Consider the following 56,269-nt stretch of genomic DNA (forward strand, 5'->3'; position numbering starts at 1 on the left):
CTTGAATCCGCCGTGCGGCATCTCGGCGACGAGCGGGATGTGGGTGTTGATCCACACGCAGCCGAAGTCGAGGTTCTTGGACATCCGCATCGCCCGGGAGTGGTCCTTGGTCCACACCGAGGAGGCGAGGGCGTACTCGACGCCGTTCGCGTACTCAACGGCCTGCGTCTCGTCGGTGAACGACTGGACGGTGATGACCGGACCGAAGACCTCGTTCTGGATGATTTCGTCGTCCTGGCGCAGGCCGGAGACGACGGTCGGGGCGTAGAAGTAGCCCTTGTCGCCGACCCGGTGGCCGCCCGCCTCGACCTTCGCGTGGGCGGGGAGCCGCTCGATGAAGCCGCTGACCTGCTTCAGCTGGTTGGCGTTGTTGAGAGGGCCGTACAGCACGTCCTCGTCGTCCGGCTGCCCCGTCTTCGTGTCGGCCGCGGCCTTGGCGAGCGCGGTGACGAACTCGTCGTGGATCGACTCGTGGACGAGGACGCGGGTCGCGGCCGTACAGTCCTGGCCGGCGTTGAAGAAGCCCGCGACGGAGATGCCCTCGACGGCCTTGGCGATGTCGGAGTCCTCGAAGACGACGGCGGGCGCCTTGCCGCCGAGCTCCAGGTGGACCCGCTTGACGTCCTTGGCGGCGGACTCGGCGACCTGCATGCCGGCCCGTACCGAACCGGTGATGGAGGCCATCGCCGGCGTCGGGTGCTCGACCATCGCGCGGCCGGTGTCCCGGTCCCCGCAGATGACGTTGAAGACGCCCTTGGGCAGGATCTGGCCGATGATCTCGGCGATCAGCACGGTCGACGCCGGGGTGGTGTCGGACGGCTTGATGACGACGGTGTTGCCCGCGGCGAGCGCCGGGGCGAACTTCCAGACGGCCATCATCATCGGGTAGTTCCACGGCGCGACCTGTGCGCAGACGCCGACCGGCTCGCGGCGGATGATGGAGGTCAGGCCCTCCATGTACTCGCCGGCCGAGCGGCCTTCGAGCATCCGCGCCGCACCCGCGAAGAAGCGGATCTGGTCCACCATCGGCGGGATCTCTTCGGTGCGGGTGAGTTCGAGCGGCTTGCCGGTGTTCTCGGACTCGGCGGCGATCAGGTCCTCCGCGCGCTCCTCGAAGGCGTCCGCGATCTTCAGCAGGGCCTTCTGGCGCTCGGCGGGCGTGGCGTCGCGCCAGGCGGGGAAGGCGGCGGCCGCGGCGGCCATGGCGGCATCGACATCGGCCTGGCCGGAGAGCGGCGAGGTCGCGTAGACCTCTTCCGTCGCCGGGTTGACCACGTCGATGGTCCGCCCGTCCGCGGCGTCCCGGAACTCTCCGTTGATGTAGTTGCGCAGACGGCGCACCTCGGTGGTCACAACCACCCCTCCTGTCGACACGTCCAATGGGTGAGATGTCCAGCCTAGTCGCTGGGGTAACGCTTTCGACATACCCAACCGCCGCGAACTTCGGATTCAGTTAGATCAAGGCCTTCAAACAACGAATTTCATCGATCCGGGGTTGCCAGACAGACGAGTCCCGGTGCACAGTGTGTCCGTGGCCAGTCGCAGCGCAGACTCCAGGACCGGGAACGGATCGTCACCAGCGGTCGATGCCGTGTCCCTCGCAATCATCGAGCAGCTCCAGGAGGACGGGCGTCGTCCGTACGCCGCGATCGGCAAGGCCGTGGGCCTCTCCGAGGCGGCGGTACGGCAGCGCGTTCAGAAGCTGCTCGACCAGGGCGTGATGCAGATCGTCGCCGTCACGGATCCGCTCACCGTGGGGTTCCGGCGGCAGGCGATGGTCGGCATCAATGTCGAAGGCGATCTCGATCCCGTCGCGGAGGCGCTGTCGGCCATGGCCGAGTGCGAGTACGTGGTGATGACCGCGGGCTCCTTCGACCTGATGGTGGAGATCGTCTGCGAGGACGACGACCACCTGCTGGAAACGATCAACAAACGCATCCGGGCCATCCCCGGCGTGCGCTCCACCGAGAGTTTCGTCTACCTGAAGCTCAAGAAGCAGACCTATATGTGGGGAACCCGATAGCCGTGAGCAAGGACCTCAGCCGAACCGCGTACGACCACCTGTGGATGCACTTCACCCGCATGTCGGACTACGAGAACGCGCCCGTTCCCACCATCGTGCGTGGCGAGGGCACCTACATCTACGACGATCAGGGCAAGCGCTACCTCGACGGCCTGTCCGGCCTGTTCGTGGTCAACGCCGGTCACGGCCGTCACGAGCTCGCCGAGGCGGCGTACAAGCAGGGCCAGGAGCTGGGCTTCTTCCCGGTGTGGTCCTACGCTCACCCGAAGGCGGTCGAGCTGGCCGAGCGCCTCGCCGACTACGCGCCGGGTGACCTCAACAAGGTCTTCTTCACCACCGGTGGCGGCGAGGCCGTCGAGACGGCCTGGAAGCTCGCCAAGCAGTACTTCAAGCTCAAGGGCAAGCCGACCAAGTACAAGGTCATCTCGCGCGCCGTCGCCTACCACGGCACCCCGCAGGGCGCCCTGTCGATCACCGGTCTGCCGGCCCTGAAGGCCCCGTTCGAGCCGCTGGTCCCCGGCGCGCACAAGGTGCCGAACACCAACATCTACCGCGCCCCGATCCACGGCGACGACCCGGAGGCCTTCGGCCGCTGGGCCGCCGACCAGATCGAGCAGGAGATCCTGTTCGAGGGCGCGGAAACGGTTGCCGCGGTCTTCCTGGAGCCCGTGCAGAACGCCGGTGGCTGCTTCCCGCCGCCGCCCGGGTACTTCCAGCGCGTACGCGAGATCTGCGACAAGTACGACGTGCTGCTCGTCTCCGACGAGGTCATCTGCGCCTTCGGCCGCCTCGGCACGATGTTCGCCTGCGACAAGTTCGGCTACGTGCCGGACATGATCACCTGCGCCAAGGGCATGACGTCGGGCTACTCCCCGATCGGCGCCTGCATCGTCTCGGACCGCATCGCCGAGCCGTTCTACGAGGGCGGCAACACCTTCCTGCACGGCTACACCTTCGGTGGCCACCCGGTCTCCGCGGCGGTCGGCCTCGCCAACCTCGACATCTTCGAGCGCGAGGGTCTCAACCAGCACGTCCTGGACAACGAGAACGCGTTCTTCACGACGCTGCAGAAGCTGCACGACCTGCCGATAGTCGGAGACGTCCGCGGCAACGGCTTCTTCTACGGCATCGAGCTGGTGAAGGACAAGGTCACCAAGGAGACCTTCACCGACGAGGAGACCGAGCGCGTCCTGTACGGCTTCCTCTCCAAGGCGCTGTACGAGAACGGTCTGTACTGCCGGGCCGACGACCGCGGCGACCCGGTCGTCCAGCTCGCCCCGCCGCTGATCTCCGACCAGTCGACGTTCGACGAGATCGAGTCCATCCTGCGGTCGGTGCTGACGGAGGCCTGGACGAAGCTCTGATCCGAACTGTGATCCGGCTCGTGAGTCGATCGGCCGATCGACCACGGATCGACTGACCGATTGACCACGGCCGGATCATCGCTCACCCCTGCTTCCAGCAGTCATTTCATACGGTTCACGCGGCCCGGATGCGCCCATTCGAGTGGGAAGGAGCGCACCCGGGCCGCGTGGTGCCGTGATGCCGTGGTTCGAATCCTTACGGTGCCCAGTGACCGATCGGCCCCCTCTTCGTTCCCCCGTACAGGGGACGGGAACTCTGATCTGAACCGAGGTGTACGCCATGGTGGCTCCGCCGGACAACGATGTGATCTGGGCGCGTTCCCTGCACCACTCCCACAACGGCTCACCCGCGCTCGGCGGGGTCTCCCTGGGCGTCCGCGACGGTGAGGTCCTCGCCGTGACCGGCCCGCGCGGCAGCGGCAAGACGACTCTGCTGCACTGCCTCTCCGGTCAACTGGTGCCCCAGCAGGGCGAGGTGTGGTTCAACAGTGTTCCGGTCCACACCATGGGGCCGCGGCTGCGCGAGCGGCTGCGCCGGGACCGGTTCGGCTGGATCGCGCCCGAACCTCAGCTCGTACCGGAGCTGAACACCTGGGAGAACGCGGCGCTTCCGCTGCTGCTGCGCGGCGCCTCGCACCGGGCCGCGAAGAAGGCCGCCATGGAGTGGCTGGAGCGCCTCGACATCGGCGTGTGCGCCAAGAAGCGGCCGCACACGCTGCTCCAGGGGCAGCGTCAGCGGATCGCCGTGGCCCGCGCGCTGGCCGGCACGCCCACGGTGATCTTCGCCGACGAGCCGACCGCGACACTGCACCGCGCCGACCGCTCCCATGTGCTGCGAACACTCATGAGCGCGGCCCGCTCGCACGGCATCACGGTCGTGCTCGCCACCCATGACGCGGAGGTCGCCTCGCTCGCCGACCGCACGGTCCCGCTGCTGGACGGCCGCCGTGTCACCACCGTCGCCCTGCCCTCCGTGTCCGATACGGAAGGCCACGCGGCGTGCTCGCTCTCCGTCTAGCCCGCGGCACCCATCCGCTGGTCCAGGTGCGGCGGCTGCTGGTCGCGGCCGCCTCCGCCGGGGTCGGCTTCCTGCTGCTGTGCACCCTGGGGTACGCGTCCACACATCCGGCATACTCGACCACCGCGGCGCTGCGGCTGCTGTGGTGCTTCGTACCGCTCGCCGCCACCGTGCAGTTCGCGGTCGCGGTGGCCCGCACGGATCCCAGTACGCGCCCGCGTCCGGGACTGTCCGCCGTCGGTCTCGGACCGTTCCGGCTCAGCGTGCTGGCCGCGGTCTCCACCGCGGTGTCCTGCACCCTCGGATCGATGGTGGCGCTGCTCCTCTTCCTGCATCTGCGCGGCGATCTGACCGGGCTGCCGTTCGACGGGGCGGCGGCCGACCTGCTCGGCGCAGGCGCTCCGTTGCCGGTGGCCGCGGCCCTCATGCTGCTGGCGCTGGCACCGGTGTCCGCGGCGACGGCAAGTGCGATGGCGCTGCGCACCCGACCGGTGCAGGCGGCGGTGCCGGACGACGAAGAGCAGGACATCTCGCCGGACGAGCAGATGCCGGCTCCGGCACCGGCGCCGACCGGACTGCCGTGGGGTGTGGCGCTGACAGCGGTCGGTCTCGCGATCGAGGCGTACTCGAGCCGTGATGGCGCGGGCAGTGCGTTCCCCCTGCCGGGGAAGCTCGACACCACCCCGGCGTGGGTACTGGCGGGATGGTCGCTGACCGCGATCGGTCTGGCCGTGGCGGGCCCCGGACTGACTCACTTCGCCGGACGGCTGCTGCAGGCGATGCGCCCAGGAGCCGTACGCCTGCTGGCCGGAAGGATGCTGATGGACGAGGCGCGCCGGATCGGCCGGCCGCTGGGTGCGGTCTGCGCGGTGCTCTCCGCGGTGATCGCGGCCTTCGCGCTGTACGGGACGGGACCGCGTCCCTTCGGCCCGCTCACCGCGCTCGGCGCCGTACTGGTCCTGGGCTGCACGACGGCGACGCTGCTGACCTCCGCCCTCGAGGCGAAGCAGGCCCGCGCCCACATGGTTCGGATGCTGCTGCGGCTCGGTGCGCCGGCCTCGGCGCTGCGGGCCGCGACGACCCTGCGCGTCGCCGTCCTGCTGGTCGTGTTCACCCCGATCACGTGGGCGATCGCCGAATTGGCCGCGCTGCCGCTGACCGGCTGAGGGACCGTCGGCCGGCCGTGAAGACGGTCGACGGTCAGCCGAGGTGCCGGAAGGCAGGCCAGATCTCCGGCCAGGGCTCGCGCAGGCCCCGGCAGATCCAGACCTCCGCGCCCTGTTCCTCGTTGTCGACCCCGTACCCGTTGTCGATCCGGGCGGCGGGTTCCACCTCACTCCAGTACCGCCGCAGTTCGCCCGCGCTCCGGGCCCCGACGAAGAGCGTCACGGCGCTGCGGTGCGAGGGCGGCGGCCCCCACCCGTGGTAGGCGTTGTGCCCGCTGTACGCGGTCGGCAGCCCGTACCTGTCGCCGTACCGCGCGAGTGCCCCCGCCTCACCGTAGTTGCGGGTCACGATCGTCGTCGCCCCGCGCTCCGCGGGCGGCAGCGTCCGGTACACCCGGCCAACGGTCGCGGCGAGTTGCGGCCAGCCGACCGTCTCGGCGCTGTCGCCGTTGACGGCCGGCTGCGGACTGTCGGCGAACGCGGCGAGCGGCACGACAGGCAGCCCGATGAGTACGGTGACCGCACCACTGACCGCCACGATCCCGGTACGCACTCCGCGCCAGGCTCTGCGGCCCGCGCGTGCGAGCCACTCCTCGACGGTGAGCGCGCCCGCGGCCAGCAGTACCGGATAGGCGCCGCCCTGGTAGTAGGCCTTGCCGCCGGTGACCAGGAACACGAGGGCCAGCGCCCCGTACGCCCAGACGAACAGCCGGTACGGACGCAGCCGTTCCACCCGGCCCAGCTGCCACAGTCCCACCGCCCACAGGGGCGCCATCAGCGGTCCGGTCAGCAGGAGTTGGAACGGCAGGAAGCCCGCCCTGCCCCCCTGGTCACCGTCCCGCGCGATCGCTCGCGCCAGATCGAACTGCGGCCAGCCGTGCGCCGCCTGCCACAGCAGATCGGGCAGGGAGATCAGGAGCGCGAGCGCCGCGCCCGCCGGCAGCCAGGGGGTACGCAGGACCGTGCGCGGACCTGCCGCGAACATCCCGGCGAGCAGGGCGACGACGAAGAACGCCACCAGGTACTTGTTGAGCAGACCGACCCCGGTGACCAGCCCGATCATCAGCCACAGCCGGTGCGCACGGGTACGCACCAGACGGACCACGAGCCAGCTGATGAGCGTCCAGACCAGCAGGTCGAGGGTGGTCGTGGAGAGCAGGTGCCCGGATATGACGGTGAGCGGGGCGACCGCCCAGGCAAGGGCGGCGAGCGTCTGCGCGCGGGCGCCACCGCCGAGTTCCCGGGCGATCAGTCCGACGAGCAGCACGGTCAGGGCGACCGCGACGGCCGAGGCGGTGCGCAGCGCGGTCGGTGAATCCCCGAAGAGCGCGGTCTCGGCGCGGGCCAGCAGGACGACGAGCGGCGGCTGGTCGTCGTATCCCCAGGCCAGGTGGTCGCCTGCGGCCCGGTAGTACAGCTCGTCGCGGTGGTAGCCGTAGCGGGCGCTGAGGACGAGAAGGAGTGCCCCGGTCCCTGCGGAGACGGCGGCGATGCGACGCAGTGCGAGGGGAGGCGGGACCGGTGATACGGGGGTGCGCACCACTTGGTCCCGGTCCGCCCCAGGAGTCACGTCCGTCACGGTGCCACCTCCCGACTCGGGGGCATATGACCGTACGAAAGGAGCTGTACCCCCCGGCCGGTACGTAGCATGACAGCGTGGACAACCCGGACGACAGCATTCCTGCACCCGGCATCGAGATCGAGTCGGTCGCCGAGTTCGACGCCGCGGTCGCCGCAGGGACACTGGCCGGACATCGCATCCAGTCCCTCGACCTGACGGACCGCAGCGCCGCGCTGCTCGCCGCCGACACGTCCGGCGCCGTCTTCCTCGGCTGCCGAATGACGCCCGAAGCGGCCGCGAAGGTGCGAGCCGAGGGGGCGTTCGTCTTCCCGCCCGTGCCGGGACTGCCCTTCGACCCGTACCGCGGCCTGCTCTACTCCCCCGACGCGCTCTACGCAGGGCTCGCGGACGGAGGCTACGAGGCGACGCCCGACGCCCGCGCGTACCGATGGTTCCGGCAGACCCGGGCGAACGGCGACACCTTCGCCTCGATGCTGCGCGCGCTCCACGACGACGCGGTCTCCGACGCGCTGGACGAACTTCTCACCGGAGCCCGGGTGGTCGGGGTGATGGGCGGCCACGCAACGCCCCGCGGCAGCGCCGCGTACGCGGCCGCGGCCCGGCTGGGCAGAACGCTGGCCCGCAGCGGACTGATGGTGGCCACCGGCGGTGGCCCCGGCGCGATGGAGGCGGCGAACCTCGGCGCCTATGCGGCTCCGCACCCGGATCCGATGCTGGACAAGGCCTGCGAACTCCTGGCGGCCGTGCCCTCGTTCACCCCGTCGATCACCGAATGGGCGCTGGCCGCCTTCACCGTACGGCAGCGATGGCCGGACGGCGGCGGCTCGGTCTCGGTCCCCACCTGGTTCTACGGTCACGAGCCGCCGAACCCGTTCGCGGACCACATCGCCAAGTACTTCGCCAACGCGCTGCGCGAGGACGGGCTGCTCGCCCGCTCCACCGCGGGCGTGATCTTCCTGCCGGGCGCCGCCGGAACCGTGCAGGAGATCTTCGACAGCACGACGCCGAACTACTACGGCTCACGCGGCACACCGACGCCGATGGTGCTGGTCGGCAGCGCCCACTGGACGGACGAACTGCCCACCTGGCCGCTGCTCCGAGCGCTCGCCGCGGGCCGGCCGATGGAGTCCCGTATCGCACTGGTCGACACGGTGGACGAGGCCCCCGAGGCACTCGCCCGGCTGACCGGCTGAGGGGCCGGCCGAGAGCCTGTCCGGTTCAGATCGCCGCGAGCCGGTTGACCAGCGCGTCGAAGAAGGCCTCCCAGCCGTCCTCGGCCGCCGCGTACTGCTCGGGCGTGAGGTTGCCGCCACGCTGCTGGAAGACCATCTCGGTGGTCCTGCGGCCGCGCTCGGCGAAGGTGACCGTGACGATCTCGCCTTCGATGTCGGCAGGCGCGGCAGCGTCCTTCAGCGTGAAGACCAGCCGCTCCGGCGCGACCACCTCGCGGTAGACCCCGTGGAACGGCATCTCGGTGCCCGGCACCACGATGACCAGGCTCCACGTGCCCCCCGGCCTGACGTCCATCGACACCCGGTCGAGCGGCACATCGGCATCGCCGCCGTACCAGGAGGCGAAGTGCTCGGGGGTCGTCCAGGCCGCGAAGACCTGTTCCCGTGGGGCGTCGAAGACGCGCGTGATGTCGATGCCCTCGCGTGCCGTTCCAGTCATAGTCCCTGCCCTTTCGGAGTCGTTCCGGATCTTCCCCGGTCGCATGAGGTGTTCCCCGAAACGGACGAAACCGCTCTTCCGGAACACCCGGTAGTGGTTCCCGCCGTGTGGCGTCGCGAGCGGTGCCCGCGATCAGCCCGACGCGGGCAGCACCACCGTCTCCGACGCGTCGAACGTCACGCCGACCTTCGCACCCTCCTGGGGCGTGTCCCGCAGCGGGCACTCCGCCTCCAGGAGCGGACCGCTGTCGGGGTGCAGTGTCACGGCGACATGGTTGCCCCGGAAGGTGCGGGCGCCGACCGTACACGACAGGCCGTCCGCCGGGTCGCCGATCCGTACGCCCGCCGGACGCACCAGCAGGGCGCACGGGCCCTGCGGCGCCCCGTCCGGCACCGGTACCCTGCCCCACCTCGTCGCCGCGGCCGCGCCGGTCACCGTCGCATCCACCACATTGTCGAAACCCAGGAACCGGGCGACGAATGAGGAGGCGGGGCGTTGCCAGACCTCCAGCGGAGTGCCCATCTGGGCGATGTGTCCGTCGCGCATCACGACGACCCGGTCCGCGAGGGCGAACGCCTCGCCCTGGTCATGGGTGACGGCGAGCACCGTCGTACCCAACCGGGCGAACAGTGTGCGCAGTTCGACGACGAGGCGTTCGCGCAGGCTGCGGTCGAGCTGGCCGAGCGGTTCGTCGAGCATCAGCAGTTTCGGTCGCGGGGCGAGCGCCCGCGCGAGAGCGACGCGCTGCTGCTCGCCGCCGGACAGCGAGGCGACAGCCCGACGTTCGCTGCCGGGCAGGCCCACCAGTTCGAGGAGTTCGGCGACCCTGCGGTCCTGGTCGCCACGGGTCACTCCGTGCATCCGCAGCCCGAAGGCGACGTTGGCGCCGACGTCCCGGTGCGGGAAGAGCTGATGATCCTGGAACATCAGCCCCAGACCGCGCCGGTGCACCGGTACGTCGGTCTGGTCGACGCCGTCGAGGAGCACCCGGCCGCCGTCCGGCGGGTGCAGTCCGGCGACCACCCGCAGCAGTGTCGACTTGCCGCTGCCGCTCGGCCCCAGCACACAGACGATCTCGTGGTCCGCGACCTCCAGATCCACCGCGTCGAGCGCCGCCCGCCTCCCGAAGAGGACGGTGGCGGCTTCCAGTGTCAGCATGTCCAGAACACCCCGAGCATCTTCAGAACTCCCCGGACCGATCCGGGCGGATACGTTCGAGCAGCAGCAGCGACACCGCGCACACCAGCATCAAGATCGTGCTGAGGGCCATCGCCTGGCCGTAGTTGAGCTCGCCGGACCGCCCGAGCAACCGGGCCACGGCGACCGGCAGCGTCGGGTTGTCGGGCCGCGCGATGAACACCGTCGCCCCGAACTCGCCGAGCGAGACGGCGAACGCGAAACCCGCCGCGACCAGCAGCGCCCGCCGCACCAGCGGCAGGTCGACCTCGCGCCAGGCCCGCAGCGGTGACGCGCCGAGCACCGTCGCCGCCTCGCGCAGCCGACCGTCCACCGCCCGCAGGACAGGCAGCATCGTGCGTACGACGAACGGCACACCGACCAGTGCCTGGGCCAGCGGCACCAGGATCCAGGTGGTCCGCAGATCCAGCGGAGGCTTGTCCAGCGTGATCAGGAAACCGAAGCCGACGGTGACCGCGGACACCCCGAGCGGCAGCATCAGCAGTGCGTCGAAGCCACGGACGAGCCGTCCGGCGCGCCTCGTCAGCGCCGCCGCCGCGAGCCCGCCGACGACCAGCGCGATCACGGTCGCGACCACGGCGTACTGGAGTGAGTTCCAGACCGCCTCGAGCGGCGCGACCAGGAAGGTGCTGCCGCTCGCGTCCGCGGACCGCAGGGCGCGGTAGTAGTCGAAGCCGTGCCCGCCGGGCACGTCCAGCGAGCGCTCCACCAGCACACCGAGCGGCAGCAGGATCAGCACCAGCACGGTCAGCAGGACCCCGCCGAGCAGTGCCCGCTGCCCGGCGCCGCGCGGCCTGCGGGCGGTCTGCGCCGGGTCGACCAGCTTCAGCGCGGTCTCCCTGCGCCGCACGGTCCACGCGTGTACGGCCAGGATCGCGCCGACGGCGGCGAACTGCACCATCGTCAGCACGGCGGCCGTGGGGAGGTCGAGCAGCTGGGCGGTCTGCCGGTAGATCTCCACCTCCAGCGTGGAGTACGCCGGGCCTCCGAGGATCTGCACGACCCCGAAGGAGGTGAACGTGAAGAGGAAGACCATCAGCGCCGCGGCGGCCACGGCGGGCGCGAGGGCCGGCAGCGTCACCCGCCGCCACGCCGCGAACCGTCCGGCGCCCAGCACCCGGGCGGCCTCCTCCTGCCGTGGGTCGAGCTGCGACCACAGCCCACCGACAGTCCGTACGACCACCGCGTAGTTGAAGAAGACATGGGCGAGCAGGATCGCCCACACGGTGGTGTCGAGCCGTACGCCCGCCAGTTCGTCGAGGAAGCCGCCGCGCCCCAGCAGCGCCAGGAAGGCCGTCCCGACGACGACGGTCGGCAGGACGAACGGCACGGTGACGACCGCCCGCAGCAGCTGTTTGCCGGGAAAGTCGAAGCGGGCGAAGACATAGGCGCCGGGCAGCGCGATCAGCAGGGTCAGCGCGGTCGAGGCGAGCGCCTGCCAGGTGGTGAACCAGAGGACGTCGAGGATGTCCGGCCGGCTCAGCACCTCGCCGATCCGGCCGAACTGCCAGACGCCGTCGGCCTTCAGCCCGCGGCCGACTATCGCGACGACGGGGTGGGCGAAGAACACCGCGAAGAACGCGACGGGCACGGCCATCAGGCCGAGCCGCACCGCGCTCCCGCGCCACGCCCTCGGGCGCGCGGCGCTCGCGCGCCCCGGCCGGGCGCCCGCACCCTCCTCGCGCGCGCCCGGGCCGGGTGCGGGCGTCTTCGCTACTTCACTACGAGCGAGGACCACGACTGGACCCACTGCTCACGGTTCTTGGCGATGGTGTCAGGGGCCACGGTGGTCGGCTTGTCGACCGTCGCGCCGAACTCGGTGAAGATCTCCGGCAGCTTCGCGTCCTCGGTGACCGGGCTCACGAACATGTTGAGCGGCATGTCCTCCTGGAACTTCTTGCTGATCAGGAAGTCCAGCAGAGCCTTGCCCCCCGCCTCGTTCTTCGCGCCGTTCAGCAGCCCCGCGAACTCGATCTGACGGAAGCAGGTGCCGGTCGCGACCCCTGTCGGGGCCTCGGTCGGCTGCGGCTTCGCGTACAGCACCTCGGCCGGCGGACTGGAGGCGTACGACACGACGAGCGGACGGTCGGCCTTGGCCTTCTTGCCGCCCACGGAGCCGGAGAACTCCTCGTTGTACGCCTGCTCCCAGCCGTCGACGACCTTGACACCGTTGCTCTTCAGCTTCTTCCAGTAATCCTGGTAGCCGCTCTCGCCGTAGGTGGCGACGGTGCCCAGCAGGAAGCCGAGCCCGGGCGACGAGGTCGCGGCGTTCTCCGTGACGAGGAGGTTCTTGTACGCCGGCTTCGCCAGGTCGTCGAAGGTCGTCGGCGGCGCGAGCTTCCTGTCGGCGAAGTACTTCTTGTCGTAGTTGATGCAGATGTCGCCGGTGTCGATCGGCGTGACCCGGTGCTTGGTCGCGTCCAGCTGGGTGTCGGCCGCGACCCGGTCGCTCCCCTTCGCCTCGTACGGCGTGAACAGACCGTTGTCGAGGGCGCGGGAGAGCAGCGTGTTGTCGACGCCGAAGAACACATCGCCGCGCGGGGAGCCCTTGGTCAGGATCTCCTGGTTGAGTGCGGCGCCGGCGTCACCGCTCTTGAGCACCTTGACGGTGTAGCCGGTCTCCTCGGTGAACGCCTTCAGTACGTCCTTGGAGGCGTTGAAGGAGTCATGGCTGACCAGGGTCACGGTCTTGGACCCGGAGCCCTTCGTGCCGCCGGACCCGGAGGCCGAGCCGTCGGAACTGCCGCAGCCGGCGAGTGCCGTGACGCCGAGCGCGGCGGCGACGGCCGTCGCCGCAAGCTGCTTGGTGCGGCGCGTGGTACTGGTGGTGCTCATTGTTGATTCCTCCTGGGTTTGACCAGGAAGAGACGCGGCCCTGCCCGCCGGGAGGCGGGCAGGGCGCAACAGCATGAGTTGATGACCGAACTTCCTACCCGGAATGACCCGGGCGAGGTTCAGAGGGTCTGCGGCCAGCCTGTCGTCGGTGCCGCACTCTCAGCGCTGTGGCGCTCCCCTGTCGGAATATGAAATTGATTTCGGCCCAGATTACACGGGCTGTTTTCAGCGCTCGGATGCCGCCAGCTGTCCGCACGCCCCGTCGATCTCCTGACCGCGGGTGTCCCGCACGGTCACGGGCACCCCGTGGGCGGCGATCGCCTCGACGAACGCCTTCTCGTCCTCGGGCCGCGAGGCCGTCCACTTCGAGCCGGGCGTCGGGTTCAACGGAATCAGGTTGACATGCACGCGCTTGCCCTTGAGGAGCCGGCCGAGCAGGTCACCACGCCAGGCCTGGTCGTTGATGTCGCGGATCAGCGCGTACTCGATGGAGATCCGGCGGCCGGACTTCTCCGCGTACTCCCAGGCCGCGTCGAGCACCTCGCGCACCTTCCAGCGCGTGTTCACCGGCACGAGCGTGTCCCGCAGCTCGTCGTCCGGCGCATGCAGCGAGACCGCGAGCCGGCACTTGAAGCCCTCGTCGGCGAAGCGCAGCATGGCCGGCACCAGGCCCACGGTGGAGACGGTGATCCCGCGCTGCGACAGACCGAGACCGTCCGGCTCGGGGTCGGTCAGCCGGCGGATCGCGCCGACCACCCGCTTGTAGTTGGCCAGGGGCTCGCCCATGCCCATGAAGACGATGTTGGAGAGCCGCGCGGGCCCGCCCGGCACCTCTCCGTCGCGCAGCGCCCGCATGCCGTCCACGATCTGGTGGACGATCTCGGCGGTCGACAGATTGCGGTCCAGACCGGCCTGCCCCGTCGCGCAGAACGGGCAGTTCATCCCGCATCCGGCCTGCGACGAGATGCACATCGTCACCCGCTCCGGGTACCGCATGAGGACGGACTCGACCAGCGTCCCGTCATGCAGCTTCCACAGCGTCTTACGGGTGGTGTCGTCGTCACAGCTGATGTGCCGGACCACGGACATCAGGTCGGGGAACATCGCCTCGGCGAGCTTGTCCCGTGAACCGGCCGGGATGTTGGTCCACTCCGCCGGGTCGTGCGCGTACCGCGCGAAGTAGTGCTGCGACAGCTGCTGCGCGCGGAAAGGCTTCTCGCCGATCGCGGCGACGGCTTCCTTGCGCTCGGCGGGCGTGAGGTCAGCGAGGTGCCGCGGCGGCTTCTTGGCTCCGCGGGGCGCGACGAAAGTGAGTTCTCCGGGCTTAGGCATGGTTCCTCCAGTGTTGCAGACACGCCGTGGTGGCAGAGGCCTTCGCCAGGTCAGGAAGGGTGAGGTGCATAGACGACCGGTCGTCGTTGGTCGTCATTAGTCGACGTCGGCGGCCCTTTGACGGCCCAGAGACGGCCCAGAGACGGCCCAGCCGCCCCAAGGGACAGTGACCGATTGCACTACAGAGAGGACGTGCGCACAGCGTCCCACCTGGACCTAGAATCGAATATGTGTCCGAAAGCCTCTCTCGTCTGGATCGCCTGCGCATCGTGCGCGAGTGGCAGGCGTACCAGCTCGGCCGAACCGATCGGACCATCGCCGAGCTGGAAGAACGCGAGGCCGCAGCCGCCCGGGCAGCACGCACCCTGCCGCCACCGGCACCCGACTGGAAACTCTCCCTGCTACGCGCGGGCGGCACGTCCCACGCCGACGCCGTCCACACAGGCGACTGCGGCATGGGCGGCAAGAGAACCAAACCGATGACCCGGGAGCAGGCCCCGCGTGCGCTCACGGAAGACGGCATCACGGCCTGCCCCTACTGCCGGCCGGACAGAGAGCTTGGAGTGCTGTGAACCGAAGACCGTCAGAACCTGAGGACACGCTTGAGGACATGAGCGAAGCACCCATCGTCATCCACCGCCCAGCCGGAACGGTTGGCCGTCGGGTGACGATCCGCGCCCAAGGCGCCGGACTCGCCCGCAGCGACAACGACGTGATCGAGTTCCTACGCCGCGCCGGCCTGCCCGACGCCGGCGACGTCCTGGACGATCCACGATGGGTGCAGTGGCAGGGCGGCCACCCGCACGAGTACGGCGCACCCTAATGAGTCGTTTCTCTTGGTGAGTGCGGTCGCCGGGCGCCTGCGGCGCGGGCCGCGACGGGAACGGATCGGCGGGATTCCGCGGATGAGCGGGTCCAGTCCCTGGCTGTCGTGCATGTTGGCGCCGGAGATGCCGAGTGACGGCGGCAGGCTGTTCCGGTCGGTGACCAGGTGGATTTTCGATCCCAACTTTCCACGGTCAGTCGGATTCGGCCCCGTCAGAAGCCCCCCTTTGCCGCCCGAACGCTGACAGAGTCGATCGCGCACCGCGACCAGTCCAGCTCACCCCGCACCCCGAGTTCGTCCAGGACCACGCGGTGGAGCCGAGCCCAGACCCGGTCCGCGCTCCACTTGGCGAACCGCCGGTAGACCGTTTGCCAGGCTGGGCGGCCGAATACTGGCGGGAGCTGCCTCCACGTACAGCCCGAAGTGGCCACGAAGATGACCGCTGCCAGAACCACACGGTCGCCGGCCCGACGGCGGCCTCCGCGCTGCGGACGCTTCACCTCCGCGGGCGGCACCACCCGCCGGAACAACACCCTCATCCGGCACCAACCGCTCAACCAGAACCGTCATGCACAGCTCAACGAGCGATCAAGCCTCAAGAAGCGCCCTCTAATCCGGTCGTGCGCCCCTCCGCCGGTCCCTACGGACCTCATTGCCGCTTCCCCTCCCGGTTGCCACGCCAGTCGGTGTAAAGGTCAGTGACGATGACGGCGACAGGCGCCAAGAACGTGGACTGGGCGTCGTGCAGGGCGAGGATTGTGCCGGCGGTGAGAACCGCCAAGAAGGCAACGAGGTCCTGGGTCCGATTGCTGCGCATCTGAAGTCTCCGTTCACGATCAGTACGACATCTGTGACGATGTGCACCACGCTCGCGAACAGCCGATTGTTGCGCCAGGTTCAACGGCGTAGCCGAACAGGCGGCAACACCCACCACAACACGAGGGGGAGAGTAGCTGGTGTCGGAAAGTCTGGAGCCGCGGGGAGACCGTCGCACGCTTGAGGAAGCTGCCCTTGCTGATCAGCTGTGTGCGCTGTTCGACAGCCTTGGCATCTCCTACCGTCGTTATGCGGCTGGTCGCCCGTATGACCACTCCACGGTCTACCGCTACCTCAAAGGGGAGCGTCCGCCTACATGGGGCTTCATCCACGACCTCCTGTACGCCGTTGCTGAGGCGCAGGGGACCGTACCGACGGCTGAGGTAATCGGGCTCTTCCGAAAGCTGCACAACGAGGTGCTGAGGGCCGGGAGCAACCCGCAGCACAAGGTGTTGTTCCTCGAGCAACAGCTAGCCGAAGCCCACAGACGGGCTCGCCAGGCCGCGGTCAGAGAGCAATACCTCGCTCAGGCGGTGGAAGAACACCAGAACCGCATCCGGAACCTGGAGATTGGCCACCGCGAACTCGAAGCCACAGCAGCCGCAACGGCTTCTGAGACCGAGGACGAGCGAGCCCAGCTCATTGCCGAAATAGAAGAGCTGAAGGCCAAGCTGGCACGGACCCGCCACCTCCACCAGCAGGCCGAAGAACGCTGCAACCAGTTGGAACGGCAGCTTGCCGAGTCCGAAGCTCAAGCTCAGCTGACATCACCCGCCCTGTCGACTGCACGTGGCAAGACAGACGACGAGCGGAGGGACGCGGAAGATGTAGCAGCCAGCATCGTCCAGGCTGCCGAGCGGGAGGCCGAGGAGCATCGGACCAAAGCACAGCAGGAGTTGCGAGAGCTGCAACGCAGGAAACGGGTCCTGGACGAAGAGTTGTCCCGGAACCTACCGCGCCCTGGTGCACCGCTGCCTCCACGCCTGCTGATGTCGGCCGAGGCGGGCTTCCCCTCAGCGTCAGCTGGCAACGGGCCCGACGGGAGTTCCGACGACTGGGTCGGCGTGCTGGTCGCAGGCAGGTACCGGCTGGAACGCGAACTCGGGCGCGGTGGGATGGGACGTGTGTGGGAGGCGTTGGACACTACAACGGACCGGACAGTGGCCTTGAAAGGGCTGCGGGATGTTCCGGACTCCGATGAGCGGGACGAGTGGGTGCGACGGGCACGACGTGAAGCGCAAGCACTCAGCCGGGTCAAACACCAACACGTCGTCGGGTTCCACAATGTGGTCGAGGAGAGCGGCCAGGTGTGGATCGCGATGGAGCGGTTCGCACCACGCACGCTGGGCGATGTGCTGCGGGAGCAGGGACCGCTGACGGTGATGCATGCGACAGACATCGGGCTCCAGGTTCTCCGTGCGCTGAGGGCGGTGCATGGGGCTGAAGTCCTTCACCGCGACGTGAAGCCGGACAACATCCTGTTTCACGCTGACGGAAGTGCACTGTTGATGGACTTCGGGATCGCCACGTACAGGGGAGCTCCCCGAGTCACTCAGGTCGGCCAGGTCATCGGCGCGCTGGAGTACCTGGCGCCGGAGCTCGTCAGCGTGGATCCAGAGGATCGGCGCCCGGCCTCGGCGGCCTCTGACCTGTGGTCCCTGGGAGTGACGCTTTACGAGATGGTGGAGGGCAGACGGCCCTTTGAGGGAGTGAATGACTACGAAATCCTGCTGGCTTTGCGGGAGTCGCAGATTCCACCCATGCAGTTCGCTGGTCGCCTCGCCGCGCCGATCAGGGCTCTGCTCCACAGAGACCCAACTCGGCGTCCGAACGCCGATGCAGCGGAGAGGCTGCTGGAACTCTCTCGCTACACGAGTACCCCTCCTCGCGGTCTACTGCTAGACGAGATTGATCGAGGGCCGAACGAGTCCTCACGGCCGCCGCAGCAGAGAGACTCCACTGGATCCAGCGGACTCCTTCACTGGTGGTCGCGCTTCCGACGCCGCTCCAGCCAGTAGGCCCGACCCCTTGGACGCAAGCCGCCTCGTCGCCCTGCCAAGCAGATTCCGTCTTACGGGGGTCACGTTCTGAGGGCTGCACAGTCGCCGGCCCGGCGATGGCCCCTGCCCTGCGGACGCACCACCACCGTCTCCGGCACCACCCGCCGAGACAGGCCGGCAGGCTCGCGGGAGTATCCGCTTGTTGGTACCCGACGGCGAGGAGCCTGGTGATCACTCAAGGGGTAAAGGTCACGGCGCGATGCGACGACTGCGGTGGCGTGCTGATACTCGACGTTGGCCAATACATCGACCATGGCCAGCTGTGGTGGGGCACCGAAGGCGCATGCACCGCCTGTCCCAATGGGTGGTGCGAGCAAGACACGGGCGGAGCGACTCCTGAAGACATCAGGAATGCCCTGCTGGTAGAGCATGGGCCTGCACAGCTTCGCCTCGCGGACGACGAGTCGAGCCTCGTCCCCGTCTTGCGAGTCCTGCGCGAGATACTCCGCCTGCCCCTGAGTCAGGCACGTGTGATGGCCAGCGCGCTCCAAGAGACTGGCCTGGTTGGCACGCTGGTCGAGATGGAGCTCATTGCCGACGGGCTGCAACGCCGATCAGTCGCTACAACAATCGAGACATTGGCCGACTGAACCTGTCACGCATCCAGAATGGGCTTGACACCGGTGAGCCAGTGCTCAAGATCTGTTGATCTAAGGCTGCTCGTGACGCTCTTGCCGCTGGGCGTCCCGTTGCTGCACCTCATCCAAGCGCGCGAACAGCCTCTTCCACTCCCTCGCCGCAGCAGCCTTCCGCTGCGCCTGGTCGGGTTTCGTCTCCCGAGGCTTGCGGCCCTTCTTGTCTTTAGGGCCACCGTGATCGCCGCTAGTTAGCTGGACGCGTTTCGCGGTGCCGTCGCGTCGCTGTCGGTCTCCCCTGGCCATACGCGAACGGTACGCGCCGGGAACGGAGGTGAGGCGAGACGATGCATAGGGAGCAGTCTGCGTCGACGTCGAAGCTAGGCAGCCGCAACGTGGATGATCGTCTGGCCCGTAGCTCTGGAAGGTTCAGTCAGCGAGTCATTCTGGGCGCTACGAGACCGCGGGCCGGCCACACGCGCTCTTTGGATGACTCGCTCCAACAAGGCTCCGCACGTGCGTGATTGACAGCCATCGGGCTACCACGCGCATGGATGGGCACTGTCAGTGGCGCGATCTATTGTCGGCCCATGACGCCCAACCCTCGCGCGGTGGAGCCTGGAGACGCTAGCGCGCCGTGCTGCACCCTCAACGGGATCACATCGCGAGCTTCGTCAGGCTGCAGACAGAGGCGACCAACCGGGGCATCATGGTTCACCCTGAGGGTGTACACGCACCTCATGCCGAGCAGTGAAGGCCGTACGCGGAAGGCCGTGAACAGGCTCTACGAGAGCGCCAGCAAGAACGATGACAACCCAGGTACGGCCCAAGCCGCGTAGAACTCAGGCGCGGTAGCGGGACAGCGTTGCGGCCAGGCCCACGGCCTCCGACGCGGAAATCCGGTGTGAGCGACAACTGACACCGGCATCAATCCGCAGAGTCATCGAATAGCGCGGCTTCCATGGCAAGCAAATCCCGGTGACCGAGCTGCGGAACGGTCCAGTCTCGGCTCTGCGCGTGGGCGATGAAAGCAGGGTCGAGCGCGACATGGTGGTGTTCGACGTAGTAGGCGAGGTCGGAATACCACAGCCACTGCCCGTCGGTCAGCAGCGAGAGCCCACCGATGATGGCCCGGTCAGCGCTGAGGACATCGTGCGTGAGACCAGCCGTGGCAGCCAGGACCGCACCGCTGCGGAGATACCGGATCAGCTCACGGGCATGCGGTGGCTCCTCGATGCCCACAGCAGCCCGGAGCGACGGACTGTCCGCCCTGCCGTGCTCAAGCTCTCTGAAGTCACCGACCATAGGGAACTCTTCATCACTCACCCGCCGAGAATAGGGGACCCTGTGGAGCCTGACCCACAGAGATCTCGAACGCGGTCTGACAGCGCCGCACCCAGACCCTCTACCGAAACACCGCTGGCAGAGGGCTTCATGGGTCAGCACGACCTGGTTTCCGGCCTTGATGGCATGCGCGATGGCCGAGCCAAGTTCCGGTGGAGGAGTCGTCAACTTGACGCGGAATTCCTTCTCCTGCACGGATTCGGGCTGAGTCTGCACAATGAGTACGCTCCCTGCTATAGAGCTGATGCAGGGAGCGTAAGCGTCACCAATTGCGGCGGGATAAGTGCGGCAGTTACTCGATTCCGTCAGTATTCAGCCTGTGCAGTCTGGTCCGCAGGAAGTTTCGGGCCTGCTCGATGGTGGCCACCTGACCCTTGTGGCTGTAGCGGCTGTCCGCCCAGGACGTTTTGCCGGACGCGTCGTAGTACAGCTGACCGTCCGCGATCCGGTACCGGCGGGTTTCGGAGAAGTTCTTCTGGCTGGTGCTCGTCGTGTCCTCGAACCCGTCGTTTTGGTCCAGCAACTGCTGGACCACCGCCACCGTAAGACGCATCCCCAACTCCTTCACTGAGTCTGTGCCCCTTGGGCACCCGTGGAGACAGCGTAGTCACGCTGGGTGCTTCGCGAGCCCTCAACTGCGGTGACTGGTCAGGGTGATTGGGGGACATAGGCCCTTTGCCGGATCTAAGCTCCCACACATGTCCTTCACAAATCCTCCACCGCCGCCGCCCTCGTACCCTCCTACGCCTCCACCGCCTCCGGAGCCGCCCAAGGGCCCCGGACTCCGCAAGCTGGCCATCGCCGCGATCGTGGTCGCCGTCCTCGCAGCGGGCGGGGTCGGCTTCGCCATCACGCACCAGTCCGACGGGGGAAACGACTCCTCCGAGGACAACGCGGACGGCTCCGGCGTCCCCGCAAACCAGCCGGACCTGCTGGGGACCTGCATCGCGAGCTGGAACAAGAACAACATGAACAAGGCGGGCGTCGGATCCGTGCAAACCGCAGCGCAGACATCCGCCAAGCCCACGGCCTACGTCCATGTCGGGGCCAATGAGATGTTCCCGGACCGGTGCATGATCACTGTGGCCAACCCCTCCACGATGATCGCCGAGCAATTCGTGCAGGACGGCGGGAGCGGGTGGGGAGTCGCGCCCGCGTGGTACGGGTCCGCCAGCCAGCTAGACGAGTCGGTGATCGACTGGAACGCGAGCATGGCCCAGGACGGGACGATCACCGTCAGCTAGCAGCACGGGCGGGGCGAGGAGACTTCTTTGTCCCGCGCACCGTGTCGAGCACCTCCTGCTGGAACTTCAGCTCGGGCGGCTCGACCTGCAGCTCCGGGTCCAGGTGGGCCGCGATCCGGGCGAGGGTGTAGGCGTCAGCCACGTCGTGGTTCGGCGCCTCGAACTTCCAGCGCATGTACACCGCGAGCATCATCTTGTCCTTGTCGGCCCGGCCAGAGCCGGTGACGAACTTCTTGACAGACGGCGGGGCGACCGCGTGCAGCAGCCTCGGGTGCCATGTCTGCACGAGCGCCAGGCGCATGACGCCGCCCAGCTCGCCCAGCTCCTCACGCTTGAACTTCGCGCCGTAGGCGTACCCCTCGAAGCAGACGGCCCCGACGGTGCCGGCCAGGCGCCGGGCGCCGGCGCCGGCCGCGTCGGGGGAGAAGTCGAACCGCTGGACGTCCGTGTCGCCGGTGGCTGGGGTGTAGGCGACGGCGCAGCCGCTGTAGGACGGGGTCCCCGGAGTAATCGCCGAAAAAACAACGGATATCCCTGACCAGCAGTGATGCTGCCCGCGCCGTACGGGCATCGGCCGCCGCTCTGGACAAGGCCCTGGACTCCGGGCCTGCGCTGAAGGTGCCCGCCGATCTGCTTGACGCGACCGGCTGAGCGTCCGGTGCTCGGGCCCTCGGTCTGGCCGCGTTCGACTGGGGTGCGCCCGACGATGGGCAACGGCGAAAACCGGCCCGGCATTTGGTACGCGGTGATGTCGCCGTTTGCCTGACCGTGCCCCGCCAGGGCTTCTACGGTGTGGCGCACGGTGCCCACGAGGTGTGGGCGGTTGCGGTGGAGGTCCCGGGTGGCGACCCGTGTGTTCGCGGATGACGAGCTGGAACGGCTGCGGCGCTTCCCGGAGATCAATAAGGAAGAGCTGATCCGGTTCTTCACACTGACCCCGGCGGACGTGGGGTTCATCGACCCGGGGCGCGGCCGAAGTGGCGGGCCGGGTCGCTGGCCTGGGGCCGCGTTCTCGATCGGCCCTCTAGCCCGCTGCTGAGCCGTCGGTGGTTGTCGGCGTTGGTCACCACTGAGCGCCCCCGCACGGCCCAGAGACGGCCCGAGCGGGGGCGCTGCCGTGAGCGTCGGAACAGTACCGACCACCGCTTGAGGAGTTCGATCGGGTGTGCGTCTCGGCCCTGTCGAGCGGCCACTTCGTTACGTGACTCCGGCCGTGCCGAGCCGCCGGGTGCCGGGCTCATCCGCCGTCGTTGAGGTCAATCGTGGATGTCCCCCCGTCGCCCCGCCGGCCTCCCGGCCCGATTGCCGCCTCATGGGCGCCGGGCGCACCCGGGACGGGATCCCGGGTGCCCTGCGGGCCCGCTGGTGCGCTGCGGCGTGCCGGCTCAGGGGCCGCCGGCGGGAGGTGGGGAGGTCAGCCGGTGCAGCCGGGGACGCTGCCGGGCGGGAAGCAGTTGTCCGGTTCGTTGTCGCGCACCGTGGACTCGTCCAGCGTCACCGTGCTGAGGTCGACGGCGATGCCGCCGCCGTTGGTTGTCGCGGTGTTGTGCTTCACCGTGGAGTCCTTCAGCGTCACCGGGCCGATGTCGGTGTAGATGCCGCCGCCGAAGTCAGCCGTGTTGCGCTCCACCTCGGAGCCGTTCAGCGTCACCGTGCCGCGGAAGTTGCGGATGCCGCCGCCGCCGAAATCTCTCGCCGTGTTGCGCTCCACCTCGGAGCCGTTCAGCGTCAGCGTGCCGCCGATGTCGTTGAAGATGCCGCCGCCGCCGGTGGTTGTCGCGGTGTTGTGCTTCACCGTGGAGTCTTTCAGCGTCACCGTGCCGAGGTTGCTGATGCCGCCGCCGCGATTTGTCGCGGTGTTGCGCTCCACCGTGGACTCTTTCAGCGTCAGCGTGGCGCCGAAGTCGTTGAAGATGCCGCCGCCGCGGTTTGCCGCGGCGTTGCGCTCCACCGTGGAGTCTTTCAGCGTCAGCGTGGCGCCGAAGTCGTTGAAGATGCCGCCGCCGCGGTCTGTCGCGGTGTTGCCCTCCACCGTGGAGTCTTTCAGCGTCACTGTGCCGCCGGCGTTGCGGATGCCGCCTCCGTCGGAGACCGTGCTGTTGGTGATGGTCAGCCTGTCCAGCCGTACCCGGACGGCTCCGGTGACCGTCACGGTGGAGCCGGCCTGGTTGCCGTCGAGGACCGCGCGCTTCTGGCCGATCAGGGTCAGGTCCTTGGTGATGGTGAAGGGGCCGGTGCACCTCCCCTTCACCCGCAGCGTCGCCCCCGGGGCGGCACTAGTGATCGCGGGCTGCAGGGCTCCGGGGTCGTCCTTGCAGTTCACCACGGTGCCGGCCGCGGCCGGCACCGCCCCGACCGGGCCGACCGCCCCCGCCGTCACCACCACCGCCCCCGCCGCCGCCCATCGGCGCCACACCGCCCGCGCTGTTCGCATGAGCATCCGTCTCCTCCTGTTCCCTCTGTTCAGCGCGCGGGCACGTCCGCGCGCGGCTCGCGTCCTTCTGCAAGGAGAGCGGCCTGAACGCCCCACCGTCAGGCATGGGTGCCCCGGCCGGGCGGAAGCCGCCCCGGAGACGGCCCCGTATCCTCCGAACGACCGGGGACGATGACCGGTACGGCCCACGGGCGGCGGGAAGCGGGCCGCACAGAAGGCGGATCGTGGAGACGGGCAAAGCAGCAGTCCTCACGACCCTGCACGGCATCCCGGCGAGTGTTGAGGAACAGCCTTCCCCCTCGATGATGGAGATCTTGCGGGTGCAGGATGGCCGCATCGCCGGGCTGTGGGGCGTATCGACGCTCAACCGCTCAGCGGACGGCAGCGCAACCTCGGACTGATCACGTGTGGGATGCCCTCTCTATGGCGGGGAGTGGAGGATGAGCTGCTCGAATTCGAGCCAGTAACCCAGGCCGCTGCGCGGCAGCCGTGGAGGCGGGAAAACGGGGCGGCGCCGCCCGGGACGCCGATCTCAGCAGTCACTGTTTTCGGACCAGTCGGGACGGAACGACCGTACTCGGACAGCGGCCGAGATCGCTGGAACGCGAGAGCCGGAGTGCTGATGTCACTTGTCTCACAAGCATTGCCTTCGAGCTCGTCCCAGAGTCGGTCTGCGCCCGTAGTCACTTCGCCTCCTTGAATTCCAGGCAGGACGAGCAGCCGACCCGACCGTTGATGTTGCAGTGGAGTGCGATGTTGGCTGCGCCGCAGTCGCAGATCGCGGCGGCGGTGTCGATGAGCGGTTCGGAGAACGACTCGTCGTAGGTGACGGTGAAGGACTTCGTTCCCTGCGTGGATTTGAAGTCGTAGAAGAACACCGTGCGGTCGACTTCGAGATCCTCGAAGTGCACGCCGAGGTACATGTAGAGCTGGGTCTGCCGCACCGCGGAGGGCAGGGGCCGGCGGAAGTCGCGCCAGAGCCGGGTGAGGGCGGGGAGCTTGCCAAACTCGTCGGTGTCGACGGTGTAGCGCTCCAGGAACTCGGGGCGTTCGTAGCGCAGGGAGCCGAGCCCGAGGGTTTTGATTTCGATGAGCGAGTTGTCGTGCGGGCTGTAGCCGTCGGCGTTGCCTCCGACGGCCCAGAGACGGCCCAGCCACCAGAAGCAGACCCCTCAGGTGCACCAAACGCGCAGGTAGGGGGCCTGCTCTTGTCCGTTCGCTGCCAGTTCTCCGGGCTTAGGCATGGTTCCTCCAGTGGTGCAGACACGCCGTGGTACCAGCGGCCGTCGCCGGGTCAGGCGGGACAAGGCTCGACCGCGACCGGTCGGCATCGGTCGTTGTCGGCGGCCGCCGACGGCTCTCCGACGGCCCACAGACGGCCCGGACCGCGTGCACGACAGTGACCGATCGCACCAAGGGCGAGTGGTACGCACAGCGGCCCACCGAGACCTAGAATCGAATATGTGTCCGAAAACCTCTCTCGTCTGGATCGCCTGCGCATCGTGCGCGAGTGGCAGGCGTACCAGCTCGGCCGAACCGATCGGACCATCGCCGAGCTGGAAGAACGCGAGGCCGCAGCCGCCCGGGCAGCACGCACCCTGCCGCCACCGGCACCCGACTGGAAACTCTCCCTGCTACGCGCAGGCGGCACGTCCCATGCAGACGCCGTCCACACGGGCGACTGCGGCATGGGCGGCAAGAGAACCAAGCCGATGACCCGGGAGCAGGCCCTGCGTGCGCTCACGGAAGACGGCATCACGGCCTGTGCCTACTGCCGGCCGGACAGAGAGCTGGGAGTGCTGTGAACCGCGGACCATCGGAACCTGAGGACATGAGCGAAGCACCCATCGTCATCCACCGCACAGCCGGAACCGGTGGCCGGCGCGTGACGATCCGCGCCCAGGTCGCGGGCCTCGCTCGCAGCGACAACGACGTGATCGAGTTCTTGCGCCGCGCCGGCCTGCCCGACGCCGGTGACGTGCTTGACGACCCACGATGGGTGCAGTGGCAGGGCGGCCGCCCACACGAGTACGGCGCGGCCTCTGTCGATTGTCGATGAGCCTGCCGGCCCTCTCGGCCCGCAGCCGTAGGTAGACCCCGCAGCAACGTCCGAGTCGGGACACGGGACAGGTGGGCCGACACCTGCTTCAGGAGTTCGATCCCCGGTCGGCTACTTCTGAGCCCCCGGGCTCAGGCATGGTTCTTGCAGTTTCGCAGACGGAAGAGTGAGGGTCCGTCGCCCTGTGGGCGACGGACCCTCACTGGGAAAACCGCAGGTCAGAATGGGTGGCGACGCGACTGTTCAGCTGGAGCCGACGAAAAGCACCAGCAGCAGCCAGACCACCGGGGCCGTCGGCAGCAGCGAGTCCAGCCGGTCCATGATCCCGCCGTGTCCCGGCAGCAGCGTGCCCATGTCCTTGATCCCGAGATCCCGCTTGATCATGGACTCGCCCAGGTCGCCGAGAGTGGCGCTGGCGGCGACGGCGAGGCCGAGCAGCAGACCCTGCCACCAGGTGCCACCGTCGATCAGGAACTGCATGCACAGCGCACCGGCGACCATCGCGAAGGCGACCGCCCCGAACAGGCCCTCGCGGGTCTTGCCCGGGCTGATCCGCGGCGCGAGCTTGTGCTTGCCGAAGCGCCAGCCGACGGCGTACGCCCCCGTGTCACTGACCACGGTCAGCAGCAGGAAGGTGAGGACCCGCTGCGGCCCGTCGTCCGCGCTCAGCAGCATCGCGACGAAGGTGGCCAGGAACGGTACGTAGAACGCGGCGAAGACCCCGGCCGTGACGTCCTTGAGGTACCCCTCCGGCGGTTCGGTCATCCGCCAGACGAGCACCGCCAGGGCGGTCAGCGCCATCGCGACCCACGCGCCCTCGGCGCCCCGGACATAGCCGGCCACGATCATCGCCGCGCCGCCGACCGCGAGCGGCACGAGCGGCGCCTTGATGCCCTTGCGCTCCTCGAGCCGGGAGGTGAGCTCCCAGAGGCCGACGACGACGGCGATCGCTATCACGCCGATGAAGACGGCCTTGACGATGAAGAGCGAGGCGACGATGACGGCACCGAGCCCCACGCCGACCCCTATGGCGGCTCGCAGATCACGGCCCGCACGTTTCTTCTGCGGGGGCGGCGGGGTGGACATGGGCTCCTGCGGCTTCTCGTCACGGAACAGGGGACCACCGCCCCGGCGGGCGGCTCCCCCGTCCCGCTCGTCACGGTCGTCACGGTCGTCAGCGTCTCTACCTGCGTCGGGAACGTCAGGCACGATGGGCATGGGCCGAGTGTGCTGGGCGTCATGCACATCGTATGCAGGACCCGCCGGAGCAGCCTGCATCTCGGGCGCACCCCAGTAGCCGGCCTGCGGGGCGCCCCAGGAAGAGTCGTTCATCAGACTTCGAGCAGCTCGGCTTCCTTGTGCTTGAGCAGCTCGTCGACCTGCGCGACGTACTTCGCGGTGGTGTCGTCGAGCTCCTTCTCGGCGCGGCGCACCTCGTCCTCGCCGGACTCCTTGTCCTTGACCAGCTTGTCCAGGGTCTCCTTGGCCTTGCGGCGGACGGCCCGGATCGAGATCTTGGAGTCCTCGGCCTTCGTCTTCGCGACCTTGATGTAGTCGCGACGACGCTCCTCGGTGAGGTCCGGGAAGTTCACCCGGATGATATTGCCGTCGTTGCTCGGGTTGACGCCGAGGTCGGAGTCGCGGATCGCCTGCTCGATGTTGCGCAGAGCGCTCTTGTCGAACGGCGTCACGACGGCCATCCGCGGCTCGGGAACCGAGAACGAGGCCAGCTGGTTGATCGGGGTCAGCGCGCCGTAGTAGTCGGCGACGATCTTGTTGAACATCGCCGGGTGCGCACGGCCGGTCCGGATCGCGGCGAAGTCCTCTTTCGCGACCACGACGGCCTTCTCCATCTTCTCCTCGGCCTCGAGGAGGGTTTCTTCGATCACCACGTGCTCCTGCGTGTCTAGAGTGGGCCCGGCTTGCTTCGGCCCGGCGGGTCCTGCGTCGCGTCCTCACCTGCACGGTGTCCGACCGGCAGGCCGTTGTCCATCCTTCGGGGCCCCTCCAGGAGTGTTCCCGGAGAGCCCCGGGACTGCACCGGGATCCCCCGGAACCGTCCCCCCGGTTCTCAGGCCCGGGTGCCCTGGTCGCTCACGAGCGTGCCGATCTTCTCACCCTTGACGGCACGGGCGATATTGCCGGCCGCAGTGAGCTCGAAGACAAGGATCGGCAGCCGGTTGTCACGGCAGAGCGTGATGGCGGTGGCGTCGGCGATCTTGAGATCGCGGGCGAGCACCTCGCTGTACTCCAGAGCGTCGAATTTCACCGCGTCGGGGTTGGTCTTGGGGTCGGAGTCGTAGACACCGTCCACACCGTTCTTGCCCATCAGCAGACCCTCGGCGTCGATCTCCAGGGCGCGCTGGGCGGCAGTGGTGTCGGTGGAGAAGTACGGCATGCCCATACCGGCACCGAAGATGACGACGCGGCCCTTCTCCAGGTGGCGCACGGCGCGCAGCGGGATGTACGGCTCCGCGACCTGGCCCATGGTGATGGCGGTCTGGACCCGGGAGTCGATGCCCTCCTTCTCCAGGAAGTCCTGGAGAGCGAGGCAGTTCATGACCGTGCCGAGCATGCCCATGTAGTCGGAGCGCGCCCGGTCCATGCCGCGCTGCTGGAGCTCGGCACCGCGGAAGAAGTTGCCGCCGCCGATGACGACCGCGATTTCGGCACCGCCCCGGACGACAGCCGCGATTTCCCGGGCGATGGCGTGTACGACGTCGGGGTCGACACCGAGACCCCCGCCGCCGGCGAACGCCTCGCCGGACAGCTTCAGCATGAAGCGCCCGGGCACCTTGCCGTCCTCGCGCTTGTGGTCACCTTTTGCGGCGTCCGCGCCCTTGTTCATGGAGTTTCTCCTCGTGCACATACGAAGAAGGCCATTGCCGGTGGGTCTGGTGTCCCTCAGCGGCAATGGCCTCCTCGTCAGATCTGCGGTCGTACGGCAGGTGTGCGGCCGTACGACTGCACTAGACCCTATCGGGGTCCACCGTTTTTCGCGGACGGACTCAGATGCCGACCTTGATGCGCGAGAAGCGCTTCAGGGTGACACCGGCCTCGTCCAGGACCTTCTGGACAGACTTCTTGTTGTCCTTGGCGAAGGCCTGCTCCACGACGACGACGTCCTTGAAGAAGCCGTTGACGCGACCCTCGACGATCTTCGGAAGGGCGGCCTCGGGCTTGCCCTCCTCGCGAGAGGTGGCCTCGGCGACCCGACGCTCGTTCTCGACCGTCTCGGCCGGGACCTCGTCGCGGTTGAGGTACTTCGGGGCGAAGGCGGCGATGTGCTGCGCAACGTCCTTGGCGACCTCGGCGTTCTCCTTGTCCAGCTCGACGAGCACGCCGACCTGCGGCGGGAGGTCGGGCATGGTGCGGTGCATGTACGCAGCCACGTAACCGCCGGTGAACTGCGCGAAGCGGTCCAGGACGATCTTCTCACCGAGGTTGGCGTTGGCCTCGTCGACGTACGCCTGGACGGTCTTGCCGGCCTCGATCTCGGAGGCGAGCAGCGCGGTCAGGTCGGCCGGCGAGGTCGCGGCGACGTGGGCGGCGAGCGCGTCGGCGACGGCGAGGAACTTCTCGCTCTTGGCGACGAAGTCCGTCTCGCACTTGAGCTCGAGCAGGACGCCGGAGGTCTTGTCCTCGGAGATGAGGGAGACAACGGCGCCGTTCTCGGCAGAACGGCCCTCGCGCTTGGCGACGCCCTTCTGACCCTTGATACGGAGGGCCTCGACGGCCTTGTCGACGCTGCCGTCGGCCTCGTCGAGCGCCTTCTTGCAGTCCATCATGCCGGCGCCGGTGAGCTCACGGAGCTTCTTGACGTCAGCGGCGGTGTAGTTCGCCATGAGTCTGTGTTTCTCTCTCGAAGTCTGAAAGATCTACGGGTGAACGGCGGGGGCGGTGCTTGTGGCACCGGCCCCCGCCGTCATTCAGCCGTGACGCAGTGGTCAGGCCTGCTCGGCGTCCGCGGCCGGAGCCTCGGCAGCGGCCGGAGCCTCAGCAGCGGCCTCGGCCTCGGCCGGCGTCTCGGCGGCGTCCGCGACCTTCTCGGTCTCGGCGGACGTCTGCACCTCGGCGTCGTCCTTCTTCTCGCCCTCGAGCAGGTCGCGCTCCCACTCGGCGAGCGGCTCGCCGGCAGCCTTCTCGCCCGGCTTCGAGTCGCCGGTCGCGGCACCGGAACGGGCGATGAGGCCCTCGGCGACGGCGTCGGCGATCACGCGGGTGAGCAGGGTGACGGAGCGGATCGCGTCGTCGTTGCCCGGGATCTTGTAGTCGACCTCGTCGGGGTCGCAGTTGGTGTCGAGGATCGCGACGACCGGGATGTGGAGCTTGCGCGCCTCACCGACGGCGATGTGCTCCTTCTTGGTGTCGACGATCCAGACGGCGCTGGGCACCTTCTGCATCTCGCGGATACCACCGAGGGTCTTCTCCAGCTTGGCCTTCTCGCGGGAGAGAACCAGGAGCTCCTTCTTGGTGAGGCCGGAGGCGGCCACGTCCTCGAAGTCGATCTGCTCGAGCTCCTTCAGACGCTGAAGGCGCTTGTAGACGGTGGAGAAGTTGGTGAGCATGCCACCGAGCCAACGCTGGTTGACGTACGGCATGCCGACGCGCGTCGCCTGCTCGGCGATGGCCTCCTGGGCCTGCTTCTTCGTACCCACGAACATGATGGAGCCGCCGTGCGCGACGGTCTCCTTGACGAACTCGTAGGCGCGGTCGATGTACGACAGCGACTGGAGCAGGTCGATGATGTAGATGCCGTTGCGCTCGGTGAAGATGAAGCGCTTCATCTTCGGGTTCCAGCGACGGGTCTGGTGACCGAAGTGGACGCCGCTTTCCAGCAGCTCCCGCATCGTGACGACGGCCATGGCCGTACTCCTTGAGGTGCTCGGTTGTCGCGACCGCAGGATTGCTGTCGCGCCTGACGCCCCGACGCGCCGTGCCACAAGGGACCGAGGAGCGCGGCCACCGTCCGCAGAGAGGGAGGTGGCGGGGCGTGCGAAGTCGACCCGGTGACCCGGATCGCCACAAGAAGTGTACGGGACCCATCGGGTGCCGGGTGACGGCGATGTCCACAACCGGCCGGTAGTCCACAGATCCGCTCCGTGATCCCCATGGATCCGCCGGGTGCGGGACGGTTCCGGTCATGCGATACACACCTGAACCGCCTGCTGCCCGACGCTGTGAGCCGGGCCGTCCCCGTCGGGCGCGGACCCTGCTCGCGGTGGTGGCCCTGGCCGTATTCACTCTGCTGTGCGGTGCGCACGCCGCCACCGCTGCCGATGGAGCCGGGCCCGGCGCCGAGCGCGTGTGGCCGCTCGAGGGGCGCCCTGCGGTCGTACGGGGGTGGGAACCGCCGGCCAGTGCCTACGGACGGGGGCACCGTGGCGTCGATCTCGCCGCCGGGGCCGGTGCGCCGGTGCGCGCCGCCGCCTCCGGCCGGGTCTCGTTCGCAGGGCGCGTCGCGGGGCGCGGGGTCGTCGCGATCGAGGTGGCGGGGACGGGTGATCCGCCGCTGCGCACGACTTACGAGCCGGTGCGCGCGCTGGTCGAGAAGGGCGAGGAGGCCGTCGCGGGGCAGGTGGTCGCGGTCCTGGAGGCCGGGCCGTTCCACTGTGCGTCCGGGTGCCTGCACTGGGGACTGCGGCGCGGTGACGCGTATCTGGACCCGCTGACCCTGCTGCCGCCGTCACTGCTTCGACGGGGCCCGTCCCGACTGCTGCCGGTCGTCGGCGTACCTGAACCGAGGCCGGACACGCCGGGCGCCATCGGATACGCGGCCCCTGCCGCGCTGCTCGCCACGGCGGCACTCCGGTCCGGGCGTCAGCCCCGGACGCCCCGCAGGATCATGGCGACAGCGGTGTCCGCGATCACGTCCGGCGTCTCCGCCACGCTCAGCTCGATACGGCGCACGGCGGCGTCCACCGAGCCCTGCAGCAGCATCGCCGCGAGCCTCGGCTGCTCGTGGCCGAGGTCGCCGAGCGCCTCGACGATCATGGCGATCAGCCCGCCGTGCGCGGCCCGGATCTTCTCGCGTGCGCCCGCGTCCAGCTCGCTCGCGGAGATGGCGACAACCGCCCGGTGCCGCCGGTCCCCGACCAGGTCGAGCTGGCGGCGCACATACGCCTCGATCTTTCCCTCAGGGGTCGCGGCCCGCTCCATGGCGTGCTCGACCTCGGCCGCCCAGACAGGGAAGTCGACGGCGCACAGCTCCTCGACGACGGCCGCGCGGGAGCGGAAGTACTCGTAGACGGAGGACCTGGCGAGGCCTGTGCGCTCGGCGAGAGCGGGGAAGGTCAACGCCTCCGTACCCCCCTCGGACAGCAGGGATCGGGCGGCGTCCAGGAGGGCGCCGCGCTGCATGGTCCGGTGCTCGGCCACGGAGGCCGCTCGAATCCTGGGCACGGCTCCACTGTACGGCGGCACCTGCGGGAGAGGGGGCCGGGCGGCACCGATTGCCGGCCGGGCACTGCCTCAGCGCCCGGCGTCGGCCAGTTTCGCGCGAAGCTGCAGCACCGATTTGGTGTGGATCTGGCTGACCCGGCTCTCGGTCACCCCGAGCACGTTGCCGATCTCGGCGAGCGTGAGGCCCTCGTAGTAGTAGAGGGTGACGACCGTCTTCTCGCGGTCCGGGAGTGTGTTGATCGCCCGGGCGAGCAGCCGTCTGAGCTCACGGCCCTCGGCGACCTCCACGGGATTGTCGGCGGCGGTGTCCTCCAGCGTGTCCATCAGGCTCAACCGGTCACCGCCCTCGCCGCCGACATGCAGGAGCTCCTCCAGCGCGACCACGTTCGCCAGCGACAACTGGCTGAAAACCGCGTGCAGTTCTTCCAGCGTGATACCCATCTCGGCGGCGACCTCCGGCTCGGAGGGAGTGCGCCGCAACTGCGCCTCCAGCGTGGCGTAGGCGCGCTCCACGGCCCGCGCCTTCTGCCGCACGGAGCGCGGGATCCAGTCCAGCGCCCGGAGTTCGTCGATCATCGCGCCACGGATGCGGGTGATTGCGTACGTCTCGAACTTGATGGCCCGTTCGATGTCGAACTTCTCGATCGCGTCGATCAGTCCGAAGACTCCCGAGGAGACGAAGTCCGCCTGCTCGACGTTGGACGGCAGTCCCACGCTCACCCGGCCCGCGACGTACTTCACCAACGGCGAGTAGTGCAGGATCAGCTGCTCCCGCAGCCGCTCGTCGCCCGTGGACTTGTACGAACGCCACAACTCGTCGAGCGAGGAAGGGGCAGGAGGGCGCACAGTGCCACGCGCAGCCGGTGGTACTGGCGCACGGTCAGACCCGGAGGTGTGCTGGGGCATGTGGTGCCTTGAGCCGTTCTGCTGTGGACTGCTGGGGGACTTGTGCCTGGGCCGGAATCCTTGTGAGCGTAGCGTGACTGAAGTGTTGCGGTGCGCGAAGGATAGAGGATCTGTGCCGGGCACTTCCGGACGAATGGACATGACTACGCTCCGGGACCATCACCGCGTGGGTCGGTCCCGGAGGCGTCGTTGAAGGATCCGCCGAGGTCATCGGCATCACCTTTTCACCCGAATGCTCCAGGTCAAGGACCGCCTCGCCGCGGGCCGCCCATGCGTGTCGGGCGCGGCGTCAACTGCCAGTCTTCGCCAACGCGTTCGACGAACCCCAGTGAGTGCAGTTCGTACAATCTGCCGAGTGCTTCGTCGGCGCTGGTACCGGCGGTGCGGGCGATGTCCCTTCCGCTGACGGAGCCGTGGGAGGGCAGGGCGTCGAGCACCCGGGCGGAGGCGGCATCCAACAGGTCCCTGGGAAGCACGGGGCCGCGCCGGGCCGGGGCGAGATCGCCGATCTCCCCCACCAGTTCGGCGACTTCCGCGGCGTCGGTGACCAGGACTCCCTCGCCCCTCAGGAGTTCGTGGACCCCGGCCGACAGACCGCTGGTGGCGGGACCCGGCACCCCCATGGTGAAGCGGCCCAGCCGTTGCGCACTGCGTGCGGTGACCAGGGAGCCGCTGCGGTACTCGGCCTCGACCACGACCGTGCCCCGGGTCAGCGCGGCAATCACCCGGTTCCGGAGGATGAATCTGCTGCGGGTCGGATGATCGGCCGGTGGCAGCTCTCCGATGACCAGCCCCTGTTCCGCCACACGTCCGATCAGCTCGGCATGCCCTCGGGGATAGGCGACGTCCACGCCGCAGGCCAGGACCGCCACGGTGGCCCCGCCGGCCGAGAGCGCGCCGCGATGGGCCGCCCCGTCCACCCCGAACGCGGCGCCCGACACCACCACCCAGCCCAGCTCCGCCAGCCCCGCCCCGAGGCTCGCCGCCATATGCGCCCCGTACGGGGTACAGGCCCGGGCGCCGACCACCGCGACCGAGCGCAGCGCCCAGAGCCGCAGATCGGGCCGCCCCCGAACCCAGAGGCCGGTCGGCCGGGAGTCTCCCAGGTCGTCGAGTTGGCTGGGCCACTCACGGTCGCCGGGGCAGACGAAGCGGCCGCCCACGGCGGCGACCGACGCCAGGTCCCGCTCGGGGTCGACGGCCTCGGCCCGTAGCCGGTAGCCGGCCAGCCGCTTCGGCGTCATGCCCCGAAGCTGTTCCGCGGTCCCGTCCCGGTCCGTGATCCGCCGTATCAGTTCGGCGGCGCCGACTTCGCGCAGCCAGCGGCCCCCGCGTTCGTCGCCCGGCTCGAGGACGCGGGTCAGGGCGGCCCGCGCCAGCCGCTCCCGGTCGCCCACCGCCGGTCGCGCCCACCCCGCTTCCCGGTTCCGCTCCCGGACGCCCGGCGCGCTGATGCCCCGTCTCTCCTCAAGGCCCTCCGGCGCCCTGATGCCCGGTCCGGCGTCGAGTCCGCCCGGCGTCATGAAGCCCGGTCCAGCACCGAGGCCCCGCGCGAAATCCCGGTCCGCAACTCCAGGGCCACCGCGATGTCGAACGCCTCCGGGCGATCGGCGCCGCGCAGGTCGGCGAGGGTCCATGCCACCCGCAGGACCCGGTCGAGTCCCCGCGCGGTGAGCAGTCCGCGCTCCATGTCCCGTTCCGCCTCCATGAGCGCCCCCGGAGCCGCGAGCAGCCTGGTCCGCAGCTCGTGGCCGGGGACCTCGCTGTTGGTGGTCCAGGGTGTGCCCGTGAGCCGGTCCGCAGCCCGCGACCTGGCCTCCCGCACCCGGGCGGCGACATCGGCCGTCGGCTCGCCCCGGCCGCCCCGCCCCATCAGGTCCTCACGGGTGACCGGAGCGACGACCACGCGCAGATCCACCCGGTCGAGCAGGGGCCCGGAGAGTCTCGCCTGATAGCGACGGACCGACGAGGGCGGGCATTCGCAGGCGGCGCCGGTGAGGGTGTGGCGTCCGCACGGGCACGGGTTGGCGGCCAGCACCATCAGGAAGCGGGCGGGCAGCCGCACCACGCCGGCACTGCGCGCCACCACCACATGCCCCGACTCCAGGGGCTGGCGCAGCGCGTCCAGGGCCCGCACGGAGAACTCCGGCGCCTCGTCCAGAAAGAGCACACCGCGGTGGGCCAGCGAGACCGCACCGGGCCGCGGCAGTCCATTGCCCCCGCCGACCAGCGACTGCATGGTCGCGGAGTGGTGCGGTGCGCAGTACGGCGCCCGGGAGACCAGCGGTTCGCCGGGCGGCAGGATGCCCGCCACCGAGTGCACCGCGGTCACTTCGAGGGATTCCTGCCTGGTCAGCGGGGGCAGGATCGCGGACAGCCGCTCGGCCAGTATGGTCTTGCCGGCGCCCGGCGGCCCGGAGAGCAGCAGATGGTGACCGCCCGCCGCGGCGACCTCCAGGGCCTTTCGCGGCGTCTCCTGGCCTGCGACGTCCGCCAGGTCCGGCCGGTGTCCGTCGCTCTGCGCGGAGCCCAGCGCCAGTCCGGTGCCGATGCCCGCGCCCGGCACCATCAGCCCCGCGAGCATGGTGTCGGGGCGCCCTTCCTCGCGCATCTCCGGCTCATCGGGCACCGGTTCGTCGCTGAGTACGGCGATCAGCTGCCGCAGGCTCCGTACCCCGAGGACCGACACCCCCGGCACCAGCGCCGCTTCGCCCGCGGTCTGTTCGGGCACGACGACCTTGCGGTACCCGGCCTCCGCCGCGGCGAGTACGGCGGGCAGCACTCCGCGCACGGGTCGCACCCGGCCGTCGAGCCCCAGCTCCCCGATCATCACGACATCCGCGATGGCCGCAGGGGCGATCCGCTCGGCCGCACCCAGCACGGCGCACGCCACGGCCAGGTCGAATCCGCTGCCGCCCTTGGGCACGGAGGCCGGGGAGAGCCCGACCGTGAGTTTCTTCTGCGGCCACTCCGCCCCGGAGTTGACCACCGCGGCCCTGACCCGGTCCCGGCTCTCCACCAGGCTCTTGTCCGGCAGCCCGACCAGGGTGAACGCCGCCACCCCGGGCTCCAGGTCCGCCTGGACCTCCACCACCACGCCGTCGACGCCGACCAGCGCCACCGAGCACGCCCGCGCGAACCCCATCAGGACACCCCCCGCGCGTGCTCGGCGACCGGCGCTCCGCGCCTCGGCACCACCACGCCGACCAGGTCGATCCGCACCCCGCCCGGCGGCGGGCCGCCGTTCCGGTCGAGCCAGATCTCGGCCAGCCGTCGCAGCCGGTCCGCCTTGACCGGCGTGACGGCCGCCATCGGATGCTCGAACGCCCCCGCCCTGCGGGTCTTGACCTCGCAGACGACCAACGCGTCGCCGTCCTTGGCGACGATGTCGATCTCACCGGCCCGACAGCGCCAGTTCCGTGCCAGTACGGCCATGCCGGCGTTGGTCAGCAGCCGCGCCGCCAGATCCTCGCCGTACCGCCCGAGTGCCCCCCGTGCGTTCATATCGGCACCACCTCCGGCACCGACTCTGACCTGTCCGACCCCGACCTGTGGATCTTGGTGGACAATTCGGCGACTGTGGATAACCCGGCCACCCGTGAGGGGGACCGACCGGAGGGGCGCCCTCGGCGGCTCAGCCGCCCGGCAGTTCGAGGTCGCTCTTGTTGAGCTCCTCGATGTTGACGTCCTTGAACGTCAGAACGCGTACCTGCTTGACGAATCGGGCGGGCCGGTACATGTCCCAGACCCAGGCATCCGCCATGGACACCTCGAAAAACACCTCACCCTGGACCGAGTGCACCTGCATCTCGTAGTCATTGGTGAGGTAGAAGCGCCGTTCGGTCTCGATCACATATTTGAACAGACCGACGACATCGCGGTACTCCCGGTAGAGCTTCAGCTCCATCTCGGTCTCGTACTTCTCGAGGTCCTCGGCGCTCATTGGCATGTTCCCCTTCAGCCGTGCGTCCACCTATTGTGCGCCAGGCACCGGCACCCCTGGACGCTTAGACGATTTCGGGGGCCAGAACCAGTGGCGTACGCGGCGGACCCTCTTCGAGCAGCGTGCGCAGCAGCTCGGCGAGTCTGGTCGGATACACCGTCTCACGCGCCACCGACAGTTCGGCGTAGGTCCACCACCTCAGACCCGCGACACTGCGCTGTTCCAGCCCGGTCAGCCCGCTCAGGTCCGTCGCGGTCTGCGTCGTACGTGCCAGGAAGTACCACTCGTCCTGGTCCCAGCGCCGCCCGTCGAACGGGAAGGAGCAGATCCGCTGCCAGAGCACCGGACCCAGCTCGACATCGGTGATCCCGGTCTCCTCGGCCAGCTCGCGCAGGGCCGCCTGCTCCCGGCTCTCGTCGCCCTCGAGACCACCGCCGGGGGTGAACCACCAGGTGCTCGTGGGGTCCTCCGGTTCATATCCGTGCATCAGCAGAATGCGGTCGTCGGCGTCCAGCAGGACCACCCGGGCCACCTTCCGCTTCTCAGTGGGCACCGGCAGGCACCCTTCGGTCCTGCCCGTTCCTCCTGCGTGCGGACCGCGCGGCGATAGGACCGTACGCGGTGCCTCCGAAGATGAGCACCACGCCCGCCACCACGGCCCCGATCTGAAGCTTCAGGGGGCCGGGGGCCGACACCCCGCCGGGGAGAGCGGCAAACGCCTGCGGTCGCTCGATCATGCCGTCCATCGGCCAGGCGATGGCGTCCACCCGGGCCTGCACGTCGCTGCGCGGCACCGACCCCTGTCCCGGGTCGTCCAGGTGGACCCGGGAGTCCAGGGAGCCGCTGCGCTCGTCCCCGAGGAGGAAGAGCTGCCCCTTGGGCACTTCCGCCGTGAAGTTCTTCACCGAGGCGAGGCCCTCTGTCTGCAGATACGGTTCCTCGATGGGCTTGCCGTTGACGGTGAGCCGGCCGCTCTTCTCGCAGCAGGCGATCCTGTCGCCGCCGATTCCGACGACCCGCTTGACCATCGGCATGTTGTTGTCCCAGGCCGGGTCCGTGAAGACCACCACGTCACCCCGGCGCACCTCGCTGCCGTCCACACGCTCCGCGAGGACCCGGTCTCCCGCATTCACCGTCGGCGTCATCGACTCGGTCGGCACGATGTACGGCTTGTACACCAGCGCACCCCAGGCGAACCCGCCGAGGAAGAGCACAAGGCCGACAGCCACGGCCAGCCCCGACAGCATGCTGCCGAGCCGGCCGTGGCCGTCACCCGTACGTCCTGTTCCACTCATCCCAGCGTCCCCCACCTCGGAGATCGACAATCGCTGATCCGAGTCGGCACCCTACCCGGCGGTACGCCCGTTGGTCAGCCTCTTGCGGCGCCACAACACGAGGGGCAGCGCTCCGGCTACGCCGAGTGCTCCCGGCACCAGCCCCGTCGCCGCGTTGATCCCCGGCTGGTCGAATGTGCTCGGGATCGGCAGGGTCGCCCAGCGGTTGATCGGCCATGCGACCACGATGGCCCGGCCGACGACCTCGTCCGTGGAGACCGTGCCCTGACCGGGCAGCTCCTGGTGGTAGCGGGAGTCGAGGGAGTTCTGTCGGTGATCGCCCATCACCCAGATACGGCCCTCGGGCACCTTGATCGGGCCGAACGGCTCGTCATTGCAGGGGGTGTTGCCCGGGTAGATGAACGACGTCTCGTTCAGCGCCACGCCATTGACCGTGACCGGCCCGTTCTCCTTGCACTCCACCGTGTCGCCGCCGATCGCGATGACCCGCTTGATCAGGTCCTTCTCCTCGGCGGACGGCATCAGTCCGATGAAGCTGAGGAACTTCTGCGCCACATTCGGTGTCGGTGTCTGGGCGCTCTCCAGCCAGCCGCCCGGGTCGTGGAAGACCACGACCTCGCCCCGCTGAGGCTCCGAGCCGAACCACGGGGTCAGCTTGTCGACCAGCACCCGGTCGCCCCGCTGGAGCGTGTCCTGCATCGAGTCCGAGGGAATCGAGAACGCCTGCACCAGGAACGTCTTGATCAGCAGCGCCAGAATCAACGCGATGCCGATGAGCAGGGGCAGCTCCTTCCAGAAGGAGCGTGGGTTCCTCGGAGCCGTACCGCCGCTGTCCGGGGAGTCGCCGTCACTCTCCGTCCGGCCCGCCACCTCGGAGGATTCACCGTTCTCCGGATGCTCCGCCCGGTCCTCGGGTTCGTCGTGTCCGGATCGTGCGCCGACCGCCAAATCCCCCACATCCACTCCTCACTCCGTGCCACCGCCCGCGACCCATTCGGCGCAGGCCCACCACTCCCATAACGAGCGGGAGTTCCGCAGGGGTCGGGAGCCGGACCATTCCATTGAGGTCCTGGGACGACACACTATTCGACTGTCCGTACGCAGCCGCCGTCCCGGCGCGCGCGTCCGGCACCGAGGCAAATGTCTGCGGCTCCTCCAGTCTCCGCCAGTGGCCGAAGGGCCAGGCGATGACGACGGCCCGTCCCACGACCTCGTTCTCGGAGACCGTGCCGTGATCGGGCTCGTCCAGGTGGAAGCGCGAATCGGCGGAATTCGAGCGATGGTCACCCATGACGAAGATTCGGCCGGCCGGAACCTTTACCTCGAATTTGAGTGTGGAGGGCGGATTGCCCGGATGCAGATAGGGCTCATCGAGCGGGACACCGTTGACGGTGACCTTGCCGTCCTTGTCGCAGCACTTCACGGTGTCGCCGCCGACGGCGACCACACGCTTGATCAGATCCTGTTCGTCGTCGGACGGCAGCAGCCCTATGAAGGTCAGTCCTTCCTTCACCTGTTTGACGACAACGGGCGGATCCTTCTTGTCGACGTTCTCCTGCCGAAGCCAGCCGCCCGGATCCTTGAAGACGACGACATCGCCGCGCCGGGGCTTTGCACCGAACCAGGGCGTCAGCTTGTCGACGAGTACCCGGTCGCCGATCCGGATGGTCTGCTCCATCGATCCGGACGGAATCACGAAGGCCTGCACCAGGAAGGTCTTGAGAACGAGCGCGATGAGCAGCGCCACGGTGATCAGGAGGGGGATCTCCTTCACGGCCGACCTGCGCCGCCGCCGTTTCACCTTGCGGGCCAGCTTGCGGCGCTCCGCCCGGGTCGGCAGCGAGCGTGCGACCGTCGGCCTGCTGCCGGTCGGCAGCGGCGTGCCGGGGTCCGAGGCGCGGCTGCCGCGCCCGCGGTTACCCATGGGTCCCGTCCGGTATCCGTACGCCGTCGAAGGCACCGGTGTCCGGCAGCGGGCCCAGCCGGCCCAGCGGCCAGCCGATCCAGTCCACCCGGCCGATCGCCCGGTCGACCGGCACCATGCCGCCGCCGGGCTCGCCCAGATGGTCGCGGGAGTCGCGGGAGTTGCTGCGGTGGTCGCCCATCATCCACAGCGTGCCGTCGGGGACAACAATGTCGAACGCCGCCCTGGACGGGACGTCGCCCGGATACAGGTACTCCTCGTCCAGCGGCCGGCCGTTCACCTCGACCCTGCCCCGCTTGTCGCAGCAGACCACCCGGTCGCCACCCACGCCCACCACCCGCTTCACGAAGTCGGTCTCGGCGGGCTCCGCCAGCCCCAGGGATGCCGCCACGCCGTGCGCCAGCGCGGTGACGGGGTTCTCCTCGGGCTTCTCCTGCACGAAGGATCCGGTGCCGTCGAAGACCACCACATCGCCGCGCTGCGGTACGGAGCCGAAACGGTACGCCAGTTTGTTCACAAGCACCCGGTCCCCCACCTGCAGCGTGGACTCCATCGAGCCACTGGGGATCAGGAAGGGCTGCAGCACATAGGTGCTGAACAGCAGCAGGAAGACCGCGCAGCCGGCGCCGAGCGCCGCTGTCCGCCGCCACGACATCGTGGCGAACCGGTCCGGGATACGCGAAGAGCGCGACCTCTCCTCCGACCCTGCTTCGGGTGCGGAGGAGCGGTCGCGCTCCGTGGTCTTTGCTTCCGTGTCCATCGCAGCCAGAGCTTAACCGGCTGCGCTGTGGACCTGGGAGCTAGCTCACCTGTCGCGCTTCTCCTTGATCTTCGCGGCCTTGCCGCGCAGCTCACGGAGGAAGTACAGCTTCGCGCGGCGGACGTCACCGCGGGTGACGAGCTCGATCTTCTCGAAGATCGGGCTGTGCACCGGGAAGGTGCGCTCGACACCGACGCTGAAGGAGACCTTGCGGACCGTGAAGGTCTCGCTGACGCCAGAGCCCTGGCGGCGGATGACTACGCCCTTGAACTGCTGGATACGGGAGCGGTTGCCCTCGATCACTCGCACGTGGACGTTGACGGTGTCACCGGGGCGGAACGCCGGGACGTCCGTACGCAGGGAGGCGGCATTGACGCCATCGAGCAGGGAAGCCATGTTGTCTGCTTTCTTCGCCGATGCCACAGGTCATCGACGGGAGATCGTAAGGAATCAGGGTGCTGATCGCGTCGGGTGGGCGTCGTTCCCCCTGTGGCAGGGGCGCACACCGGACGTACAGCAGCGGCTTATTCTTCCATGCCTTCGGGCCTGCGCCAAAATCGGCCGCCGGGCTCCGGCGACCAGCCGAGGATGGAGAGGATCTCACGGTCCTTCTTGTCGAAGGCGCTCGCCTCGCAACGCTCGATGAGATCGGGCCGGTTGACCGCGGTACGGCGGAACGCCTCGTCCCGTCGCCAGCGTGCGATCTTCCCGTGGTGACCGCTGAGCAGGACGTCCGGGATGCCTCTGCCACGCCACTCGGGCGGCTTGGTGAAGACCGGGCCCTCCAGCAGGTTGGCCATGGCGCCGGGTGCGAAGGAGTCGTCGCGGTGCGACTCGACGTTGCCGAGCACACCGGGCAGCAGCCGGGCCACCGCCTCGGTGATGACCAGCACGGCAGCCTCCCCGCCGGCCAGCACATAGTCCCCGATGGAGACCTCGACGACCGGTATGCGGGTGGCGTACTCGTCCATCACCCGGCGGTCGATGCCCTCGTAGCGGGCCGGGGTGAAGATCAGCCACGGCCGCTCGGAGAGCTCCACGGCGAGCTCCTGGGTGAAGGGGCGGCCGCTGGGTGTGGGTACCACGAGCACCGGGGAGTGCGCCCCGGCCTCGTACCCGTCCGCCAGGGTCTCGTCCAGGGCGTCACCCCACGGCCCGGTCTTCATCACCATGCCGGGACCGCCGCCGTACGGCGTGTCGTCGACCGTGTTGTGCCGGTCGTACGTCCAGTCCCGGAGATCGTGCACGTGTACATCGAGGCGGCCCCGGGCGCGGGCCTTGCCGACGAGTGAGACGTTCAGCGGTTCCAGGTACTCGGGGAAGATCGTGACGACGTCGAGCCGCATCAGGCGTCGTTCCCCGGCTCGGAGGCCTCTTCGTCCCGCGAGGAGACGATCACTGCCTGGCTGTCGTCGATCAGGCCGGGCGGCGGGGTGATGACCGCGCGCTGCTCCTCCAGATCGATCTCGGTGACGATCTCCTCGACGAACGGGATCATCACCTCGCTGCCGTCCGGGCGCTCCACGATGAAGAGGTCCTGGGACGGCAGATGCGAGATCTCGGTGATCCGGCCGATCTCGGTGCCGTCGGCGAGGACCACATCGAGGTCGATGAGCTGGTGGTCGTAGAACTCCTCGGGGTCCTCCGGGAGCTCCGCCGGGTCGACGTCGGCGATCAGCAGGGTGTTCCGGAGGGCCTCGGCCGCCGTACGGTCGCGTACGCCTTCGAAACGCAGCAGCAGCCTGCCGCTGTGCACCCGTCCGGTCTCGATGGTCAGCGGCCCGTTCGCTGCCGGGTCGGTGGCCAGGCGGGCCCCGGGGCCGAGCCTCAGCTCCGGCTCGTCCGTACGCACCTCGACGGTGACCTCGCCCTTGATGCCGTGGGCGCGGCCGATCCGCGCAACTACCAGCTGCACCTTGTGTCTCTCCTGTCATACGACGACGGGCCGGGGCGGGCGCATGGCCCTCCCCGGCCCGTGCCGGTGTTCAACTCTGTCAGCGAACCTGGTCCACATCGACGAGGTCGACGCGGATGCCACGGCCGCCGATGGCGCCCACGACGGTTCGCAGCGCGCGTGCGGTGCGGCCGTTGCGGCCGATCACCTTGCCGAGGTCATCGGGATGGACCCGGACCTCGAGCACACGACCACGGCGCAGGTTGCGCGAGGCGACCTGCACATCGTCGGGGTTGTCGACGATGCCCTTCACGAGGTGCTCGAGAGCCTCCTCGAGCATGCTCAGGCCTCGGTCGACTCGGCGGGCGCGGCAGCGTCAGCCGCCTCGTCCGCCTTCTTGTCGGCCTTCTTCGCCTTCTGCGTGATGGCCTCGCCCTTGGACTCCTCGCCGGTGTCCTTGGCCAGGGCCTCGAACAGGGCGCGCTTGTCGGCCTTGGGCTCCGGCTGCAGCAGCGGCGCGGGGGCGGGGAGACCCTTGTGGGCCTGCCAGTCACCGGTGAGCTTCAGGATCGCGAGAACCGGCTCGGTCGGCTGGGCGCCGACGGACAGCCAGTACTGCGCACGCTCCGAGTTGACCTCGATGCGCGAGGGGTTCTGCACCGGGTGGTACAGGCCGATCTCCTCGATGGCCCGGCCGTCACGGCGGGTACGGGAGTCGGCGACGACGATGCGGTAGTGAGGCGAACGGATCTTGCCCAGACGCTTCAGCTTGATCTTGACTGCCACGGAAGTGGTGTCTCCTGGTCTATGACGTGGTTGGGCACAACGAAGATGCCACGTGGGGTTGCGGTACTCGGGTGCCCGATGGACGCGTCAGCCGGAGGCGAGAGGGTTCCTGTGCGGCTGTCGAGTACAGCTAGCCATTGTGCCACACCACATCGGGTCACCCCACCGCGACCGCCGCTTCCGGGATGCGGAAGGGCTTTCCGCAGCCACCGCAGACGATCGGCGCCTGGGCGAGGACCGACGGAACGACCCGGACGTTGCGTCCGCAGTCGCAGACGGCCTTGACGCGCACGCCGCCTCCGGAGGAGCCGTGCCGGGCGGCCGGCCCGCGGAAGGAGCGTTTGGTGTCGGCGGCGGTGGCGACCGTGTGCGCCTTGAGGGCGCGTTGCAGTCGCTCGATCGTCGGGCGGTAACGGCGCTTGGCCTCGGGGTTGAGCGTGACCAGCGAGAAGCCACTGCTGGGGTGGGGCTCCTCGGCATGGTCGAGACCCAACTCCTCGGCGATCGCGAGGAATCGTCTGTTGTGGTAGCGGCCGGCGCGGGAGGTGTCACGGACACCTCGGGCGGCGGCGATGCCATGGACTGCCTCGTGCAGCAGTCGCTCGAAGGAGAGCTCGGCGCCACAGGCGGACGAGGACTCTCCGATCAGGGACTCGGGCGCGGCAAGATCGGGCAGCTCGGGGTGGTACCGCTGAATGTCGGCCCACGCCTGTGCCAGCTCTGCGGCAAGTACAGGTGGTGTCGTGCTCACGTCGTGACAACGAGCCTGAGTGCCCCGGTGTTCCGATTCCGGGCCATCCCAAATATTTTGCACGTACCAGTCAGTTGCCATTCATGCGTCGTGACGAGGGCAGGTGCGCTGATCTGCGGAGAACTCTCACAGCTCGCACGAAGCCGGTACGTAGTGACGCGTACGCCGTGACGCGTACGCCCCGGCGCGCGGACAGCGCCTGCGCGCCGGGTCCGGACGGTTCCGGGGACACCGTCGGGCGTCAGTAGGCGCGGGCCACGACGGCGACAGTACCCGGGGCGTCGTCGGACTGCGGAACCGACCCGTCCTCGGCCACCAGACACCGTACCGAGGCGCCATGCTCCCCGAGCCGGGCCTCCCCTGCCGGGCCGAGGACGTCCCACGGAATGCAGGCCCAGCCGCCCGCGGCCGCTGCTTCTGCGGCCTCCTCGACGGTGGCCACCTCGCTGGTGCGGGAGGTGCGGCGGGCCCGGGACTCACGCAGCAGGGTCGCCTGGTCCTCCTCCAGAACGGCCGGCAGCAGGGCCGCCAGCGCCTCGATCGGGACCGGTTGCTTCCCGCCGGGGATGCGGCGGGCCAGCATCGCCGTGCCGTTCTCCAGATCGCGCGGGCCGACCTCGATCCGTACGGGTACGCCCTTCAGCTCCCAGTCGACCGCGCGCCGGCCGAACGGGGTGTCCGTGCGGTCGTCGACGTGGACCCTGATCCCGGCGGCGCGCAGCCGGTCGCCGATGGAGCGGACCGCGGCGAGTACCGCCTCGTCCCCCTTGATCGCGAGGACGACCGCCTGGACGGCGGCCAGCCGCGGCGGGACGCGGAGCCCCTGGTCGTCGCCGTGCGACATGATCAGGCCGCCGACCATCCGGGTCGAGGTGCCCCAGGAGGTCTGCCAGACCAGCTCCTGCCTGCCCTCCTTCGACAGGTACTCGGTGTGGAAGGCCTTGGCGAAATTGGTGCCGAGCTCATGGCTCGTACCCATCTGCAGGGCCTTGCCGTCGCCCATCATCGCTTCGAGGGTGAGCGTGTTGACGGCGCCCGCGAACCGCTCGCTCGGGGTCTTGCGGCCGAGCACCACATCGATGCCGAGGACCTCGGTCATGAAGTCCGCGTAGACGTCCCGGTGGATGCGGGCGGCGTACTCCCGGGCGTCCTCGAACGTGGCGTGGGCGGTGTGGCCCTCCTGCCAGAGGAACTCCGTCGTACGGAGAAAGACCCGCGGGCGCATCTCCCAGCGGACGACGTTGGCCCACTGGTTGATCAGGAGGGGCAGATCCCGGTAGCTCTGGACCCATTTCGAGAAGTACTCATTGATGATCGTTTCGGACGTCGGCCGCACCACCACGGGCTCTTCGAGGTCCTTGCCGCCGCCGTGGGTGACGATGGCGAGCTCGGGTGCGAAGCCCTCGACGTGCTCCGCTTCGCGTGTCAGGTAAGACTGGGGGATGAAGAGTGGGAAGTAGGCGTTCTGGGCGCCCGCATCCTTGATGCGGGCATCCATCTCCTGCTGCATCCGCTCCCACAGGCCGTATCCGTACGGTCGGATGACCATGGTGCCGCGCACCGGACCGTTGTCCGCGAGTTCGGCCTTGTTGATCAGATCCTGGTACCAGCGGGGAAAGTCCTCGGCCTGGGGTGTGAGAACGGGTGCCTTTGCCATGGCGCGCATCGTACGGCGACATCTCGCTCCGCACGGAGTGACGGGACCGGCCTTCGTGGCCGGTATCCGGGGGCGCACGACGTGTCCCCCGGGGCGCACGACCGTAGCGCGCAACCATTGCCCTCCGACCCCTGGACGAAGCCGCGGATGCGGAGTTCTCTGACTTACGGGGGAGTGCGGGCGCGCAGACACACGGGGGCCGTCCACTCGGGTACGACCGATTTCTCGGCGGATTGGGGCGCTTTCATGACACCAACGCTCGTCCGGCACCACAGGCAGGCGGATGCATCCGCCCCGGTGGACCCCGGAACCCGTGCCCGTGACTGGGCCGAGATCCAGGAGCGCATGCTCGCACCGCTGTACGAAGCGGTGTACGAGCGGCTCGAAATCGGAGCCGGTACGCGGATGCTCTCCCTCGGCTGCGGCTCCGGGCTCGCGCTGCTGATGGCCGCCGCCCGTGCGGCGCACGTCACCGGCGTCGACACCGACCGTGAACGTCTTGCTCTGGCCCGCGAACGGCTGCTGCCCGATCCCGGACCCGAGCGGGCCGGGGACGGCCTGCCGGTGCTCCTCGACGGTGATCCGTCCGTCGCCGCCCGGCCCGAAGGCCCCCCGTACAACCTGCTCACCGTGTTCACCCCGATCGGCTGCTCGGCGGGCGACTCCGAAGGACTGAAGCCGGAGCTGGAGACCGCTGTTCCGCTGGTCGCGCGGGGCAGCTCGGTGGTGCTGACCGGATGGGGTCCGCCCGAGCGGTGTGCCACTGCGGCGGTGCTGCGGGTGGCGACGCGGCTCGGTGACGAGGTGCGTGCGCCCCGCGCGGGAGGCTGGCGCCCGGCGCGCCGGGACGATCTGGAGGAGGTCGCGTTCCGGGTCGGGCTCAATCCGAACGGCTCGGGACGGGTGGCATGCCCGTTCGGGTACGCGGACATGGGCAGCGCGGTGCGCGGGCTGCTGTCGACCCGGCTGTTCGACGCGGCGGTACGGGCGACGGACCGGTCCCAGGTGGAGAAGGAGGTCGCGGAGGCACTGCATCCGCACCGGCGCCGGGACGGCACGGTCTGGATGCCGAATGTCTTCCGCTATCTCGTCTGCACCACTCCCTAGCAGCGCGCTCCACCCCCGGAAGGGTGTTCCGCAGAAGGCGTTCCGTGCCCGGCCGGGCGGCTCTCAGTGCTTGGCCAGGCGCGCGACGCCCGCCGCCCGGTAGGCCGCCTCCTCGTCCAGCGTCTCGTTCTGCAGCAGCGCGGAAGCCAGCGCATCGAGCTTCTCCCGGTGCTCGCGCAGCAGCTGCTGCGCCTCGATGTAGCACTCATCGACGATGCGCCGCATCTCGTGGTCCACCACGTCCAGCGTGGCGGGCGCCGCCGAGAGTCCGTACGCCTGCTGGGCGTCGCCCGGGATCGCCGTCAGCCTGCCGACTCTTTCGCTCATCCCCCAGCGCCCGACCATTCCACGCGCCAGGCTGGTGACCTGCTCCAGGTCGCTCTCCGAGCCCGTGGTGACCACTCCGTAGACCAGCTGTTCCGCGGCCATGCCACCGAGGGCGCCGATGATGCGGCCGCGCAGATAGTCCTCGGTGTACGCGTACTTGTCGGCCTCCGGCGTCGAGAGGGTGACGCCGAGAGCCCGGCCGCGCGGCACGATGGTGACCTTGCGGACCGGATCGGCGCCGGGCTGGAGCATCCCGAGGAGGGCGTGGCCGCTCTCGTGGTACGCGGTCCTGCGGCGCTCCTCCTCCGGCATGACCAGCGGTCGTTCGGCTCCGAGCTGGACCTTCTCCAGGGCGTCCGACAGGTCGGTCTGGTTGACCTCGGACTTTTTGCGCTTGACGGCGAGCAGGGCGGCCTCGTTGGCGAGGTTGGCGAGGTCCGCACCGGTCATGCCGGGGGTCGTGCGGGCCACCTGGCCGAGGCTCACGTCCTCGGAGAGCGGGATCTGCCGGGTGTGGATCTTCAAGATCGCCTCCCGGCCGCCCCGGTCCGGTGGACTCACCTGGACGATCCGGTCGAAGCGGCCGGGCCTGGTGAGCGCCGGGTCGAGGACATCGGCCCGGTTGGTCGCGGCGAGGACGACGACGCCTTCCGATCCGGAGAAGCCGTCCATCTCGGTGAGGATCTGGTTCAGCGTCTGTTCGCGCTCGTCGTGGCCGCCCATGCCGGAGCCGCCGCCGCGAGCCCGGCCGATGGTGTCGATCTCGTCGATGAAGACGATGGCGGGGGCGACCTTGCGGGCCTCGGCGAAGAGTTCCCGTACCCGGCTCGCGCCGACGCCGACGATCATCTCGATGAACTCGGAGGCGGAGGCGGAGAAGAACGGCACCCCGGCCTCGCCCGCGACGGCCCTTGCGAGCAGCGTCTTGCCGGTGCCGGGCGGGCCCGCGAGCAGCACTCCCCCGGGCATCCGGGCGCCCATCTTCCGGTACTCCTGCGGGTTCTTCAGGAAGTCGACGACATCGTTGAGTTCGCCCTCGACCTCGTCGATCCCGGCCACGTCCTCGAAAGTGGTGCGCTTGGCGCCCTCCAGTTCGACCGGTCTGGGCGGGGCCTTGCGCCCCAGTGCGCCGACGCCGCCGAGCCCGCCGGACATCCGGCGGGCGATGAAGACCCAGAGCAGGACGAGCAGCAGGATCGGGGCCAGGGAGATCAGCAGGTTGGCGAGGAAGCTGCGCTGCTGGACGACCGGTTCCGCGGTGACGGCGACATCGTCCTTGATCAGCTCGGCCCAGAGGTTGTCGTCGGCGAACGCGGGCCGCTGGGTGACGAACTTGGTGTACGTCTTGTCGCTGCCGGGGACCTTCGCCTCCTTCCTCAGCTGCCCCTGGATGGCGTCGCCCTTGGAGTAGATCTTGGAGACGTTGCCCGCCGTGACCTGCTTGGTGAACTCCGTGTAGGCGATGGTCGGCTCGTTCCTGCCGTTGAAGAAGGAGAGCACCAGATTGGTGATCAGATAGACGGCCAGCGCGGTCAGCAGCAGTCCGCCCCAGCCGCCAGGCATCTTCCGACGCGGCGGAGGGGGCGGTGGGGCGCCCTCGGAGCGCCACGGCTGGTCGGTCCGATCGCGTGGCGGTACAGGACTGGTCACGCGCGCTCCTCTGCCGACGACCTTGAGGCGACATTAAGCACCAGAGCCTCCGGGGGCCCGTCCGGTGGGCCCATGGGGGGACATCGGCGCGCGGACGCGTGAAGCCCGGGCAATATCCGGAACCCTGTTCGGGGCCGGCCAACGGGACGACGCTGTGGCCTGGGCGGCACACGGCCTGAGCAGGCGGGGCGCACACGAAAGGGGCGCCCGCCGGGAAGGCGGGCGCCCCTTTCGCACATGGGCCGAGAGCGTCAGCCCATGAACTTCTTGAACTCGTCCGGCAGCTCGAAGTTCTTGTCCTCCTGGGCCGGCAGACCGAACGCGCCGCCCTGCGCCGCCGCCTGCTCGCGGCGGGCCGCCTCAGCCTGCTCCTCGGCCTTGCGCTTCATCGGGTTGCCGCTCTTGCGCTTGCCCTTGGCCTGCTTGATCTGCTTCTTCTGGCGACCGGGACCGCCGCCCATGCCGGGCATCCCCGGCATGCCCGGCATGCCGCCGCCCTGCGCCATCTTCGACATCATCTTGCGCGCCTCGAAGAACCGCTCCACCAGGTTCTTCACGGCGGACACCTCGACACCCGAACCCTTGGCGATACGGGCCCGGCGCGAGCCGTTGATGATCGTCGGTTCCTGACGCTCGTGCGGCGTCATCGACTTGATGATCGCGGCGGTACGGTCCACGTCCCGCTCGTCGATGCTGTTGATCTGGTCCTTGATCTGCCCCATGCCGGGCAGCATCCCGAGCAGCTTGGAGATGGAGCCCATCTTCCTGACCTGCTCCATCTGCGCCAGGAAGTCGTCGAGCGTGAAGTCCTTGCCCTTGCTGGACGCCAGCTTGGAGGCCATTTTGGCGGCCTCTTCCTGGGTGAAGGTCTTCTCCGCCTGCTCGATCAGGGTGAGCAGGTCACCCATGTCGAGGATGCGCGACGCCATGCGGTCGGGGTGGAAGGCGTCGAAGTCCTCGAGCTTCTCACCGTTCGACGCGAACATGATCTGCTTGCCCGTGACATGGGCGATCGACAGGGCGGCACCACCGCGGGCGTCACCGTCGAGCTTGGAGAGCACCACGCCGTCGAAGCCGACACCGTCGCGGAAGGCCTCGGCGGTGTTGACCGCGTCCTGGCCGATCATCGCGTCGACGACGAAGAGGATCTCGTCGGGGCTGACGGCGTCGCGGATGTCCGCGGCCTGCTGCATCAGCTCCTGGTCGATACCGAGGCGGCCCGCGGTGTCGACGATCACCACGTCGAACTGCTTGGAGCGGGCGTGCTCGATGGAGTCCTTGGCGACCTGGACCGGGTCACCGACGCCGTTGCCCGGCTGCGGGGCGTACACCGCGACACCGGCGCGGTCGGCGACGACGCTCAGCTGGTTGACGGCGTTGGGGCGCTGGAGGTCACAGGCGACGAGCAGCGGCGAGTGGCCCTGCCCCTTGAGCCAGACACCGAGCTTTCCGGCCAGGGTGGTCTTACCGGCACCCTGCAGACCGGCGAGCATGATCACGGTGGGCGGGTTCTTGGCGAACCGCACCCGCCGGGTCTCACCGCCGAGGATGCCGACGAGCTCCTCGTTGACGATCTTGACGACCTGCTGGGCAGGGTTCAGCGCCTGGGAGACCTCGACGCCGCGCGCCCGCTCCTTGACATTGGCGATGAAGGCGCGGACCACGGGAAGCGCGACATCGGCCTCGAGCAGGGCGATACGGATCTCGCGTGCCGTGGCGTCGATGTCCGCCTCGGACAAGCGGCCCTTGCCCCGGAGGTTCTTGAAAGTCGCGGCAAGGCGGTCGGAGAGAGTATCGAACACGGCGCTCGTCGGTCCTCAGGGTCGGGGTCGGGTGCAGGTCAGTCGTCCCCCAGGGTATCCGGACGCCGGGAAACGCAAAGCCCTCGCCCGCATACTCGTGACGGACGAGGGCCTCTTCACGTGATCGCGGAAGCTCAGCTCAGGGCCCGCTGCACCTCTCCGGCCAGCTCGGCGGCCCGTACATCGGCCAACGGCTCGCCGTCCGCCCCTGTGACATAGAACGCGTCCACCGCGTTCGCCCCCAGCGTCGACACATGCGCGCTGCGCACCCGTACCGCGCTCTGCTCCAGCGCCCGGCCGATCCGGTGCAGCAGCCCCGGAGCGTCCTGGGCCCTCACCTCGATCACCGTCGCCAGCCGGGAACCGGCCGGTGCGACCGTCACCCGGGGCGGCGGGGCCTTCACCCCGCGGCGCCGCGGATAGGCGGCTTCGCGTTCGGCGAGGCGGGCCTGGATGTCGAGGGAGCCGTCCAGGGCGCGTACGAGATCGGCGCGGAGCCGGGTGGCCTGTGGCAGGGAGCCGTATTCGGCCGCCACCCGCCAGCTGAGCAGCAGGACGTCGACGCACTCGCCGAGCTCGGTGGGGAGCTCGACGGCCCGCAGGTCGGCGGCGCGGACGGTGAGGCGGTGCAGGGCGAGTACTCCGGCGGCGGCGGGCAGGACACCGGGGCGGTCGGGGACGGCGATGAGGAGTTCGACACCGACGGGTTCCGGTTCGCCGTCCCCGTTCGCGGGTTCGGCCTGGGCGTGCAGGGCGAGGACGGGTTCGCCGGTGCGCAGTGCCTCGATGGCGAGGCGTTCCTGCTCGGCGCTGGGTTCGGCCGGTTCGGGTTCGTCCGGGGCCTCGCCCGCGAGGACGGCGGCGACGCGCTTGACCAGGTCGGTCACGAGGGAGGCGCGCCAGGTGGACCAGGCGGCGGGCCCGGTGGCCAGCGCGTCGGCCTCGGTGAGGGCGTGCAGGAGTTCCAGCGTGGACGTGGTCCCGACGGCGGTGGCGACGGACCGGACGGTCGCCGGGTCGTCGAGGTCGCGGCGGGTGGCGGTCTCGACGAGCAGCAGATGGTGACGTACGAGGGTGGCGATGACGCCCACGTCGTGCTGGTCGAAGCCGATCCGGGCGGCGACGTCGCGGGCGATGACTTCTCCGGCGACGGAGTGGTCGCCGGGCCAGCCCTTGCCGATGTCGTGCAGCAGGGCGGCGACGAGGAGGAGGTCGGGGCGGCCGACGCGGCGGGTGAGGGAGGAGGCCCGGACGGCTGCCTCGACGAGGTGGCGGTCGACGGTCCAGGTGTGCACGGGGTTGCGCTGGGGCCGGCAGTGGACGCGTTCCCAGTCGGGCAGCAGCCGGGTGATCAGCCCTTCGGCTTCGAGGGCTTCCCAGACGGGCACGGTGGCCTCGCCCGCGCCGAGCAGGGTGACGAGTTCCTCACGGGCCTCGGCGGGCCAGGGCACGGGCAGTGGGCGCGCGGCGGTGGCGAGGTGGCGTACGACATGCCGGGAGATCGGCAGTTCGGACTGGGCGGCCGCGGCGGCCGCGCGCAGCACGAGCACCGGGTCGCGTTCGGGGCGGGCGGTGCGGGCGAGGACGACTTCGCCGTCGGCCTCGACGACGCCGTCGGCGAGCGGGGTGCGCTCCGGGGAGGCCGCCTTGCCACCGCCCAGCATGGCGCGCAGCCGGGGGCGCACGGACCGGGCGCGGAGCACGCGGTTGACCTCGCGCCAGGTGACGTCGGTGGCGTACGAGACGGTGCGCGCGGCCTCGTACACCTGGCGCAGCAGTGCGTCGGCGTCGAGGAGGCCGAGCGCGGTGGCGACCTGGTCCTGTTCCTGGAGGGCGAGGCGGTCGGTGGCACGGCCGGTGGTCAGGTGCAGGGCGTCGCGGGCGTCGAGGAGTACGCGGCGGGCCTCGGCGAGGCCTTCGCGGGGCGCGTCGGCGACCCAGGAGGCGGCGACGGCGCGCAGGGCGGTGGCGTCGCGCAGTCCGCCGCGGGCCTCCTTGAGGTCGGGTTCGAGGAGGAACTGGAGCTCGCCCTGGCGTTCGGCCCGTTCGCGGCAGAGTTCGTCGAGGGCCGGGAGGCGTTTGGGGGCGAGGTTGCGCCAGTCGGCGAGGATCGTGGTGCGCATCGCGGCGACCAGGCCGAGGTCTCCGGCGACGGGCCGGGCGTCGAGCAGTCCGAGCTGCACCTTGAGGTCCTCGCCCGCCGTCTTCCTGGCTTCGGCGGGGGTCCGTACGGAGTGGTCGAGCGCGAGGCCGAGGTCCCAGACGGGGTACCAGATGCGGTCGGCGAGGGAGGCGATGGCGCCCGCGTCGGCGTTGCCGTCGTGCAGCAGCAGGAGGTCGAGGTCGCTGCGCGGGGAGAGTTCGCCGCGGCCGTAGCCGCCGACGGCGACCAGGGCTGCGCCGCGGACGCCGGTCGCCTCTGCGGCGGTGGCGAACAGGGCGGTCAGCCAGTCGTCGGTGAGGGAGGCGAGGGCCGCACGGCGCGGCGGCCCGGACTGCGCCTTCTCCTGGAGGAGGCGCAGTCGGGCCGCCGCGTAGCCGCTGGGTCCCGAGTCTTCGGAATCGGTGGTCACTTCAGTGCTCGTCACCCAGCTGCCTTTCAGTTTGCGAGACCGTCGGTCAGAGTGCGTCCGGGCCGCGTTCACCCGTGCGGACCCGTACGGCTGTCTCGACGGGGACGCTCCAGACCTTGCCGTCTCCGATCTTGCCGGTTCGGGCGGCCTTCACCACGACATCGACGAGCTGTTCGGCGTCCTCGTCCTCGACCAGTACCTCGATACGGATCTTGGGGACGAGGTCGACGGTGTACTCGGCGCCCCGGTAGACCTCGGTGTGGCCGCGCTGGCGACCGTATCCGCTGGCCTCCGTGACCGTGAGGCCCTGGACGCCGAAGGCCTGCAGGGCCTCCTTGATCTCGTCGAGCCGGTGCGGCTTCACGACCGCCGTGATGAGCTTCATGCGTCCACCTTCTTGGTCTGCGCTGCTGCCGTCGAGTCCGATACCGGTGCGGAGCCCGTGGTGCGCGGGGCCGCACCGCCGCCGGCGCCGCTGAAGTCGTACGCGGTCTCGGCGTGTTCGACCTGGTCGATGCCGGAGATCTCGTCGTCCTCGTCGACCCGCATGCCGATCGTCTTGTCGAGGAGGAAGGCGAGGACCGCGGAGACGACCAGAGAGTACGCGAGGACCGCGAAGACACCGACGGCCTGCTTGCCGAGCTGGTCGAGACCGCCGCCGTAGAAGAGGCCCTTGGCGTCGGACTGGACGCCGCCGGTGGCGAAGAAGCCGATGAGCAGGGAGCCCGCGACACCGCCGACGAGGTGGACGCCGACGACATCGAGGGAGTCGTCGTAGCCGAACTTGTACTTGAGGCCGACCGCCATGGCGCAGAGCACACCGGCGATGGCACCGACGGCGATGGCGCCGAGCGGGCTGATCGCGCCGCCGGACGGGGTGATGGCGACGAGGCCCGCGACCGCGCCGGAGGCGGCGCCGAGGGTGGTGAAGGAGCCGTGGCGGAGCTTCTCGTATCCGAGCCACGCGAGCATCGCGGCGGCGGTGGCGACCTGCGTGTTGACGAACATCACCGCGCCGACGCCGTCGTCGTTGCCGAGCCACGAGCCGGCGTTGAAGCCGAACCAGCCGAACCACAGGAGACCGGCGCCGAGCATGACGAGCGGCAGGCTGTGCGGCCGCATCGGGTCCTTCTTGAAGCCGACCCGCTTGCCGATGACGAGGATCACGCCGAGGGCTGCCGCACCGGCGTTGATGTGGACGGCCGTACCACCGGCGAAGTCGATGACACCGAGCTCGAAGAGCCAGCCGCCGGCGCCCCAGACCCAGTGCGCGACCGGGAAGTAGACGACGGTCACCCACAGGGTGACGAACAGCGCCCAGGAGGTGAACTTGACCCGGTCGGCGAGGGCACCGCTGATCAGGGCCGGAGTGATGATCGCGAACATCAGCTGGAAGACGGCGAAGACATAGACCGGGATCGTGTAGCCGTCCCAGAGCTGGGTGATACCGATCCCGCTGAGGCCTGCGAAGTCCGAGCTCCAGCCGATGAACGAGCCGATGTCGGTGCCGAAGGCGAGACTGAATCCGTACAGCACCCACAGGATCGTGACGATCCCGAGGCTGATGAAGCTCATCATCAGCATGTTGAGGGTGCTCTTGACGCGGACCATGCCTCCGTAGAAGAAGGCCAGACCCGGAGTCATGATCATCACCAGGGCCGAGCAGATGAGCATGAACCCGGTGTTGGCGGCAGACAGCGTCGGGGCGTCTGCGGCTAGCGTCGTGATGCCTGGGGGCATCGGCGTCTCCTCGTCGTCGGTGCGGCCGCGTGCGGGCAAAACCTGCGGGACCACTTGCGGGACCACTGTGGAAAAGGTGCGGGCCGGTTATGCGCCATGAGGTTCGCCCAGCGCGGTTTCCGCCGATGCCGCACGATGTTTCGCCGCAGTGACGAAGAGGTGTGTCGTGTTACGTCCCCATGAATCGTGAGTGGCGTATCCGGGGCCGGGCCTACCCTGCGGCCGGGGCCGCATACGGTGCGGTTACGACTCTGGAGTACGGGAACGGGAACGCGAACCGGCCACGCCGATCACCCACTGACCTGGCAAGGGGGAGCCGAAATCGGTCTGTGCGGGGTGCTCGTCGTGGCCGGAGTGCTGGGTGCCCGGGTCAGATCGCCTCAGCGGTCTCGGGCAGCTGCTCGGTGAGCAGATCGGTGAGCCTGGCGACCTCGGGAATGTCTCCGAAGTCCCTGGCAGCGGTGTCGACGGTCTTGCGCAGCCGGGTGTTGACGCGCTCGGAGCGGACCTTCTTGGCGACCCGCAAGGCCTTTTCGGCCAGCAGGGTGGACTGTTCGGGTTCGCGCTTGAGGAGGTGCACCGTGGCGAGGCCGACCAGGTTAAGTGCGTACGACCGCTGGTGCTCGTCGTCCTCGCCGAAGAGCTCGACGGCCTTCTCCATGATCGGCTCGGCGAGCGAGGCGTACGTGGGGCTGCGGCCGGCGACATAAGCCAGGTCACGGTACGAGTGGGAATTCTCGCCGTTGAGTTCGGCCTCGGAGAAGAAGCGGATCCAGTCGGGCTCGGGCTCGCCGTCGATCCCGGCGTCGAGGAAGGTGTCCTCGGCCATCCGGACGGCTCGCTTGCACTTGCTGGGCTGGCCCATGTTGGCGTAGGCGCGGGCCTCCATCGCATACAGCATGGCCTGGGTGCGCGGGGTGGCGCAGTCCCGGCTGCCGTACTGGGCCAGATGGATGAGTTCGAGGGCGTCGTCGGGCCGTCCCAGGTGGATCATCTGGCGGCTCATGCTGGACAGGACGTAACTGCCCAGCGGTTTGTCGCCGGCCTCCTTGGCGGCGTGCAGCGCGAGGACGAAATACTTCTGGGCGGTGGGCTGGAGGCCGACGTCATAGCTCATCCAGCCCGCCAGTTCGGCGAGTTCGGCCGCGCACCGGAAGAGCCGCTTGGCGGTGGCCGCGGGCTGTGGTTCCTGCAACAGGTCGGTGA

57 protein-coding genes and 2 pseudogenes (2 of these 59 cut by a window edge) are annotated in these 56,269 nt (G+C 69.2%); 16 read left to right on the forward strand and 43 right to left on the reverse strand.

The annotated features are described in order from the left end of the window. A protein-coding gene (locus OHA88_RS16080) for a gamma-aminobutyraldehyde dehydrogenase (protein ID WP_267001237.1) crosses the window boundary here: on the reverse strand, positions 1-1,353 show its 5' portion. 87 nt of this gene lie to the left of the window's left edge; the window shows 1,353 of its 1,440 coding nt (coding positions 1-1,353); its start codon is at positions 1,351-1,353; the stop codon falls past the left edge of the window. A gap of 163 nt (positions 1,354-1,516) precedes the next feature. Between OHA88_RS16080 and OHA88_RS16085 the strand changes: the two genes are divergently transcribed. The 4 genes from OHA88_RS16085 to OHA88_RS16100 all read left to right on the forward strand — a co-directional run bounded on the left by OHA88_RS16085 (position 1,517) and on the right by OHA88_RS16100 (position 5,571). Beyond that, positions 1,517-2,023: an Lrp/AsnC family transcriptional regulator gene (locus OHA88_RS16085; protein ID WP_267001239.1), complete on the forward strand. Its 507-nt coding sequence runs from the start codon at positions 1,517-1,519 to the stop codon at positions 2,021-2,023. Beyond that, positions 2,008-3,387: an aspartate aminotransferase family protein gene (locus OHA88_RS16090; RefSeq protein ID WP_037853716.1), complete on the forward strand. Its 1,380-nt coding sequence runs from the start codon at positions 2,008-2,010 to the stop codon at positions 3,385-3,387. The genes OHA88_RS16085 and OHA88_RS16090 overlap by 16 nt, the downstream gene beginning before the upstream one ends. A gap of 280 nt (positions 3,388-3,667) precedes the next feature. Then, complete coding sequence (locus tag OHA88_RS16095; RefSeq protein WP_328626052.1) at positions 3,668-4,405, forward strand: ABC transporter ATP-binding protein; 738 nt, start codon at positions 3,668-3,670, stop codon at positions 4,403-4,405. Continuing rightward, complete coding sequence (locus OHA88_RS16100) at positions 4,387-5,571, forward strand: hypothetical protein (RefSeq protein WP_328626053.1); 1,185 nt, start codon at positions 4,387-4,389, stop codon at positions 5,569-5,571. The genes OHA88_RS16095 and OHA88_RS16100 overlap by 19 nt, the downstream gene beginning before the upstream one ends. Before the next feature lie 34 nt (positions 5,572-5,605). Here OHA88_RS16100 and OHA88_RS16105 read toward each other — a convergent pair whose 3' ends face one another. Further along, the gene (locus tag OHA88_RS16105) at positions 5,606-7,150 is read right to left on the reverse strand and encodes an ArnT family glycosyltransferase (protein ID WP_328626054.1); all 1,545 of its coding nucleotides are present in this window, start codon (positions 7,148-7,150) and stop codon (positions 5,606-5,608) included. Positions 7,151-7,227: 77 nt separating this feature from the next. Between OHA88_RS16105 and OHA88_RS16110 the strand changes: the two genes are divergently transcribed. Next, the gene (locus OHA88_RS16110; protein ID WP_328626055.1) at positions 7,228-8,346 is read left to right on the forward strand and encodes an LOG family protein; all 1,119 of its coding nucleotides are present in this window, start codon (positions 7,228-7,230) and stop codon (positions 8,344-8,346) included. A 25-nt stretch (positions 8,347-8,371) separates the two neighbouring features. Here OHA88_RS16110 and OHA88_RS16115 read toward each other — a convergent pair whose 3' ends face one another. From OHA88_RS16115 to rlmN, 5 genes are all read right to left on the reverse strand, one after another. Further along, on the reverse strand, positions 8,372-8,824 hold the full coding sequence (locus OHA88_RS16115) for an SRPBCC family protein (protein WP_328626056.1): 453 nt from the start codon (positions 8,822-8,824) through the stop codon (positions 8,372-8,374). A 132-nt stretch (positions 8,825-8,956) separates the two neighbouring features. Beyond that, a complete protein-coding gene (locus OHA88_RS16120; RefSeq protein WP_328626057.1) occupies positions 8,957-9,982 on the reverse strand; it encodes an ABC transporter ATP-binding protein in 1,026 nt (341 codons plus the stop codon). A 22-nt stretch (positions 9,983-10,004) separates the two neighbouring features. Next, positions 10,005-11,618, reverse strand: coding sequence for an ABC transporter permease (locus OHA88_RS16125; RefSeq protein ID WP_328629706.1), 1,614 nt, complete (start codon positions 11,616-11,618; stop codon positions 10,005-10,007). Positions 11,619-11,734: 116 nt separating this feature from the next. Further along, positions 11,735-12,856, reverse strand: coding sequence for a thiamine ABC transporter substrate-binding protein (locus tag OHA88_RS16130; RefSeq protein ID WP_328626058.1), 1,122 nt, complete (start codon positions 12,854-12,856; stop codon positions 11,735-11,737). A 225-nt stretch (positions 12,857-13,081) separates the two neighbouring features. Then, positions 13,082-14,188 carry a 23S rRNA (adenine(2503)-C(2))-methyltransferase RlmN gene (rlmN, locus tag OHA88_RS16135; protein ID WP_030928354.1) on the reverse strand — a complete coding sequence of 369 codons (1,107 nt, stop codon included), beginning with the start codon at positions 14,186-14,188 and terminating at the stop codon, positions 13,082-13,084. A 230-nt stretch (positions 14,189-14,418) separates the two neighbouring features. On the opposite strand from rlmN, the gene OHA88_RS16140 reads away from it, so the two are divergent. Together OHA88_RS16140 and OHA88_RS16145 are read left to right on the forward strand one after the other, a co-directional pair. Next, positions 14,419-14,760 (forward strand): DUF6233 domain-containing protein, encoded by a 342-nt coding sequence (locus OHA88_RS16140; RefSeq protein ID WP_328626059.1) that lies wholly within the window; start codon positions 14,419-14,421, stop codon positions 14,758-14,760. A gap of 38 nt (positions 14,761-14,798) precedes the next feature. Further along, positions 14,799-15,011 (forward strand): hypothetical protein, encoded by a 213-nt coding sequence (locus OHA88_RS16145; RefSeq protein ID WP_328626060.1) that lies wholly within the window; start codon positions 14,799-14,801, stop codon positions 15,009-15,011. A gap of 30 nt (positions 15,012-15,041) precedes the next feature. Here the strand turns inward: OHA88_RS16145 and OHA88_RS16150 are convergent. Together OHA88_RS16150 and OHA88_RS16155 are read right to left on the reverse strand one after the other, a co-directional pair. Beyond that, positions 15,042-15,553: pseudogene (locus OHA88_RS16150) on the reverse strand (IS5 family transposase); the annotation flags it as partial. A gap of 110 nt (positions 15,554-15,663) precedes the next feature. After that, on the reverse strand, positions 15,664-15,831 hold the full coding sequence (locus OHA88_RS16155; protein ID WP_328626061.1) for a hypothetical protein: 168 nt from the start codon (positions 15,829-15,831) through the stop codon (positions 15,664-15,666). A 139-nt stretch (positions 15,832-15,970) separates the two neighbouring features. Between OHA88_RS16155 and OHA88_RS16160 the strand changes: the two genes are divergently transcribed. Together OHA88_RS16160 and OHA88_RS16165 are read left to right on the forward strand one after the other, a co-directional pair. Further along, entirely contained in the window at positions 15,971-17,848 is a 1,878-nt protein-coding gene (locus OHA88_RS16160; protein WP_328626062.1) for a serine/threonine-protein kinase, read from the forward strand. A 209-nt stretch (positions 17,849-18,057) separates the two neighbouring features. Further along, a complete protein-coding gene (locus OHA88_RS16165; protein ID WP_328626063.1) occupies positions 18,058-18,480 on the forward strand; it encodes a hypothetical protein in 423 nt (140 codons plus the stop codon). A 912-nt stretch (positions 18,481-19,392) separates the two neighbouring features. Here the strand turns inward: OHA88_RS16165 and OHA88_RS16170 are convergent. Both OHA88_RS16170 and OHA88_RS16175 read right to left on the reverse strand, forming a co-directional pair. Then, positions 19,393-19,791, reverse strand: coding sequence for a hypothetical protein (locus tag OHA88_RS16170; RefSeq protein WP_328626064.1), 399 nt, complete (start codon positions 19,789-19,791; stop codon positions 19,393-19,395). A gap of 310 nt (positions 19,792-20,101) precedes the next feature. Then, a complete protein-coding gene (locus OHA88_RS16175) occupies positions 20,102-20,362 on the reverse strand; it encodes a hypothetical protein (protein ID WP_328626065.1) in 261 nt (86 codons plus the stop codon). 145 nt (positions 20,363-20,507) lie between these two features. Here OHA88_RS16175 and OHA88_RS16180 point away from each other — a divergent pair, with 145 nt between their 5' ends. Further along, the gene (locus OHA88_RS16180; protein ID WP_328626066.1) at positions 20,508-21,053 is read left to right on the forward strand and encodes a hypothetical protein; all 546 of its coding nucleotides are present in this window, start codon (positions 20,508-20,510) and stop codon (positions 21,051-21,053) included. Here the strand turns inward: OHA88_RS16180 and OHA88_RS16185 are convergent. Beyond that, positions 21,046-21,624: a hypothetical protein gene (locus OHA88_RS16185; protein ID WP_328626067.1), complete on the reverse strand. Its 579-nt coding sequence runs from the start codon at positions 21,622-21,624 to the stop codon at positions 21,046-21,048. The two genes, OHA88_RS16180 and OHA88_RS16185, sit on opposite strands and share 8 nt — an antisense overlap. A 270-nt stretch (positions 21,625-21,894) precedes the next feature. Here OHA88_RS16185 and OHA88_RS16190 point away from each other — a divergent pair, with 270 nt between their 5' ends. Then, positions 21,895-22,092, forward strand: a complete 198-nt coding sequence (locus OHA88_RS16190) for a DUF4158 domain-containing protein (RefSeq protein ID WP_328626068.1) — start codon at positions 21,895-21,897, stop codon at positions 22,090-22,092. A 375-nt stretch (positions 22,093-22,467) separates the two neighbouring features. Here OHA88_RS16190 and OHA88_RS16195 read toward each other — a convergent pair whose 3' ends face one another. Further along, complete coding sequence (locus tag OHA88_RS16195) at positions 22,468-23,493, reverse strand: right-handed parallel beta-helix repeat-containing protein (RefSeq protein ID WP_328626069.1); 1,026 nt, start codon at positions 23,491-23,493, stop codon at positions 22,468-22,470. A 218-nt stretch (positions 23,494-23,711) separates the two neighbouring features. Here OHA88_RS16195 and OHA88_RS16200 point away from each other — a divergent pair, with 218 nt between their 5' ends. Further along, positions 23,712-23,888, forward strand: a complete 177-nt coding sequence (locus OHA88_RS16200) for a hypothetical protein (protein ID WP_328626070.1) — start codon at positions 23,712-23,714, stop codon at positions 23,886-23,888. 282 nt (positions 23,889-24,170) lie between these two features. On the opposite strand, the gene OHA88_RS16205 is transcribed toward OHA88_RS16200, so the two are convergent. Continuing rightward, entirely contained in the window at positions 24,171-24,431 is a 261-nt protein-coding gene (locus OHA88_RS16205; protein ID WP_328626071.1) for a hypothetical protein, read from the reverse strand. Positions 24,432-24,950: 519 nt separating this feature from the next. Here OHA88_RS16205 and OHA88_RS16210 point away from each other — a divergent pair. Both OHA88_RS16210 and OHA88_RS16215 read left to right on the forward strand, forming a co-directional pair. After that, the gene (locus OHA88_RS16210) at positions 24,951-25,292 is read left to right on the forward strand and encodes a DUF6233 domain-containing protein (protein ID WP_328626072.1); all 342 of its coding nucleotides are present in this window, start codon (positions 24,951-24,953) and stop codon (positions 25,290-25,292) included. A 26-nt stretch (positions 25,293-25,318) separates the two neighbouring features. Then, entirely contained in the window at positions 25,319-25,546 is a 228-nt protein-coding gene (locus tag OHA88_RS16215) for a hypothetical protein (RefSeq protein WP_328626073.1), read from the forward strand. Positions 25,547-25,789: 243 nt separating this feature from the next. Here the strand turns inward: OHA88_RS16215 and OHA88_RS16220 are convergent, their stop codons facing one another. The 5 genes from OHA88_RS16220 to rpsB all read right to left on the reverse strand — a co-directional run bounded on the left by OHA88_RS16220 (position 25,790) and on the right by rpsB (position 30,411). Further along, on the reverse strand, positions 25,790-26,878 hold the full coding sequence (locus OHA88_RS16220) for a phosphatidate cytidylyltransferase (RefSeq protein ID WP_326605985.1): 1,089 nt from the start codon (positions 26,876-26,878) through the stop codon (positions 25,790-25,792). Further along, a complete protein-coding gene (frr, locus tag OHA88_RS16225; RefSeq protein WP_030928366.1) occupies positions 26,878-27,435 on the reverse strand; it encodes a ribosome recycling factor in 558 nt (185 codons plus the stop codon). Before frr ends, OHA88_RS16220 begins: the two co-directional genes overlap by 1 nt. A gap of 182 nt (positions 27,436-27,617) precedes the next feature. Next, positions 27,618-28,394, reverse strand: coding sequence for a UMP kinase (pyrH, locus tag OHA88_RS16230; RefSeq protein WP_267001329.1), 777 nt, complete (start codon positions 28,392-28,394; stop codon positions 27,618-27,620). 160 nt (positions 28,395-28,554) lie between these two features. Continuing rightward, positions 28,555-29,391 carry a translation elongation factor Ts gene (gene tsf / locus OHA88_RS16235; protein ID WP_328626074.1) on the reverse strand — a complete coding sequence of 279 codons (837 nt, stop codon included), beginning with the start codon at positions 29,389-29,391 and terminating at the stop codon, positions 28,555-28,557. A 102-nt stretch (positions 29,392-29,493) separates the two neighbouring features. Continuing rightward, positions 29,494-30,411, reverse strand: a complete 918-nt coding sequence (gene rpsB, locus OHA88_RS16240; protein ID WP_267001332.1) for a 30S ribosomal protein S2 — start codon at positions 30,409-30,411, stop codon at positions 29,494-29,496. 278 nt (positions 30,412-30,689) lie between these two features. Here rpsB and OHA88_RS16245 point away from each other — a divergent pair. Continuing rightward, positions 30,690-31,289: pseudogene (locus tag OHA88_RS16245) on the forward strand (M23 family metallopeptidase); the annotation flags it as partial. A 77-nt stretch (positions 31,290-31,366) separates the two neighbouring features. On the opposite strand, the gene OHA88_RS16250 reads toward OHA88_RS16245, so the two are convergent. The 18 genes from OHA88_RS16250 to proS all read right to left on the reverse strand — a co-directional run bounded on the left by OHA88_RS16250 (position 31,367) and on the right by proS (position 45,864). After that, a complete protein-coding gene (locus OHA88_RS16250) occupies positions 31,367-31,924 on the reverse strand; it encodes a TetR/AcrR family transcriptional regulator (RefSeq protein ID WP_267007935.1) in 558 nt (185 codons plus the stop codon). A 93-nt stretch (positions 31,925-32,017) separates the two neighbouring features. Then, a complete protein-coding gene (gene whiG, locus OHA88_RS16255; protein WP_030978833.1) occupies positions 32,018-32,854 on the reverse strand; it encodes an RNA polymerase sigma factor WhiG in 837 nt (278 codons plus the stop codon). 242 nt (positions 32,855-33,096) lie between these two features. Continuing rightward, on the reverse strand, positions 33,097-34,377 hold the full coding sequence (dprA, locus tag OHA88_RS16260; protein WP_328626075.1) for a DNA-processing protein DprA: 1,281 nt from the start codon (positions 34,375-34,377) through the stop codon (positions 33,097-33,099). Further along, entirely contained in the window at positions 34,374-35,999 is a 1,626-nt protein-coding gene (locus OHA88_RS16265; RefSeq protein WP_328626076.1) for a YifB family Mg chelatase-like AAA ATPase, read from the reverse strand. The genes dprA and OHA88_RS16265 overlap by 4 nt, the downstream gene beginning before the upstream one ends. Next, positions 35,999-36,358 carry a YraN family protein gene (locus OHA88_RS16270; protein WP_328626077.1) on the reverse strand — a complete coding sequence of 120 codons (360 nt, stop codon included), beginning with the start codon at positions 36,356-36,358 and terminating at the stop codon, positions 35,999-36,001. Before OHA88_RS16270 ends, OHA88_RS16265 begins: the two co-directional genes overlap by 1 nt. 130 nt (positions 36,359-36,488) lie before the next feature. Beyond that, entirely contained in the window at positions 36,489-36,797 is a 309-nt protein-coding gene (locus OHA88_RS16275) for a DUF2469 domain-containing protein (RefSeq protein WP_003965949.1), read from the reverse strand. A 64-nt stretch (positions 36,798-36,861) separates the two neighbouring features. Continuing rightward, positions 36,862-37,350 carry an NUDIX hydrolase gene (locus OHA88_RS16280; protein WP_328626078.1) on the reverse strand — a complete coding sequence of 163 codons (489 nt, stop codon included), beginning with the start codon at positions 37,348-37,350 and terminating at the stop codon, positions 36,862-36,864. Further along, complete coding sequence (lepB, locus tag OHA88_RS16285; protein ID WP_328626079.1) at positions 37,340-38,092, reverse strand: signal peptidase I; 753 nt, start codon at positions 38,090-38,092, stop codon at positions 37,340-37,342. The genes OHA88_RS16280 and lepB (OHA88_RS16285) overlap by 11 nt, the downstream gene beginning before the upstream one ends. Before the next feature lie 51 nt (positions 38,093-38,143). Further along, positions 38,144-39,040 (reverse strand): signal peptidase I, encoded by an 897-nt coding sequence (gene lepB, locus OHA88_RS16290; protein ID WP_326634058.1) that lies wholly within the window; start codon positions 39,038-39,040, stop codon positions 38,144-38,146. Continuing rightward, complete coding sequence (gene lepB / locus OHA88_RS16295) at positions 38,973-40,016, reverse strand: signal peptidase I (protein WP_267001353.1); 1,044 nt, start codon at positions 40,014-40,016, stop codon at positions 38,973-38,975. Before lepB (OHA88_RS16295) ends, lepB (OHA88_RS16290) begins: the two co-directional genes overlap by 68 nt. Further along, positions 40,009-40,776 carry a signal peptidase I gene (gene lepB, locus OHA88_RS16300; RefSeq protein ID WP_328626080.1) on the reverse strand — a complete coding sequence of 256 codons (768 nt, stop codon included), beginning with the start codon at positions 40,774-40,776 and terminating at the stop codon, positions 40,009-40,011. The genes lepB (OHA88_RS16295) and lepB (OHA88_RS16300) overlap by 8 nt, the downstream gene beginning before the upstream one ends. A 45-nt stretch (positions 40,777-40,821) precedes the next feature. Further along, positions 40,822-41,172 (reverse strand): 50S ribosomal protein L19, encoded by a 351-nt coding sequence (gene rplS, locus OHA88_RS16305; protein ID WP_267001357.1) that lies wholly within the window; start codon positions 41,170-41,172, stop codon positions 40,822-40,824. A gap of 128 nt (positions 41,173-41,300) precedes the next feature. Further along, positions 41,301-42,122 carry a tRNA (guanosine(37)-N1)-methyltransferase TrmD gene (gene trmD, locus OHA88_RS16310; RefSeq protein WP_267001359.1) on the reverse strand — a complete coding sequence of 274 codons (822 nt, stop codon included), beginning with the start codon at positions 42,120-42,122 and terminating at the stop codon, positions 41,301-41,303. Further along, positions 42,122-42,691 carry a ribosome maturation factor RimM gene (gene rimM, locus OHA88_RS16315; protein ID WP_328626081.1) on the reverse strand — a complete coding sequence of 190 codons (570 nt, stop codon included), beginning with the start codon at positions 42,689-42,691 and terminating at the stop codon, positions 42,122-42,124. Before rimM ends, trmD begins: the two co-directional genes overlap by 1 nt. 79 nt (positions 42,692-42,770) lie before the next feature. Continuing rightward, positions 42,771-43,010, reverse strand: coding sequence for an RNA-binding protein (locus OHA88_RS16320; RefSeq protein ID WP_005311361.1), 240 nt, complete (start codon positions 43,008-43,010; stop codon positions 42,771-42,773). Positions 43,011-43,012: 2 nt separating this feature from the next. Further along, a complete protein-coding gene (gene rpsP, locus OHA88_RS16325; protein ID WP_030928571.1) occupies positions 43,013-43,456 on the reverse strand; it encodes a 30S ribosomal protein S16 in 444 nt (147 codons plus the stop codon). 157 nt (positions 43,457-43,613) lie between these two features. Next, positions 43,614-44,207 (reverse strand): hypothetical protein, encoded by a 594-nt coding sequence (locus tag OHA88_RS16330; RefSeq protein WP_030928573.1) that lies wholly within the window; start codon positions 44,205-44,207, stop codon positions 43,614-43,616. Between the two features lie 241 nt (positions 44,208-44,448). Next, on the reverse strand, positions 44,449-45,864 hold the full coding sequence (proS, locus tag OHA88_RS16335; protein WP_328626082.1) for a proline--tRNA ligase: 1,416 nt from the start codon (positions 45,862-45,864) through the stop codon (positions 44,449-44,451). Positions 45,865-46,110: 246 nt separating this feature from the next. Between proS and OHA88_RS16340 the strand changes: the two genes are divergently transcribed. Next, on the forward strand, positions 46,111-46,971 hold the full coding sequence (locus OHA88_RS16340) for a class I SAM-dependent methyltransferase (protein ID WP_328626083.1): 861 nt from the start codon (positions 46,111-46,113) through the stop codon (positions 46,969-46,971). Between the two features lie 63 nt (positions 46,972-47,034). Here OHA88_RS16340 and ftsH read toward each other — a convergent pair whose 3' ends face one another. The 6 genes from ftsH to nsdA all read right to left on the reverse strand — a co-directional run. Next, positions 47,035-48,948, reverse strand: a complete 1,914-nt coding sequence (ftsH, locus tag OHA88_RS16345; RefSeq protein WP_328626084.1) for an ATP-dependent zinc metalloprotease FtsH — start codon at positions 48,946-48,948, stop codon at positions 47,035-47,037. A gap of 251 nt (positions 48,949-49,199) precedes the next feature. Next, the gene (gene ffh, locus OHA88_RS16350) at positions 49,200-50,750 is read right to left on the reverse strand and encodes a signal recognition particle protein (protein ID WP_328626085.1); all 1,551 of its coding nucleotides are present in this window, start codon (positions 50,748-50,750) and stop codon (positions 49,200-49,202) included. A 134-nt stretch (positions 50,751-50,884) separates the two neighbouring features. After that, on the reverse strand, positions 50,885-53,338 hold the full coding sequence (locus OHA88_RS16355) for a [protein-PII] uridylyltransferase (RefSeq protein WP_328626086.1): 2,454 nt from the start codon (positions 53,336-53,338) through the stop codon (positions 50,885-50,887). 31 nt (positions 53,339-53,369) lie between these two features. Beyond that, on the reverse strand, positions 53,370-53,708 hold the full coding sequence (locus OHA88_RS16360; RefSeq protein ID WP_150487428.1) for a P-II family nitrogen regulator: 339 nt from the start codon (positions 53,706-53,708) through the stop codon (positions 53,370-53,372). Continuing rightward, positions 53,705-55,063 carry an ammonium transporter gene (locus OHA88_RS16365; RefSeq protein WP_326605971.1) on the reverse strand — a complete coding sequence of 453 codons (1,359 nt, stop codon included), beginning with the start codon at positions 55,061-55,063 and terminating at the stop codon, positions 53,705-53,707. The genes OHA88_RS16360 and OHA88_RS16365 overlap by 4 nt, the downstream gene beginning before the upstream one ends. A gap of 370 nt (positions 55,064-55,433) precedes the next feature. Further along, positions 55,434-56,269, reverse strand: the 3' portion of a protein-coding gene (gene nsdA, locus OHA88_RS16370; protein ID WP_093778632.1) for a transcriptional repressor NsdA. 640 nt of this gene lie beyond the right edge of the window; only the last 836 of its 1,476 coding nucleotides appear in the window; its start codon lies beyond the right edge, outside the window; the stop codon is at positions 55,434-55,436.

Source organism: Streptomyces sp. NBC_00353 (assembly GCF_036108815.1).
In the GTDB taxonomy this organism is placed as follows: domain Bacteria; phylum Actinomycetota; class Actinomycetes; order Streptomycetales; family Streptomycetaceae; genus Streptomyces.

Bases quoted from the DNA above. Each gene is read 5' to 3' on its own strand.
- OHA88_RS16095 (WP_328626052.1), top strand. From the start codon at position 3,668: ATGGTGGCTCCGCCGGACAACGATGTGATCTGGGCGCGTTCCCTGCAC.
- OHA88_RS16115 (WP_328626056.1), bottom strand. From the start codon at position 8,824: ATGACTGGAACGGCACGCGAGGGCATCGACATCACGCGCGTCTTCGAC.
- OHA88_RS16120 (WP_328626057.1), bottom strand. From the start codon at position 9,982: ATGCTGACACTGGAAGCCGCCACCGTCCTCTTCGGGAGGCGGGCGGCG.
- OHA88_RS16125 (WP_328629706.1), bottom strand. From the start codon at position 11,618: ATGGCCGTGCCCGTCGCGTTCTTCGCGGTGTTCTTCGCCCACCCCGTC.
- OHA88_RS16130 (WP_328626058.1), bottom strand. From the start codon at position 12,856: ATGAGCACCACCAGTACCACGCGCCGCACCAAGCAGCTTGCGGCGACG.
- rlmN (WP_030928354.1), bottom strand. From the start codon at position 14,188: ATGCCTAAGCCCGGAGAACTCACTTTCGTCGCGCCCCGCGGAGCCAAG.
- OHA88_RS16145 (WP_328626060.1), top strand. From the start codon at position 14,799: ATGAGCGAAGCACCCATCGTCATCCACCGCCCAGCCGGAACGGTTGGC.
- OHA88_RS16155 (WP_328626061.1), bottom strand. From the start codon at position 15,831: ATGCGCAGCAATCGGACCCAGGACCTCGTTGCCTTCTTGGCGGTTCTC.
- OHA88_RS16175 (WP_328626065.1), bottom strand. From the start codon at position 20,362: ATGCGTCTTACGGTGGCGGTGGTCCAGCAGTTGCTGGACCAAAACGAC.
- OHA88_RS16180 (WP_328626066.1), top strand. From the start codon at position 20,508: ATGTCCTTCACAAATCCTCCACCGCCGCCGCCCTCGTACCCTCCTACG.
- OHA88_RS16185 (WP_328626067.1), bottom strand. From the start codon at position 21,624: ATGCCCGTACGGCGCGGGCAGCATCACTGCTGGTCAGGGATATCCGTT.
- OHA88_RS16195 (WP_328626069.1), bottom strand. From the start codon at position 23,493: ATGCTCATGCGAACAGCGCGGGCGGTGTGGCGCCGATGGGCGGCGGCG.
- OHA88_RS16215 (WP_328626073.1), top strand. From the start codon at position 25,319: ATGAGCGAAGCACCCATCGTCATCCACCGCACAGCCGGAACCGGTGGC.
- OHA88_RS16220 (WP_326605985.1), bottom strand. From the start codon at position 26,878: ATGAACGACTCTTCCTGGGGCGCCCCGCAGGCCGGCTACTGGGGTGCG.
- pyrH (WP_267001329.1), bottom strand. From the start codon at position 28,394: ATGAACAAGGGCGCGGACGCCGCAAAAGGTGACCACAAGCGCGAGGAC.
- tsf (WP_328626074.1), bottom strand. From the start codon at position 29,391: ATGGCGAACTACACCGCCGCTGACGTCAAGAAGCTCCGTGAGCTCACC.
- rpsB (WP_267001332.1), bottom strand. From the start codon at position 30,411: ATGGCCGTCGTCACGATGCGGGAGCTGCTGGAAAGCGGCGTCCACTTC.
- whiG (WP_030978833.1), bottom strand. From the start codon at position 32,854: ATGCCCCAGCACACCTCCGGGTCTGACCGTGCGCCAGTACCACCGGCT.
- dprA (WP_328626075.1), bottom strand. From the start codon at position 34,377: ATGACGCCGGGCGGACTCGACGCCGGACCGGGCATCAGGGCGCCGGAG.
- OHA88_RS16265 (WP_328626076.1), bottom strand. From the start codon at position 35,999: ATGGGGTTCGCGCGGGCGTGCTCGGTGGCGCTGGTCGGCGTCGACGGC.
- OHA88_RS16270 (WP_328626077.1), bottom strand. From the start codon at position 36,358: ATGAACGCACGGGGGGCACTCGGGCGGTACGGCGAGGATCTGGCGGCG.
- OHA88_RS16275 (WP_003965949.1), bottom strand. From the start codon at position 36,797: ATGAGCGCCGAGGACCTCGAGAAGTACGAGACCGAGATGGAGCTGAAG.
- lepB (WP_328626079.1), bottom strand. From the start codon at position 38,092: ATGAGTGGAACAGGACGTACGGGTGACGGCCACGGCCGGCTCGGCAGC.
- lepB (WP_267001353.1), bottom strand. From the start codon at position 40,016: ATGGGTAACCGCGGGCGCGGCAGCCGCGCCTCGGACCCCGGCACGCCG.
- lepB (WP_328626080.1), bottom strand. From the start codon at position 40,776: ATGGACACGGAAGCAAAGACCACGGAGCGCGACCGCTCCTCCGCACCC.
- rplS (WP_267001357.1), bottom strand. From the start codon at position 41,172: ATGGCTTCCCTGCTCGATGGCGTCAATGCCGCCTCCCTGCGTACGGAC.
- trmD (WP_267001359.1), bottom strand. From the start codon at position 42,122: ATGCGGCTCGACGTCGTCACGATCTTCCCCGAGTACCTGGAACCGCTG.
- OHA88_RS16320 (WP_005311361.1), bottom strand. From the start codon at position 43,010: ATGCTCGAGGAGGCTCTCGAGCACCTCGTGAAGGGCATCGTCGACAAC.
- proS (WP_328626082.1), bottom strand. From the start codon at position 45,864: ATGGCAAAGGCACCCGTTCTCACACCCCAGGCCGAGGACTTTCCCCGC.
- OHA88_RS16340 (WP_328626083.1), top strand. From the start codon at position 46,111: ATGACACCAACGCTCGTCCGGCACCACAGGCAGGCGGATGCATCCGCC.
- OHA88_RS16360 (WP_150487428.1), bottom strand. From the start codon at position 53,708: ATGAAGCTCATCACGGCGGTCGTGAAGCCGCACCGGCTCGACGAGATC.
- OHA88_RS16365 (WP_326605971.1), bottom strand. From the start codon at position 55,063: ATGCCCCCAGGCATCACGACGCTAGCCGCAGACGCCCCGACGCTGTCT.